We start from the raw sequence: 55,880 nt of genomic DNA, 5'->3' as shown, positions 1-55,880 counted from the left end.
GGCACCAAGATGATGAACGGCATCGGTGGCTCGGGTGACTTCGCCCGTAACGCCCACCTGGCCGTGTTCGTCACCAAGTCGATTGCCAAGGGTGGCGCGATTTCCAGCGTGGTGCCGATGGTCAGCCATGTCGACCACACCGAGCACGATGTGGACATCCTGGTCACCGAGCAAGGCCTTGCCGACCTGCGAGGCCTGGCGCCACGCGAGCGGGCCCGGGCGATCATCGACAACTGTGTGCACCCAGACTACCGCGCGGCACTGAACGACTACTTCGATCGTGCCTGCCAGCGTGGCGGCCACACCCCGCACATCCTGCGCGAAGCCTTGAGCTGGCACGAGAACCTGGAAGAAACCGGGCGCATGCTGGCTAGCTGATCCAGATGTGGTACGGAACGGCGGCCCTGCTTCCGCTGTTCCGGGCTCTTCGCGGGCTTGCCCGCGAATGGGCCATAACAGTCAAACCCTTTCATCAACACCCCCCGCCGCAATTTGCAACATAATCTGTACTACTGTACTGGTGTTTTCACACCTTACTGGCTGAGAAATTCCCTTCCTCGAACCAAAACGCACCAAATAAGTGCGGACCAGTACAGTTACGCCAGTTTCGGGTGCAACAGTAGGGTTACACAGTTAACTGGACCATCGTCTTTCAACCGAACTGTATCTACTGTTATGGACGACAGAGGAGGATCATTGGCATCAGTTAAATCACTACCTAATCCCGCCATAAGCGGAAGGATGAAACATCATGGAACGTACCCTCAGTTCCGGTCTGGTTTTTGAAAGCAACGCCCAACAATCCAACGCTTCGCTGCCGCTGCGCGCTCTGTCCACCCTGCTGCTGTGGCAGCGCCGCATGGCCAGCCGCCGTCAACTGGCTCGCCTGGACGCCCGCCTGCTGGCCGACGCCGGTATCAGCGAGTCGCAGCGTTACGAAGAGCTGAGCAAGCCTTTCTGGCGCTAAGCTCCGGCTTGCCGGCTTCGGCCGGCACCGCGAATTCCCGAAACCCGTTGCAGGTGACTGCGACGGGTTTTTTGTTTGCAGGCCGCATGACAGAGCCTTTCCGCAAACTTACCAATACAGTTTGTGAAAAACAAAAATACACAGGTACAGTTCATGAGCGCGCTGTTCATTAACATCCAGAAACACCGGCGCGTGATACGCTTGGTGTAACAGTCTGGTAGAACGCACTGTTGAAAGTACCGCGACGAGCTGTGTGAGCGTCCGATAAACAGAACCACCCGACCCTAGTCCAGGAGTCCACGATCATGTCCCGCAAATACCTGATTGGCGCCGCTCTGATGCTGAGCCTGGCCGGCACCGCAAACGCCACCAGCTTCGTTGTCACCACTGACGCCGTCGTTGGCGCAGTGGCCGCGTCCACCGATGCCACTTCCGATATTTCCTCCTCGTTCCGTGACGACAAGATCGTCCAGGCCGCCCGTGACGACGCCGCCAGCTTCGTTGGCAGCCAGGGCGACATCCGCGGCGCCAAGCTGGAAAGCGCTTTCCTGCACATCCGCTCGCAGATGCCTGCCCTGCAGGCCAGCGATGCACAACTGGCCCAGGCCATCCTGGCGCTCTGACCCCGGCTGAACCGTTCAGCTGTGCTGGTCACTACCAGCACAGCCGTACTCACCTTTGCCGCCCACGTTTCCAGCTGTCGTAGAGCCCATGCGTTATCTGTTGCCGTTGCTGTTCTCCGTTGTTGGCGTGGCCAGCGCCCATGCCATGGATACCACCACGCAAGGGCTGGTCATCACCGGCTATGTCACCAGCCAGGTCACCACCGCACCGTTCGACCGCAAACTGGTCCGCCAGGCCCACGACGATGCCGCTGCCTTCGTCGCCAGCGACGGCCAGATCCGCGGTGCGCGGCTTGAAGCAGCGCTGGAATCATTACGCCACAATTGCGCACGGCAACGCGTCGGCGATCTGGAACTGGCGCAGGCAATTCTCGTCCAATAACTACATCTGACTCCCTGTATTTTTCGGAGATGCTCCATGCGTAAACCGCTGATTGCCGCTACCCTCGGCATGCTGCTGCTGGCCGACCTGGCCCAGGCACAGACCCTGGTGGCCACCAGCAATATCATCGTGCGGGCCTTTGGCCGTTCGATCGATTTCACCTCTGACACCACCACTTCGATCCGCGACTCCAAAGTGGTGCGCGAAGCCCATGACGACGCCGCCAGCTTTGTCGCCAGCAACGGTGAAATTCGCGGCGCCCAGCTCGAGGCCGCCTTCAACACCCTGCGCGAGCGCGTGCCGCAAGCGCGCGACGCCAGCGACCAGGTACTGGCCGAAGCCATCCTCGCGCTGTGAACCGCGTGCGCGCCTGGCTGCTCGGCTGCGCCCTGACGCTGCTCGGCACGCCCGCCCTGGCCGACCTGCAGCTCGCGCTGCAGGCGTCCGGCCTTGATTCGCAGCAGGCCCAAGCCACCCAGGCCCTGCTCGACGAGGCCCTGGGCAAGCTGCCCCCTCGCTTCAAGCAACAGCTGAACCGCCGCGTGCAGGTCAGCTGGAGCGACAACATGCCGGCCGACGCCTATGGCCAGGCATCGTTGGTGTCCACCCTCGAACTCAATCGCCGCCTGCTGCCCAGCCTCACCGATGGCAGTGCCGCCACCGAGCGCACCAACCGCCCGCATGGCACGGTGCGTGAAGAACTGCTGGCCACCGTGCTACACGAGCTCACTCATATCTACGACCGCGCCCGGCTGTGGCCCAACGCCGACAGCGCGCTGATCACCCGCTGCAAGCGCCAGCAAGGAACGTTGGGCAAGGTCGGCCTGCCCGAGGCATGCCGTGGCCAGGCAGAACGCCGCTTCACCCTCAGCGACGACCCGCGCCTGCTCGACCTGGCCGGGTGGCAGCAGTACGTGGGCCGACGCGGCGAGCGCGAGCAGCACAACGGTCAGTTCGTGCGCAGCCCCGACAGCTATGAACTGAGCAGCCCCAAGGAGTACATCGCGGTCAACATGGAGTATTTCCTCCTCGACCCGAGCTACGGTTGCCGCCGCCCGGCGCTGAACCAGTACCTGCGTGAGCACTTCGGCTGGGCACCGCAACAGGACAGCTGCGCCAAGGGCCTGCCGTTCATCAATGCCGGCAGCGACTTCGCCCGCCAGCCGCTGGGCGAAATCGACCCCGAGCGGGTCTATGAGGTGGATTACCTGCTGGCCGAAGCCAACCAGAACCTGGTCAGCCGCTGGGGCCACAGCATGCTGCGCCTGGTGATCTGCAAGCCAGGCCGCCCACGCGGGCCGGACTGCCGCCTGGACCTCGACCAGAGCCTGGTGCTGTCGTACCGCGCCTTTGTCAACGATGTGCAGCTTTCCAGCTGGGACGGGCTGGTCGGCGCCTACCCCTCGCGACTGTTCGTGCTGCCGCTGGGCCAGGTGATCGACGAATACACCAAGACCGAGCTGCGCAGCCTGGCCTCGGTACCCTTGCGGCTCAGCCGCGACGAGATCGAAAACCTGGTGCGCCAGGCCGCCGAAATGCACTGGAGCTACGACGGCAACTACTGGTTCCTGTCCAACAACTGCGCAGTGGAGTCGTTGAAGCTGCTGCGCAGCGGCACCGCCAACCCACGCCTGAACGACCTCGACAGCATCATGCCCAATGGCTTGCTGGCCGTGCTCAAGGGCAGGGGGCTGGCCGACACCAGCGTACTCGACGACCCCCGCGAGGCGCTGCGCCTGGGTTATCGCTTCGACTCCTACCGCGACCGTTACCAGGCCATGTTCGAGGTGTTGAAGAAACAGTTGCCAATCAAGCAGGCCAAGGTCGAAGACTGGCTGGCTCTGGACGCCGAGCAACGTCGGGGCTGGTTCGCCCAGGCCGACCTGCGCACCAGCGCCGCCTTGCTGCTGCTTGAACAGGCCAGCTTGCGCCGGCAACTGCTGCTGGCCCAGGAAGAGGTCAAGCAGCGCTACCTGAATGCCGCCGCGCGGAACGATGGCAGCGTCAGCAAGGCCGATGCGACCCTCCGGCAGATGCTGGCCAACAGTGGCTTCCTCAGCCGCCCGGCAGAGTTGCTCGATAGCAAAGGCTACGGGCTGCCACAGCCGCAGGAGCGCAAGCACCTGGAACAGGTCAGCAGCGAGCGGCAGGCGCAGTTGCTGCGCTTGAGCACGAGCCTGGACAAAGAGGTGAGGGCGCTGCTGGAGCCGTCGCGGGCCAGGGAAATTGCGGCGGTGGAAGCCAATGTGAAGCAGGTGGGCGAACATCTGCGGGCACTGCACAAGGCCGCCGGTGGCCTGCAATTGTAACGACCATTGTGCCGGCCTCTTCGCGGGCATGCCCGCTCCCACAGGATCTGTACAGCACCTGAGATCTGCGCCGCACCTGTGGGAGCGGGTTTACCCGCGAAAGGGCCGGCACAGACAGCACAAGGCCTACAGGTTCTCCTGCGCCTCCGAAGGCAAATCCTCATCCAGATGCAACCAAGGCAACCGGCTACCCACCCAGATATGCCGGTTGGCCCTGACCCGCTCCGGGTGGTCCAGGGTCGCCACCGTCACATCCACCGTGTCCGGGCTATGCGTGGTCACCAGCGCCACATGCGCCCCGCAATGCCCACAGAAGTACCGGCTGCAACTGGCCGGCGCGACATAGCAGTTCGGCTCGCCCGCCAACCACCGGAACCCCGAGCGGGGCAGGGTGAGCCAGGTCACCACCAGCCCGCCGCTGACCCGCCGGCAGATCGAACAATGGCAGTGGGCAATGTCCGTCAGGTCGCCCTCCAACCGATAACGCAAGGCGCCACAATGGCAGCCACCCTCGGTCACCTCCTGCATCACCTACCTCTCGTCGCCTTTGCTTCGGCGAAAGCTGGCTGAAAGCTTGCCCTCATAGGATAGCCCCCACTACCGGCACAAGACCGGTCAGCCAGGGCACCCGGTAACCACCGCGCCCGGCCCAATCAACAACAACAATGGTGATTCTGATGTTTTCCTGTGCCCGACTTTCCGTAGCCACCCTCCGCATGCTCCCCGCACAGCGCCATACGCGCTGATTCGCCCGAATCGACTTTCCTTTCGCCGCGCCACGCCTGGAGTACTGCCATGCTGACCTTCCTCGGCTTTGCCATGGTCATCACCTTCATGTACCTGATCATGACCAAGCGCCTGTCGGCCTTGATCGCGCTGATCCTGGTACCGATCCTGTTTGCCCTGTTCGGCGGTTTTTCCGCCAAGATCGGCCCGATGATGCTCGAGGGCATCAGCAAGCTCGCGCCTACCGGCGTGATGCTCATGTTCGCCATTCTCTACTTCGCCCTGATGATCGACTCCGGCCTGTTCGACCCGGCCGTGCGCAAGATTCTCAAGCTGGTCAAGGGCGATCCGCTGAAAGTCTCCGTCGGCACCGCAGTACTGGCCCTGGTGGTCTCGCTCGACGGTGACGGCGCCACCACCTACATGATCTGCTGCGCCGCCATGTTGCCGATGTACAGCCGCCTGGGCATGAGCCCACGGATCATGGCCGGCCTGATCATCCTCGCTGGCGGGGTGATGAACATGACCCCCTGGGGCGGCCCGACCGCCCGTGCCGCCAGCGCCCTGCACGTGGACCCGTCAGACATCTTCGTGCCGATGATCCCGGCCATGCTGTTCGGCGTGCTGGCAATCCTTGCCATCGCCTACCTGTACGGCAGGCGCGAACGTGCCCGCCTGGGCGAGTTGCACCTGCCCACCGACGACATCGATCACAGCGAAATCACCGTTTCGCAGTACCCGGACGCGCGCCGGCCTAAACTGCTGTACTTCAACGGCGCCCTGACCGCTGCCCTGATGGTCGCGCTGATTGCCGGTGTGCTGCCGCTGCCGGTGCTGTTCATGATCGCCTTCAGCATCGCCATGATCGTCAACTACCCGTGCCTGCAGCAGCAGAAAGACCGCATCGCCGCCCATGCTGGCAGCGTGCTGGCGGTCACCGGGCTGATCTTCGCCGCCGGCATCTTCACCGGGATCCTGTCGGGCACCGGCATGGTCGACGCCATGTCCAAGAGCCTGCTGGCGGTCATCCCCGAGGCGCTGGGCCCTTACCTGGCAGTGATCACAGCGATCGTGAGCATGCCGTTCACGTTCTTCATGTCCAACGACGCGTTCTATTATGGCGTGCTGCCGGTGCTGGCCGAAGCCGCCAGCCATTACGGCATCAGCCCGGTGGAAATGGCCCGTGCGTCGATCGTCGGGCAGCCGGTACACCTGCTCAGCCCCTTGGTACCCTCCACCTACCTGCTGGTGGCCCTGGCCGGCATCGAGTTTGGCGATCATCAGCGCTTCACCTTGAAGTGGGCAGTGCTGGTGTGCCTGTGCATAATGCTCGCCGCGCTGCTGATGGGCATTTTCCCGCTGTTCAGTAGTCTTTAATAAACGCGTATTACCCCAACGCGACGCGCCCCTGATCCGGACGCGTCGCCTTTACCGTTCGAAGGAAAACACATGGAATGGCTGACCAGCCCGGAAATCTGGGTTGCCTTTTTTACCCTTACTGCGCTTGAGATCGTCCTCGGTATCGACAACATCATCATGATCTCGATTCTGGTCAGCCGCATGCCCAAGCACATGCAGCCACGCACCCGGATCTTTGGCCTGGCCCTGGCCATGGTCACCCGTATCATGCTGTTGCTGTCGATCACCTGGGTCATGCGCCTTACCGCCGACCTGTTCGTGGTGTTTGGCCAGGGCATTTCCGGGCGTGACCTGATCCTGTTCTTTGGTGGCCTGTTCCTGCTGTGGAAAAGCTCGCAAGAGATCTACCACGGCCTGGAAGGCGAGGACGAGAATCCGGAAGAGCCGAAAGGCGCGGGTGGCAAGTTTTTCTATACCATCATCCAGATCGCCATCATCGACATCGTGTTCTCGCTGGACTCGGTGATCACGGCGGTCGGCATGGTGTCCCATGTACCGGTAATGATCGCCGCGATCATCGTCGCCGTGTTGGTGATGATGCTGTGCGCCGGCACCATCAGCGAGTTCATCGACAAGCACCCGTCGCTGAAGATGCTCGCACTGTCGTTCCTGATCGTGGTCGGTACCGTGCTGATCGCCGAAGCTTTCGACGTGCATGTGCCCAAGGGCTACGTCTACTTCGCCATGGCGTTCTCGCTGGCGGTGGAAGCCATCAACATCCGCATGCGCACCGCCCTGGCCCGCAAGAACGGCAAAGAGCATGAGCCAGTGAAACTGCGCAAGGACATTCCGGGTCAATAAGATCAGGAAGTGCAGGACACAAAGGGCCCTTCGGGGCCCTTTTTCATGCCCGGATTACTGAATTCTGCCGTTTGCTGTACTGGCCTCTTCGCGGGCACAGGCAATCATTCATTTCCCATGTGTTTCAAATCACAGACAGCCATGCGAAGCTGGCGACAGCTACGCAAAACAACTAAAGCTTTGAGTGAGCACTGAAAATTCTTCAAACGCTCACGCTTCTTCTCTTGGCCCGCTGGGCCAATGCAACAGGGGGCCGTCGCCATGCTGACCCTGCTCAACCTGCTCTCGGCCGTTACGCTTCTGGTCTGGGGCACCCACATCGTACGTACCGGCATCCTGCGGGTATTCGGCTCGAGCCTGCGGCGCATCATCGGCCAGAACATGAACAAGCGCCCGCTGGCGTTCGTCGCCGGCATTCTGGTCACGGCCATGGTGCAAAGCAGCAACGCCACTGCCATGCTGGTCACCTCGTTCGTCGGCCAGGGCCTGATGGCCATGACCCCGGCCCTGGCGATCATGCTCGGCGCCGACGTGGGTACCGCGCTGATGGCCCGGGTGCTGACCCTGGACCTTTCCTGGCTGTCGCCACTGCTGATCTTCCTGGGTGTGATCTTCTTCCTCTCGCGCAAGCAGACGCGGGCTGGCCAGCTGGGCAGGGTAGGCATCGGGCTTGGCCTGATCATCCTGGCATTGGAGCTGATCGTGCAGGCAGCTACGCCGATTACCCACGCCCAGGGCGTGAAAGTGCTGTTCGCCTCGCTGACCGGCGACATCATGCTCGACGCACTGGTCGGCGCATTGTTCGCCATGATTTCCTATTCCAGCCTGGCCGCTGTGCTGCTCACCGCGACGCTGGCCGGTGCCGAGGTGATCAGCCTGCCGGTGGCCATCGGCCTGGTGGTCGGCGCCAACATCGGCAGCGGGCTGCTGGCCTTCATCAGCACCAGCATGCAAAACGCCGCCGGGCGCCGGGTGGCCCTGGGCAGCCTGCTGTACAAGCTGATCGGCCTGCTGCTGATCATCCCCGTACTGCACCCATTGGTGGGCTGGATGGACTCACTGAGCTTCAGCCCGCAGGAGCTGGTCATCGGCTTCCACCTGCTCTACAACACGCTGCGTTGCCTGATCATGCTGCCCACGGTCAAACCCATGGGCCGGCTGTGCAACGCCCTGCTGCCCGAACGGGAAAACGGCAACGGCCAGATACGCCCGCGCCACCTCGACACCTCGGCGCTGGAAACACCCAGCCTGGCCTTGGCCAACGCATCCCGCGAAACCCTGCGCCTGGGCGATATCGTCGACAGCCTGCTTGAAGCCATGCTCGGAGCCCTGCGTGGTACCCAGACTGCCTTGCCGCAGCAGGTCCGCGCTTTGGGCGAGGACGCCGAAGCCTTGTACAGCGCGATCAAGCTGTACCTGGCGCAGATGTCGCGTGAAGACCTCAGCGAACAGGACAACCGCCGCTGGGCAGAAATCATCGAGCTGGCAATCAACCTCAAGCTGGCCTGCGACCTTATCGAGCGCATGCTACGCAAGGTCCAGCAGCAGAAAACCAGCCAACGCCGGGAATTCTCCCAGGTGGGGCTGGAGGAGCTGACCGGCCTGCAGGAACAGTTGCTGGCCAACCTGCGCCTGGGCTTGTCGGTGTTCCTCAGTGCCGACCCGGAAAGCGCCCGCTTGCTGCTGCGGGAAAAACGCCGTTTTCGCGCCCAGGAACGGCGCCTTGCCCACGCCCATGTCAGCCGCCTGCAGCGCAAGGTAGTGCAAAGTATCGAGACCAGTTCGCTACACTTGGAGCTGATCGCCGACATGAAGCGGTTGAACTCTTTGTTCTGTAGCAGTGCCTATGTGGTACTGGGCGGCTCGGACACGGGCGGGCTGATGCTCGACAGCGTGCCGGACGAAGCCCGTCTGCCGTGATTTCGCCTACCTGAGGACCCGAGCTCGCCCATGCGTTGCCTGATGTTCGTTTGCCTGCTGATCTGCAGCCTGCCCTCATTCGCCCTCGACCGTTCGCGGGTTGAAGGTTACCTGTTGCCCAATGGCCTGCAGGTCATCCTGAAAAACGGCTATGAACGTGACCATGTGGCGATCCGCCTGGTGGTCGGCGTCGGCCTGGATGACTTCAATTGCGAGCAGAAAGAGCTGCCGCACCTGCTCGAACACCTGCTGTTCAGCGGCATCGACGAAACCGGCGAGGGCGGCCTGGAAGAGCGCCTGCAATCGCTGGGCGGTGAATGGAACGCCTACACCAGCAGCGCCGACACCACCTTCGTCATCGAAGCCCCGGCGCGCAACCAGCGCAAAATCCTTGACCTGCTGTTGGCGGTGATTCGTGACACCCGCATCGATGCCAAGACCCTGGCCACCGCCAAGCGCATCATCGAGCGCGAGGATGGCGGCCACTATGGCCACCTGCAGCGCTGGCTCGACCGCCAGGACATCGGCCACCCCGCCAGTGACCAGCTGGCCACCGAACTGGGCCTGAAATGCCCGGAGCGCTCCAACCTCGACGACATGACCCTGGAGCAGGTGACCACCTTGCGTGACCGCTGGTATGCGGCCAACAACATGACCCTGATCGTGGTCGGTGGTCTCGACCGCCTGCTGCCGGCCTACCTGGAGCGCACCTTTGGCGAACTGCCCGCCACCGAGCCGGAGGAACGCCGCACCCTGGAAAGCATCGGCCAGCAAGCTGAACAGCGCCGCAACCTGACCCGCGGCTGGCTGGGTGACAGCGTCAAGCTGCACTGGCTGTTCGTCGAGCCGGTGCTGGACAACGATCACCAGGCCACCCTCGACCTGCTGTCGCACTACCTGGACTGGGCGCTGTACGACCAGCTGCGCCTGCGCAACGGGCTGTCCTACGGCCCCTCGGCAAAACGCGAAAGCTTTGGCGACACAGGCCTGCTCAGCCTCAACGCCGACCTGGAGCGCGAGGACATCGACCAGGCGGTCGAGGTGATGCAGAAGTTGTTCGACCACCTGCGCAAGGAAGGCCTCGACCCGGACACCTTCGAGCGTATCAAGTACGCCAGCGTCGCCAAGGAAAGCTGGAGCACCCAGGGCAACAGCGCCTTGGCCGACTACTACTGGGGTGCGCTGAACGACTATAGCGACGGGCGTTTTGCCAACCCGGTGCGCAAGCTGCGCCAGGTCAGCCTGGCGCAGGCCAACGCGGCGCTGAAGCAGCTGCTCAAGGAAGATGGTTATGTACGTATCGAGAAGCCCTTGCTTGGCTACGATGAACTCTACGGGCTGGTTGCCTTGCTGTTGGGGCTGATCCTGGCTGCGGGGCTGTTGCGCTGGCGTCGGCATGGTCCGGAAAAGCCGAGCGGTGCTACACGCGAGTAGTGAAACGACGGTATCCTTTTGCCAGTACCGGCCTCTTCGCGGGCACGCCCGCTCCCACAAAGTTCAGTGGCAACCCGGACCCTGTGGGAGCGAGCGCGCCCGCGCGAAGAGGCCAGCACAGCCACCTCACCCATTCTGTTGTAGCCCCCAATGCCCCAAATCCCCCACATCGTCCAGCGCATCATCGAACTGCTCAAACGCTACCCCGGCATCATCGCGCTCTGCGGTTTCCTCTCCGGCATCGGTAGCTTCATCCTGGTCGACCGCCAGGCTGGCCTGGCCAGCTGGGTAGCCGTGCTCATGTTGGTCAGCTGGCTCTGGCTGATGCTGGAAAACACCCTCACCGGCCTGTTCGCGCGCACTTTCAACCGCGAAATCCCGCAGCCGCTGCTACGCTACGCGACGCAGATGATCCACCAGGAATCGCTGTTCTTCGTGCTGCCGTTCTTCTTCATCACCACCACCTGGAACAGCGGCCAGCTGGTATTCACCGGCCTGCTCGGTGCGGCCGGGCTGATTTCGATCATCGACCCGCTGTACTACAAATGGCTGGCACCGCGGCGCTGGCTGTTCCTGGCGCTGCACACCCTGACCCTGTTCGCCGCCCTGCTGACTGCGCTGCCGATCATCCTGCACCTGACCACCGCGCAAAGCTTCAAGCTGGCCCTGATCGCGGCCATGGCCCTGTCGTTCCCCAGCCTGGCCAGCAGCTTCCCGATCAACAACTGGCGCCGCGCCGTGGCCCTGGTGCTGGTCACCCTGGCGGTCGGCGGCGGGGGCTGGCTGCTGCGCTCCTGGGTACCACCGGCGACCCTGTGGATGACCGAGGTGGCGGTCAGCACCGAAGTGCTGAACCGCCAGCCGGGCGATTCGCTGCACGAAATAGCCGCCAGCCGCATCCGTAGCAGCGGCCTGTACGCCTACACCGCAATCAACGCGCCACGCGGCCTGAACGAACGGATCTACCACGTGTGGCAAAAGGACGGCCAGGAAGTCGACCGCATTGCTCTGGACATCCACGGCGGGCGCAAGGAAGGCTACCGGGCCTGGACCCACAAGCAGAACTTCCCGCCGAACCCGGTGGGCAAGTGGCAGGTGAGGGTACTGACCGAGGATGGGCAGGTCATCGGCGTGCTGCGCTTCAAGGTGATAGATGACGCGCAGGCGCAATGATTGAAAGGGGCCGCTTTGCGGCCCTCTGTCCTCAACAGACAGCACATAATCACCAAACAGCCCATGTCCGCTGCGCTATGATCAGCCCCTAAGCCTTAGCGCCGAGTCAGTAGCATGGAGCCGATGACCACCCCCAGCGCCACCCTGGACACCAGTAGCCAACCGGCCTGCCTGCGCATTACCGGTGACTGGACCCTGGCGCACTACGCCAGCCTCAAGCGTGAGAGCGAGCGCCTGCGCGCGCAGTACGCTGCCGCTGCCGATGCCGTCGCCGACCTCAGCCAACTGGGCCGCCTGGATACCGCCGGTGCCTCACTGCTGGCCGAACTGCTCGGTTCCGAACGCCTGTCACGCTGCACCCACGAGCTGCCCGACGCCAGCCGCGCACTGCTCAAGAACGTCTACTGCTCGGTGCAGGACTACTGCATACCGGTCAAGGAACCCGAGCGTAACGTGCTGCTGTTACTGCTGGAGCGCATCGGCTGCGCCGTCGGCGCCTTGTGGCAAGACACCCTGCAGGTGCTCGGCTTCGTTGGCCTGATCCTCGAAACCCTGCTGCGCCGCGCCCTGCAACCGCAGCGCTGGCGCTTCACCCCGGTGGTGGCGCACATCGAACAGACCGGCCTGGACGCCGCGCCCATCGTCGCCCTGCTGACCTTCCTGGTGGGCGCGGTGGTGGCTTTCCTCGGCGCCACGGTGCTGGCCGATTTCGGCGCGACCATCTTTACCGTCGATCTGGTGGCATTTTCGTTTCTGCGCGAGTTCGCCGTGCTGCTGACCGCCATCCTCATGGCCGGCCGCACCGCCAGCGCTTTCACCGCGCAGATCGGCTCGATGAAGGCCAACGAGGAAATCGACGCCATCCGCACCTTGGGCCTGAACCCCATGGAGCTGCTGGTGGTGCCGCGAGTACTGGCGCTGTTGATTTCGCTACCGTTGCTGACCTTCATCGCGATGATCTGCGGCATCGTCGGCGGCGCGGTGGTGTGCGCGCTGACACTGGACATCTCGCCAGCCATGTTCCTGTCGCTGCTACAAAGCGACATCGGCGTGCAGCACTTCCTGGTCGGCCTGGCCAAGGCACCGTTCTTCGCCTTTCTGATCGCTTCCATCGGCTGCCTGGAGGGCTTCAAGGTCAGCGGCAGCGCCGAATCGGTAGGGGCGCACACCACCTCGGCGGTGGTGCAGTCGATATTCGTGGTCATCGTGCTGGACGCGGTGGCCGCCCTGTTCTTCATGGAGATGGGCTGGTGAGTGGTCAGGAACGCGTGATCGAGGCCCGCGGCATCTGCAATCGCTTCGGCCGCCAGAGCGTCCACGAAAATCTCGACCTTGACCTGTACCGCGGCGAGATCCTCGCCGTGGTCGGCGGGTCGGGCAGCGGCAAATCGGTGCTGTTGCGCAGTATCATCGGCCTGCGGCGGCCCGACGAAGGGCAGATCAAGGTGTTCGGCCAGGACTTGGCCGGCCTGCGCGAAGAGCAGCGCTCACTGGTCGAGCGGCGCTTCGGCGTGCTGTTCCAGAAGGGCGCACTGTTCTCTTCTCTGACTGTCACCGAAAACGTGGCATTGCCGCTGATCGAGCACGCCGGGCTGTCCCGTGCCGATGCCGAGCACCTGGCCGGAGTGAAGCTGGCCCTGGCGGGGCTGCCGATCTCGGCCGCCGACAAATACCCGGCCTCGCTGTCGGGGGGTATGATCAAGCGTGCCGCGCTGGCTCGGGCCCTGGCACTGGACCCTGACATTCTGTTCCTCGACGAACCCACCGCCGGCCTGGACCCGATCGGCGCCGCCGCCTTCGACCAGTTGATCCTGACCCTGCGTGATGCCCTGGGCTTGTCGGTGTTCCTCATCACCCACGACCTCGACACCCTGTACACCATCACTGACCGCATCGCCGTGCTGTCACAGAAGAAGGTCCTGGTGGCCGGCCCGCTTGCCGAGGTCGAGCAGACCAACGACACCTGGATTCAAGAATACTTTCATGGCCCACGCGGGCGCGCAGCCGAGCAGGCCGCTACCCGTGCCGGGCAGGAGCGCTGAGCAATGGAAACCCGAGCCCATCACGTTCTTATCGGCCTGGTCACCGTCCTGGTGGTGGCCGGTGCCATGCTGTTCGGCCTGTGGCTGGCCAAGTCCAGTGTCGACGATGCCTTCAAGGACTACGAAGTGGTGTTCAACGAAGCGGTCTCCGGCCTGTCCCGCGGCAGCCCGGTGCAGTACAACGGCATCAAGGTGGGCGACGTGTCTACCCTGCGCCTGGACCCGAAGGACCCGCGCCGGGTACTGGCACGGGTGCGCCTGAGTGCCGACACTCCGGTAAAGGAAGACACCCAGGCCAAGCTGACCCTGGCCGGCGTGACCGGCAACTCGTTCATCCAGCTCAGCGGCGGTACCCCGCAAAGCCCAGAGCTGAAAGGCAAGGACGGCAAACTGCCGGTGATCATCGCGTCGCCCTCGCCGATTTCGCGCCTGCTCAATGACAGCAGCGACCTGGTGACCAACATCAACCTGCTGCTGCACAACGCCAATCAGATGTTCTCCGAAGACAACATTGGTCACCTCAGCAACACCTTGGCCAACCTCGACAAGACCACCGGTGCCTTCGCCGGCCAGCACGGCAGCATCGCCCAGGCCATCGAACAACTGGTGCAAGTGGGCAAGCAGGCCAGCGCCACCCTGGCCGAAACCCAGGCACTGATGCGCAACGCCAACGGCCTGCTGGGCAGCGAAGGCAAGCAGGCGATCGGCAGCGCCGAGCAGGCCATGCAGTCGCTGGCCGAGAGCACCGCCACCATCAACCGCCTGCTCCAGGAAAACCACGAAGCCATCGGCGACGGTGCCCAGGGTCTGAACCAGCTGACCCCGGCGATTCGCGAATTGCGCGAAACCCTCAACGCACTCAAAGGCATTTCCCGGCAACTGGAGGCCGACCCTGGCGGTTACCTGCTTGGCCGCGACAACAACAAGGAGTTCCAGCCATGAAACCGTCGCTGCACCTGCTGGCCCTGGCGGCCGCGCTGAGCCTGGCCAGTGCCTGCTCGATCCTGCCGCAGAGCGAACCCGTCGACCTGTACCGCCTGCCGGTGAGCCAGCCCAGCCGCACGGTGCCGGCGCTGGACTGGTCATTGCGCCTGAACAAGCCGCTGGCCAGCGACGTGCTGGCCGGGCCACGAATTGCCGTGATTCCCCAGGGCGATGTGGTCAGCAGCTACAAGGGCGCGCGCTGGAGCGATGCAGTGCCGGTGCTGCTGCGCAACCGCCTGCTCGACGGCTTCCAGCGTGACGGCCAGGTACAACGCCTGAGCGCCGACGACAGCAACCTGCAAGCCGACTACGAGCTGGCTGGCGAGCTGCAGGCGTTCCAGACCGAATACCACGCGGGCGGGGCAGTGGAGGTGGTGATCCGCTATGACGTACGCCTGGTCCAGGGCCGCAACCAGCGTATTCTGGCCAGCAAACGCTTCGAAATCCGCCAGCCGCTGGCCGACAAGCAGGTGTCAGCGGTGGTTGCCGGCTTCGGCAAGGCCTGCGACCAGCTGACCGGGCAGGTGGTGAGTTGGACCATTGCGCAAGCAGCCAGCGTTCCGGCTCACTGACCCCTGCCTGCTTTTTGTGGGAGCGTCAGGCGAAGAACCAGTAGCAGACGAAGATCGCCGCGATCACCCCGGACAATTCCGCCAGCAATGCGCACCCGACCGCGTGACGCACCCGCTGGATACCCACGGCACCAAAGTACACCGCCAGCACGTAGAAGGTGGTTTCGGTACTGCCCTGAATCGTCGCTGCCACCAGCGCCGGGAAGCTGTCCACGCCATGGGTCTGCATGGTCTCGATCAGCATCGCCCGCGCCGCGCTGCCGGAGAACGGCTTGACCAGCGCCGTGGGCAGGCCCTCGACGAAGCGGGTGTCCAGGCCGAGCCAGGTCACCGCATGGCGGATACCGTCCAGGGCCAGTTCCAGGGCGCCTGAAGCCCGCAGCACACCCACCGCCACCAGCATCGCCACCAGGTAAGGCAACAGGCCCTTGGCCACGTCGAAGCCTTCTTTCGCGCCCTCGACAAAGGCTTCATACACCTTCACCCGCTTCAAGGCACCGACCACCAGGAACAGGATGATCACGCCAAACAACGTGAGGTTGCCCAGGATCGACGACAGGCTGGCCAGCGCGGCCGCCGACAGGGTGCCGAGGAAGGCCATGAACCCACCTAGCAACAGGGCCCCCGGGATCAGGTAGGCGAGCACTACCGGGTCCCATAGGCGCAGGCGCTGCATCACCGCCACCGACAGCAGGCCGACCAGGGTCGAGACGCTGGTGGCCAGCAGGATCGGCAGGAACACCATGGTCGGGTCCGCCGCACCTTGCTGGGCCCGGTACATGAAGATGGTCACCGGCAGCAAGGTCAGCGACGAGGCGTTGAGCACCAGGAACAGGATCTGCGCATTGCTCGCCGTGGTGCTGCTGGGGTTCAGCTCCTGCAGCGCGCGCATGGCCTTCAGGCCGATCGGCGTGGCGGCGTTATCCAGGCCCAGGCCGTTGGCGGCGAAGTTCATGGTGATCAGGCCCAGGGCCGGGTGGCCGGGTGGCACTTCCGGCATCAGCCGGGCAAACAGCGGGCCCAGCACCTTGGCCAGCCACTCGACGATGCCAGCTTTCTCGGCGATCTTGAGAAAGCCCAGCCACAGGGTCAGCGTGCCGAACAGCAGCACCATCACCTCGACCGACAGCTTGGCCATGGCGAATATGCTCTCGACCATCGCCGCGAAGATGCCGGCGTTGCCGCCTACCAGCCATTGGGCCAGGGCAGACACTGCTGCCACCAGGAAAAAGCCAAGCCAAAGGCCGTTGAGCATCCGTGTGTTCCCCCTGAAAAATGCCCGAATGATAGCGTATCGCGACACAAGGCCGCTCCCACAGAGCTCGCTATACGCCGGCCATTGTGGGAGCGGCCTTGCGTCGCGAAAGGGCCGCAAAGCGGCCCCAGGATCTCACAGGCAACAAAAAGCCCCGACAAGTCGGGGCTCTTGGTCATGCAGCAGTCAGGCTCAGCGCTTGGCGGTTTCGCCAACCATGGCCGCTTCCTGCTTGCCGGCCATCAGCGAGGCGTAGTACTTCTCGCCCTTGGCGGCGTCGTACATGCCCTCCCAGCGAGCGATGACCAGGGCTGCCAGGGCATTGCCCACAACGTTCAGGGCGGTACGGGCCATGTCCATGATGCGGTCGACACCGGCGATAAAGGCCAGGCCTTCCAGCGGGATGCCCACGCTGCCCAGGGTGGCCAGCAGGACCACGAAGGAAACACCCGGTACGCCAGCGATACCTTTGGAAGTGACCATCAGGGTCAGCACCAGCAGCAACTGCTGGCTCCACGACAGGTCGATACCGTACAGCTGGGCAATGAAGATGGCCGCAATGCTCTGGTACAGGGTCGAGCCGTCGAGGTTGAACGAGTAGCCGGTCGGTACCACGAACGAGCAGATCGACTTCGGTGCACCGTATTTCTCCATCTTCTCGATCACGCGCGGCAGCACGGTCTCCGAGCTGGAGGTGGAGTAGGCAAGGATCAGCTCATCTTTCATGATGCGCATGATCTTGATCACCGAGAAGCCGAACAGGCGGGCAACCAGGCCCAGCACCATGAAGGCGAAGAAGGCGATGGCGAAGTACACCAGCAGCACCAGCTTGGCCAGCGGCAGCAGCGAGCTGAAACCGAAGTTGGCGACGGTCACGGCGATCAGGGCGAACACGCCGATCGGAGCGTAGTTCATGATCATGTGGGTGACCTTGAACATGGTCTCGGAAACCGCCTGGAAGGTACGCACCAGAGGGTCGCGCAGCTCTGCCTGCAGGCTCGACAGGCCCAGGCCGAACATCACCGAGAAGAAGATGATCGGCAGCATTTCGCCACGCATCAGCGCTGCGAAGATGTTCGACGGGATCAGGTTCAGCAGGGTTTCGATGAACGCGTGCTCATGCTGCACTTCGGCCGCGGTGGCCTGGTACTTGGAGATGTCCACGGTACCCAGGGTGCTCATGTCGATGCCGGCGCCCGGGTGGAACAGGTTGGCCAACACCAGGCCGACGACGATGGCGATGGTGGTAACCACTTCGAAGTAGATGATGGTCTTCAGGCCGATGCTGCCAAGTTTCTTCGCGTCGCCAACCCCGGCGATACCCACGATCAGCGACGAAATCACGATCGGGACGACGATCATCTTGATCAGGCGAATGAAGATGTCACCAGCGGGCTGGAGGACGTTGCTGATCCACCATGCCTTTTCTGCACTGAAATGATTCAGTAGAGCGCCGATTGCAACACCCAGGACCAGACCGATGACGATCTGCCAGGCGAGGCTCAGTTTTGCCTTCTTCATGTCTTTACCCTTTGTTCTAGTGGTCATGGGCACCCGACGGAAACGCGCGTCACAGAGCCTTTGGCTAGGTCACGAGCAGCAGATGCTTCCGTCCGGCGACTTCATGTAAGGACACCGCAGGCGAGCGACAGGGCGCTCGGGCCAGCGAAAAAGGCGGCAACTATTGCGATGGCAAAGGGGGAAATCTAATGCCGGAAGCGCATAGCCCATGCCGTTAATGCATAACATTTCTGACCAAACCAGAAGGTTCGCAAGTGCTTGATTTACAACGTTCGGAATCCCGAACAAGACCAACCCGCCATATTTAGGCAGATTTGGCAGAGTGGAAAGGGCAAGGAAGATGGCCTGTTCGACAATCCGAATGGCTGAAATGCCACTTGTACAAGCACCGGGTTGGTCGAAAAAAAATGGATGTACGGTCGAGACAAAATGTGTCTCGAAGAGGAAATCGCGCAGGGGAAGAGACGTTTCCTACATGGCTCCTCGGAAGTCAGGTCTGGTCAGGTGCCCCTATGACACCGCCGACCTGAAACTTCCGATTCCGCCTTTCCTGACCCGGCCCATTGCTGGAGGCACTCCCTGTACCCCTAGGCCACTCCGATCCTGCAACAATCAGAACAGCCCGGCCCCTTGGTCATGCGCTGCCCCTCCTCGGGGCGGCGCATCATAGAAGCCTGAAATATAGAAAGGTTCAGCTTCTATTACGTGACAGTGCATGACTTTTCATCCGTACCGGGTGCAAACCCTCAGTACCAGTTCGGGTCACGCTTTAGCTGCTCCTTCAACATCGCCTTCATGCCGTCGTCCGGCTCACCCAGCCAGCGGTACTGCGCATGGCGGGTGGGCGACTTGTCGTTCGGCAAACCTTCGGGTACCTCCACGAGCATCCCGTAGGCATCGTCCTTGTCCCAGCTGAACGCCACGATCAGGCGCTTGTAGGTGCAGTTGTCCTGGCCTTCGCACAACGGGCCGACGAGGTACTTGTCGCCGTCTTCGGTAACGGCGGACATCTGCTGCTGGGCACTGCCGGTCAGATTGACCACCCAATCGGGCAGGCGTTCCTCGCCTTTGATCGTGTCCTGCCAGGTTTCCCGGTACTCCGGGTCCGAACCGAGCAGCTGGTCGACCCGGACCTGGCCGTCATTGGCCGCCATCGCCACCGCGCTGCCACCCAGTAACAGGGCGGCAGCCAGGGCTGTCCAACGCTTACTGCCCATCTTCAACCTCGTCCACGTCCAAAGAAGAAAGAGGCCACGAACAGCACCAGGAAGACAATGAACAGAATCTTCGCGATACCCGTGGCAGCGCCCGCGATACCACCGAAGCCCAGTACGGCAGCGACAATGGCGATGATGAGGAAAGTGATAGCCCAGCTCAGCATGGTGGTTCTCCTTTCTTTATCGAAATCGGTCCGGCGAGTCAGAACACCCAGCGGTCCTGGGGTACGACATTTTCCAGGGTGCCCGGGGAGGCAGTGGCCTGGCCGGAAGGCAGCGGGTCGGCGGCCCTGACCAGAGTGTTGGCACGGGTTGCCTGAATCTGCGTCAACAGGGCGGTCTGCGCCGCCACTTGCTCGGCCAGGCGCGCGGTCTGCCAGCTGTAATAGAAGAGGCCAGCGGCCAAGGTCAGCAACAGCGCCAGGCCGAGTGACAGCATCTGACGCAGGGGCAGTGCGGCGTTCTGCAAGCGGTTGACGGATTGGCGGTTCATGCCTGCTCCTCCTGCTGTAGTTCTTGTTCAAACCTGAACAGGTAACTGCAGCCTGCATGCCAGCCTTTTTTTTCCAATAAAATTCTTTTAAATCAGATAGTTATGGAAATACGGCAAACCCGGCAAGGACGTATCCTGCACGATGCCGCCCGGGTCGTCGTGCGAATTGCACGATCAGCCCTCGACCTTGGTCGCCACCTTGAGCAGGTCGGCATCCACCCCGCGCACGCCGATGATCTGCCGAGCGATCTCCACGGCTATGGTTTTCTGCTCGCTGCTGACCACCTCGCCCGAAAGCCGCACCAAACCCTCTTCGCTGGCCACTTTCAGGTTCGGGCCATCGAGGTTGCGGCTGAAGCGGTAGCTGTTCTGGATCTTGTCGATAATCCAGCTGTCACTCGGTTGCGGCCCGGTCGGCGCGCCCACCGGGACTTCCCGGGCCTTGGCCATGGCGGCGGTATCGAGGCTCACCAGGTTGTTGACCAGGTGCACACCCTCGGTAGTACGCGCCACCACCCCGGCCAGCTCCTTGGCCTCGGCGCTGTCGACCTTGCCGCGCAGGGTCACCACACCTTCGCTGCTCTGTACATCTATAGGCGCCTTCTCGGTGGCGCGGCTCCATAGCAGCCGCGCACGGATCACCGCGGCCAGGGTGGCATCCTCCAGGCGCTGGGCGTAGGCACGCAGCGCCAGCGGGCGTTCCACCAGCTGGGCATCGACCCGCAGCTGGTTGTCCACCTGCTCGATGCCACGGGTTGCCAAGGCCACATGCTCGGCCAACTGGCGTTCGACTTCGTTCTCCACCTCACCGGAAAGCCGCGCCTGCTTGCCGTTCACCTCGACCTCGATACGAAATGGGTCAAGCATGCGGTTCAGCGACAGGGCCGTTTGCAGTGCCCCCTCCAGGCGGGCGTCCTGCACCGGGCCGGCGAATGCCGGGGTGAAAACCGGCAGCAAGGTGGCGGCCAACACGGCGGCGCGAATGGAAAAAGACATGGCAGTGCCTCCTTTTGTAGAGCAAAAGCTAAAATTCCTCGCAACCAATGTGCCACCGTAGACCTCTAAGGAAATCATCGGGATATCGCAGCCTCCAGGCGTTGATTGGCCATTGGCTAGCATGCAAAGCACGGGCTCCTTCACAATTGACCATGCAACTTGCCCGATTTTTCCCACACTAAATGAAGATCTATCCTTAAGGAGCGCAGCACATGGAGTCAGCCCCGGATAACCAAGGCCGCATTCTGCTGGTGGATGACGAGTCCGCGATCCTGCGCACCTTCCGCTACTGCCTGGAAGACGAAGGCTATAGCGTGTCCACGGCCAACAGCGCCGCCCAGGCCGAAACCCTGCTGCAGCGCCAGGTATTCGACCTGTGCTTCCTTGATCTGCGCCTGGGCGAAGACAACGGCCTCGATGTGCTGGCGCAGATGCGTATCCAGGCGCCCTGGATGCGAGTAGTGATTGTCACCGCGCACTCGGCGATCGACACGGCGGTGGACGCGATCCAGGCCGGTGCCGCCGATTACCTGGTCAAGCCGTGCAGCCCCGACCAGCTGCGCCTGGCTACGGCCAAGCAGCTGGAAGTGCGCCAGCTTTCCGCTCGCCTGGAGGCCCTGGAAGGTGAGGTTCGCAAACCCAAAGACGGCCTCGACTCGCACAGCCCGGCCATGATGGCGGTGCTGGAAACCGCCCGCCAGGTCGCCACCACCGACGCCAACATCCTCATCCTGGGCGAGTCGGGCACAGGTAAAGGTGAGCTCGCCCGAGCCATCCATGGCTGGAGCAAGCGCGCGCGCAAAGCCTGCGTGACCATCAACTGCCCGTCGCTGAACGCCGAGCTGATGGAAAGCGAGTTGTTCGGCCACACCCGCGGCGCCTTCACCGGTGCCAGCGAAAGCACCCTGGGGCGAGTCAGCCAGGCTGATGGGGGCACGCTGTTCCTCGACGAAATCGGCGATTTCCCACTGACCTTGCAGCCCAAACTGTTGCGCTTCATCCAGGACAAGGAATACGAGCGCGTCGGCGACCCGGTCACCCGCCGCGCCGATGTGCGTATCCTCGCCGCCACCAACCTCAACCTCGAAGAGATGGTGCGCGAAAGCCGCTTCCGCGAAGACCTGCTGTATCGCCTGAACGTCATCACCTTGCACCTGCCGCCCCTGCGCGAGCGCAGTGAAGACATCCTGACGCTGGCAGATCGCTTTCTCGCCCGCTTCGTCAAGGAATACGCCCGGCCTGCCCGTGGCTTCAGTGACGAAGCCCGCACGGCCCTGCTCAACTACCGCTGGCCCGGCAACATTCGAGAATTGCGCAACGTGGTGGAGCGGGCCAGCATCATCTGCCCGCAGGAACGTGTGGAAATCAGCCACCTGGGCATGGGCGAACAGCCTGCAAGCAACGCCCCGCGCGTCGGCGCCGCGCTGAGCCTGGATGAGCTGGAACGCGCCCACATCGGCGCGGTGCTGGCCGCCAGCGACACCCTGGACCAGGCCGCCAAGACCCTGGGGATCGACGCCTCCACCCTGTACCGCAAACGTAAGCAGTACAACCTGTGAGGTGGCCGCCCATGAAGCTGCGCACGCGGCTTTTCCTCAGCATTTCGGCGCTGATCACCGTGGCTTTGCTCGGGCTGCTGCTGGGCCTGGTCAGTGTGCTGCAGATGGCCACAGTGCAACAGCGACTGGTGCGCGATACCACCCACGCCCTGGAAGTGGGGCTGAAGTTGCGCCAGAACCTAGGCGAACAGATGACCCTGATCCTCGATGACCAGACCTCCCCGGAGAGCCTGCGGTTGCTGCAGGACAACTTCCAGGTCCTGCTCAACCAAGGGCTGGAACAAGGCGGCGAACGCACCGGCTTCAGCAAGGCCAGCAGCAATTACCAGGCCTTCCTCCAGGCCTACCGCGACAGCCCGGCGCCGGCCCGTAGCATGGGCGTGGAGCAGCCACTGGGCGCCGCGTTCAACCAGGTGCGCACCGACCTGATCGATTCCCACAAGCAGGCCCTGGAACACATCACCCGCAGCGAGGAGCACACCCGCGACCACGCCCTGCTGGTCAGTGGCGTACTTGGCCTGATGGGCCTGGTGGTGCTGGTATTGGGCTTCATTACCGCGCACAACATCGCCCGGCGCTTCGGCCAGCCGATCGAAGCCTTGGCCAAGGCGGCCGACCAACTGGGCAAGGGCAATTTCGATGTCACCCTGCCGGTCACCCAGGCCACCGAACTGAATCAGCTGACCCGCCGCTTCGGCTTGATGGCAGAAGCCTTGCGCAAGCACCAGGCCACCAACGTTGACGAGCTGCTGGCCGGCCAGCAACGCTTGCAGGCCGTACTGGACAGCATTGACGATGGCCTGCTGATCATAAACCGCCAGGGCCGCCTGGAGCACCTCAACCCGGTTGCCCAGCGCCAGCTGGGCTGGACCGACAGCCGTGTGGGCAGCAGCCTGGCCGAAGCCCTGCAGCGCCCGGAGCTGGAACAGCAGCTACGCCAGGTACTGCGCGGCGGCAATCTCGACCGCCAGCCGGACGACCTGAGCATGGAGGTCGATGACGAAACGCGCCTGCTCGCCTACAGCCTGACCCCGGTCAGCCACCCGCAAGGGCCGATCCTTGGCGCGGTGATGGTGCTGCACGATGTCACCGAGCAGCGAGCCTTCGAACGCGTGCGCAGCGAGTTCGTGTTGCGCGCGTCCCACGAGCTGCGCACCCCGGTGACCGGCATGCACATGGCCTTCGGCCTGTTGCGCGAGCGGCTCAAGTTCCCGCCCGAGGCGCGCGAGCATGACCTGCTGGAAACCATCGGCGAGGAAATGCAGCGCCTGACCCAGTTGATCAACGACCTGCTCAACTTCAGCCGCTACCAGAGCGGGATGCAGAAGCTCGACCTGACCCCCTGCGCCATCGACGAGCTGCTGGAGCGTGTAGAACGGCGCTTTGCCGAACCGGCGGCGCACAAGCAGATCGAGTTGATCACGGAACTGGAGCCGCCGCTACCGCGTATCCAGGCCGACATCGCCCAGCTCGACCGGGTGCTGGACAACCTGTTGAATAACGCCATCCGCCATACCGCCAACGGCGGGCGCATCCGCCTGCACGCACGACGGCATGCGGAGCGAGTGATCATCAGTGTCGAGGACAACGGCGAAGGCATTGCCTATGGGCAGCAGGGGCGCATCTTCGAGCCCTTCGTACAGGTAGGGCGCAAGAAAGGCGGCGCCGGGCTGGGGCTGGCGTTGTGCAAAGAGATCGTGCAGCTGCACGGCGGGCGCATGGGCGTATTTTCCCGGCCGGGGCAGGGGACCCAGTTCTACATGGCGCTGCCGGTCTGAATGAGGCCGACGCAGGATCGCTCAATGCTCAACCCGCCGCGGCAGCCGTCCGCGGGTCACCAGTTCGGCAAACTGCCGAGCATTCAATGGCCGGGCAAACAGCCAGCCCTGGCCATAATTGACCCCTTCGCTGTTCAGCAGCACCGCCTGGTCTTCACACTCGATGCCTTCGGCAATCACCCGCAGGTGCAGGTCATGAGCCATGCGAATGATATGCGGGGCCACTCCGCTGCTGGCGGCGTCATGCCCCAAGGCATCAATAAAGGCCTTGTCGATCTTCAGGCAGTCCACCGGCAGGGTCTGCAAGTAGGCCAGGCTGCAATAACCCGTACCAAAATCGTCGATCAGCACCTGATGCCCCACCGCGCGCAGCGCCTGCAGGTTGTCGCGGGCCACCACCACGTCGATCAGGCCGCGTTCGGTCACTTCGAAGGCAATCTGGCTGGCCGCCACCCGGTGCAAAGCCAGCAAGCGCGCCGCCACCCGGCCAATGCGCGGCACCATCACATCGCAGGCCGCCAGGTTCACCGAAATGTACAGGTTGGGGTGCGAGCGCAGCAGTTGCCCTAGCTGTTCCAGCACACGCTGCAGGACAAAGTCAGTGATCTGGCGAATCTGCCCGGTGTTTTCCGCCAACGGGATGAACAGGTCCGGGCTGGTCAGGGTGCCATCCGGGCGGCGCCAGCGCACCAGGGCCTCGGCACCCACACAGCGCCGGCTGTCGAGTTCGAATATCGGCTGGTAGAGCACCTGCAGCTCGCCACGGCGCAAGGCATTCTGCAATTCGGAGCTCATCGACCGCCGCTGCAGGATCAGTTGCAGCACCAGCCAGCCGATGCAGCAGGCCGCCAGTACACTGCCGGGGAACAGAAGCCAGAGCATGCCGTTCATCCTCAACGGCAGGCTCGCCCGGGGGGCAATCAGCACCAGCTGGTAGTCCGGTGACTTGGTCGGCATACGGTAGATCAGGCGGTCGCTGAGTTCGAGCAGTGACTTGTGGCTGGTCGACCAGGCCGATGGCGGCGGCCATACCTGCGGCGGGCCCAGTACGGGGATAGCCCTGGTGCCGTTGTCCAGCACCACCACCAGGCTGCCGCCCGGGGGCAGGTCGACCACATCGGTCAGGTGCCCACGGGAGGTGGAGACCACGAACTTGCCCCGCCCCAGCATCAGCGCGGCCAGGTTCTCGTTCGGTTCGGTCGTGGTGTTCAGCCAGTAGCTGTAGGTCGGCCCCTGGATGTCGGGGGCCCGCAGGGGTTCGAACGCGCGCTCATCACCGCGGTTGGAGCAGACGACATCACCATCCACGTAAGCGGCTTCATAAATGAAGCGTGAACTCAGGCCTACCTGCTGCAATGCCGTCAGCATCGCCGGGCTGCAGCCGCGCAAGGGCTGCGCCTGCAGCAGGTCGACGCCTTCGCGCAACTGGCCGAACACCTGCTCGAGGCGCTCAAGAAAGCGCTCGCCCTGGGCGTTCATCTGTGCACTCTCGCTTTGCTTCATCTGTTGCAGGGCAATGCCGATGCTGGCGGAGAGCAACAGTGCCGCGCTGGCCAGTGCTGCCAATGTGGCCAGCATCCAGGGACGGTAAAAAATTTGGCGCAGCAAGGCGATGAAGGCTGACATCGAAGGCATCCAGTTGATAACTAAGGTATAGCAACTGAATCGGGAATCACCTTCGCCGTTTGGCGCTTCGTTTGCTTGTTGGGAGATGGCCACCGGCCAAGACTGCGCTGTCGCAGAGAACTCGATTTGCAAGCGCTACGCGGCCCCTGTGGGAGCGGGCGTGCCCGCTCCCACAGGGGCCGCGTAGCCTCGCTGACGGCTCAACGCATCCGGTTGAGCACCTGCAGCATCGCCGCCGTCTGCGCATCCGGCATGCCATCGAAGCGCTGTGGGCGGAAACGCATCTGGAACGCGGCGATCACATGGCGGGTGGCAACATCCAGTACCCCGGTCTGCTCGATCGCATAGCCAAACCGCGCCAGTTCCTGCTGATACCAGCCAACGCTTGGCGGGTTGACGCTGAAATAGGCCTGCTGCCGTGCCACGGCATTGGCATCCGGCCAGACACCCAGCCCGGCGTCGGCCAGGCGCTTCCACGGGAACAGCGGCCCCGGGTCCAGCTTGCGCAGCGGCGCGATATCGCTATGGCCAATGATGTGCCGTGGCTCGATGTTGTTACGTTTGACGATGTCCTTCAGCAGCGCGATCAGCGACTGGACCTGCGCTTCGCTGTAAGGGTGCCAGACCCGGCCATTCGGCGTGTCGGTGAAGCCTGGGTTGACGATTTCTATACCGATGGACGAGGAGTTCAGCCAGGTTCGCCCCTGCCACTGGCTATCACCGGCATGCCAGGCACGGCGGCTTTCATCCACCAGCTGGTACACCGTCGCCGGGCCATCACCAATCAGGTAATGGCTGCTGACTTCGCCATGGGTCAGCAACGCCAGGGAACGCTCCAGTGAAGCATTGGTGTAGTGCAGGACAACGAACTGGATGCGGTTGTCCTGGTTGACCGAGGGATGGCTACGGTCGATGCGCAGGCCCGTCGAGCAACCAGCGACAGACAACAACAGGAAGGAGACCAGGGTTTTTTTAAGCGTGGAAAGCACGTCAATAGCCTCAGCGAATGAGCGCTACAGTATAACGTGCTCCCCGATGACCGTGCTTGCCGCGAGTCAGCGGCTGCCGGCTATGCCTGCTCGACGCGATTGCGCCCCAACTCCTTGGCCCGGTACAGCGCCGCATCGGCGCGCTTGAGCACCTGGTCACCGCGCTCACCGGAACGGAATGCACCCAGGCCGATGGACGTGGTGATCACTACCCGTTCGCCCTTGAAGTGGAACGGGCATGCCTCGACCGTGGCCCGCAGCACCTCGGCTATCTGGGCGGCGTCGGCCGGCGAGGTTTGCGGTAGCAGCAGGACAAACTCCTCGCCGCCAAAGCGGGCGATGAAATCACGGCCGCGCAGGCGCTTGCGCAACTGGTCGGCGACGATCTTCAAAACCTTGTCCCCGGCCAGGTGCCCATAGCTGTCGTTGATACGCTTGAAATGGTCCAGGTCGAGGATCGCCATCGCCAGATGACCGCCGTGCGCCTGCCATTCGAGTATTTCGCGCTCGACCCGCTCGCTCCAGGCCGCACGGTTGGGCAGGCCGGTAAGGGGGTCGAGCAGGGCTTTCTGGCGCTGCTCTTCCAGGTGCTCGCGGTAGCCGAGCGCCTCCTGCTCCATGCTCGCCACCCGCTCCGACAGCCCTTGCAGCCGTCCGGCCAGCTCCTGCTCGCGGCGATCGCGCTCGTGCTTGTGCTCGTCCATGGTCACCAGCAGGCCTTCCAGACGGTTTTCCAGAATGTGCTTGAGGCTGTCCACATCGGCGGCACCTTGCACACTGCTCTGCAGCCCATCGACGTGCTCACGCAGCTGGGTATCCAGCTCGCGGGCGGCCGAGCTGTTATCGGCATGGCCGGCGCTGGCCTCGTGCAGGTGGCTCTGAAAACCTTCCAGGCGTTCGTTGAGCTGCTGCAGGTAGGTTTCAAATTCGTGCTGGCCGCTGTCGGTGATCGCCAGCATGAGCACAGCCAGGTCATCCAGCACCGGGATCAGCTCATACCAGTTCAGGCCGCGGGCGACCCGCTCGCGCATGTTCAGTGCCTGGGCCTTGTGCCGCTCCGGCAGGCTGAGGTCATCGAGCAGGCCGATCAGGGTTTGCTCGATGTGCGCAGCAACCTGGCTGTAGGGCGGCTCTACCGCGTAAGGCAGGGCATAAGGGCCGTCTTCACCGAAGGTTTCTTCCAGTGTTTGTACCGGTTGTGCTTTAGCCGGTGCCTCACTGGCGGCAACTTCCGGGGCTGGCACGTCGTCCGGTAGCGGCTGCGGCAGCGGGGCTGGCGACAGTTCGGCCGTTTCGATCAACGCGGGGCCAGCAACCTCCAGCTCGGGCTTGGGCGTTACCGGGGCCTCGACAACAGAGGCTGGAAAGGCTGGTAGCCGCTGTAGCGCATCCACATCGTCGGCATCGACACTGCCCGGTGCTGCCAAGGGCTGCGCCTCGGCAACAGGCGACGCCAGCGGCGCAAGCGCTGGCTCGCCTTGCACGTCATCCTCGCGGCTGCCGAACAAACGCTGCAAGAACCCCGGCCGGGCATCTTCCCCCGATTTGCCCAAGGCTGACAGCGCGCGGCCCTGCAAGCCGCTCAATTCACCCAGCAACGGTGGCAGGTCGCGTGACTGGGCCACGCCGCCGTCGAGCTTCTTCGCCAGTTTTTTCAACGGCCGCGAGACATCGTTTGGCAGCGGCAGGCCTTGCAGTTGACCGACCAGCGCGATCAGCGCATCGCTGACCTGGTTCATGCGGGTTTCCCGGCGCTGTTCGGAGTCCAGCACCGCCTTCTCAAGACGCGGAATCAGCCCGGCAAGGCCGGCGTCCATGTTGTCGCTGCGGATGACCTCGCGCATTTCCTTCATGCACTGGTCCACCACCTTGTCACTGCCTTCGGCAGCCAAGGTGCTGCGTACCAGGCCGCGGCGCAGCAGGTCGAGACGGGCGTCCCAACGGCGCTCGAGCTTTTCCTGCTGCTCGATGCTTTTAAGGTATTTCTCTTTCCAGCGCTCAGCGTCTTCAGTCATGCCCGGGTCCGCAAACGGTGATGGCAATTAGCTCAGGACCGGCAGCGTATCCACAGTCAATGCATCAGGCAATCGAATCTCGACAGCAACGGGAAGGTGGTCGGAAATTGGCTGCGCCAGCACCTCGACACGCTCCAGCGTGAGGCTTGGGCTGAGCAGGATGTGGTCCAGGCAACGCTGTGGGCGCCAGCTGGGGAAGGTGGCTTCGACTTGCGGGGCAATCAGGCCCAGGTCGCGCAGCGGCGAGTGCTCCAGCAGGTCGGTGGCATGGGTATTCATGTCGCCCATCAGCACCTGGTGGCGGTAGCCACCAATCAGCTCGCGGATGTAGCCCAGCTGCAGGGCGCGGGTCTTGGCGCCGAGGGCCAGGTGCATCATCACCACGATCAGCGCATCTTCACCCTCGCCAAAACGCACCAGGATCGCACCACGCCCAGCTGGGCCGGGCAGCGGGTGGTCTTCGAGCAGCTGCGGCTTCAGGCGGCTGAGCACGCCATTGCTGTGCTGGGCAAAACGCCCAAGGTTGCGGTTGAGTTGCTGGTACCAGTAGGGGAAGGCGCCCAGGTGGGCCAGGTGCTCGACCTGGTTGACGTAGCCCGAGCGCAGGCTGCCGCCATCGGCCTCCTGCAAGGCCACCAGGTCGAAGTCGCCCAGCAGTTGGCCAATCTTCTGCAGGTTGCCGGCACGACCGTTGTGCGGCAGCAGGTGCTGCCAGCTGCGGGTCAGGTAATGCCGGTAGCGCTCGGTGCTGATGCCCACCTGGATGTTGAAACTGAGCAGCCGCAGGCGACCATCCTCCGGCAGGCCCGGGGCCTGCAGGTGATGTTCGTTGACCTGCGGCTGGTGCAAGCCAATGCCACGCGCGGTTCTGAAGCGGCGCATGGGTTACGCCGCTTACTTAGCGGCGCGCTCCTTGGCGATCAGCTGGTCGGCAACGTTCAGTACGCCTTCCGGCCCGCCGGCGGTACCCAGGTCGAAGCGGTATTTGCCGTTGACCACCATGCTCGGTACGCCGGTGATCTCGTACTTCTTCGCCAGCTCCTTGGCCTGGTTGACCTGGCCTTTGATGGCGAACGAGTTGAAGGTGGCGAGGAACTTGTCCTTGTCCACGCCCTGGGTGGCGAGGAAGTCGGCCATGTCCTGCGGGTCGGTCAGGCGCTTGCGCTGGTTCTGGATGGCATCGAACACCGCGGCGTGCACCTTGTGCTCGACGCCCATGGCTTCCAGGGTCAGGAACATCTGGCCGTGGGCGTCCCACGCGCCACCGAACATGGCCGGTACGCGCTTGAAGTTGACGTCCTTGGGCAGCTTTTCAACCCATGGGTTGATGGTTGGCTCGAAGTGGTAGCAGTGTGGGCAGCCGTACCAGAACAGCTCAACCACTTCGATCTTGCCAGGCACGGAAACTTGAACAGGGTTGCTCAGCTCGAGGTATTCCTTGCCGGCAACAGGCTCGGCGGCCTGGACGGCAGTCATACCGAATACGCTGGCAGCGACCAGCGCGGCGCTGAGAATCAGTTTACGCATGCTTTACTCCTGGGCAGTCATTGTCGCCACGACGCGACCTGTACTGAGACAGGCCGGGAAGGGGCCGAGTTCTGTAGTGTAACGGCTGCGGACGGAAAAAAGGGCGGTCCGGCCGCCCTTTCATCATTGGCCTACAACATTAACTGAAAGTTAATGCGCCGCCTGTAATGGCCTCAGTGCAGGCCCTGGATGTAACTGGCCAACGCCTCGATGTCGTGGTTGCTCAGCTTGCCGGCGATGGTGCGCATGGTCATGGCATCGCCATCGTTGGTGCGGTTGCCTTCGCGGAAGTCGGTGAGCTGCTTGGTCACATACTGCGCGTGCTGCCCGCCCAGGTGCGGGAAGCCGGCCAGGGCGATGCCGGCGCCGTTCGGCGAGTGGCAGCCGGTGCAGGCGGGCATGCCTTTTTCCAGGTCGCCGCCGTTGAATAGCGCCCGGCCACGTTCGACCAGCTTGGGATCGGCCGCGCCCACGCTGCCTTTCTGGCTGGAGAAGTAGGCGGCGATATCGGCCAGGTCCTGGTCGCTGAATGCGGCCAGCATGCCGGTCATCTCCAGCACGGTACGCTTGCCCGACTTGATATCGTGCAGTTGTTTTTCGAGGTAGCGCTGGCCTTGGCCGGCCAGTTTCGGGAAGTTCGGTGCCAGGCTGTTGCCGTCGGGGTTGTGGCAGGCGCCACAGACGGCCGTCTTGGCCTGGCCGGCGGCGGCATCGCCTTTGACGGGTTGCGCAGCAGTGGCCGCACCTGCGACACCCAGGGTCAACAGCAGACTCACGACTAGTTTGTTCATCAGCTAATCCAACACGGCTAAGGGTGAAATGTTATGTATCGGGACTGCCACTCATCCAAAGGATGACCAAACGGTAGTCCTCGGCACTGCAGTCCATGCACAATCCACGCGGCGGCATAGCCTTGAAACCCTGGGTCACGTGCTTCACCAGTACATCCATGCCTTGCGCCAGCCGTGGCTCCCATGCTGCCCGGTCACCCTGCCTGGGTGCCTGTGGCAACTGCCCGGTGTGACAGGCCGCACACGTGCGGTTGTACAACACCTCGGGATCCTGTGTAGCCTGTGCGCTGAAAACCGGCAGGAACATACCGACAGCAAGCAGCCATTTCGCCATGCGGAACGACCTTCAGGGTTGGGGGCCGCGCTGCGTTCTGTTGCGCGAGCTATTGTTCGACACCCCATGCCCGTTCTCCTTCGCCGGGAGAATGAGCACACAAAAACTGGGGCATTATATACTTCCGCCATCCAAACGGAAACGACACCGCTTGCCAGGCTCGGGCCCAAAGAGTCAGGCAACACCCACATCGGATATCCCATGCAAGTCAAGAACCCCATCCTCGGCCTCTGCCAGAAAGCCAAATTCGCCCTCAGCGCTGCCAAGGTCGAACAATGCCCGGACGACCAGGGTTACGAGGTGGCTTTCGCCGGCCGCTCCAACGCCGGCAAATCCAGCGCCCTCAATACCCTGACTCATGCCAGCCTGGCGCGCACCTCGAAAACCCCCGGGCGCACCCAGCTGTTGAATTTCTTCAGTCTGGACGATGAACGGCGTTTGGTCGACCTGCCTGGCTACGGTTATGCAAAAGTCCCGATTCCGCTCAAGCAGCACTGGCAGAAACACCTGGAAGCCTACCTGGGTAGCCGGGAGTGCCTGCGTGGCGTGATCCTGATGATGGATGTGCGCCACCCGATGACCGACTTCGACAAGATGATGCTCGATTGGGCCAAGGCCAGCAGCATGCCGATGCACATCCTGCTGACCAAGGCCGACAAGCTGACCCACGGCGCAGGCAAGAACACCCTGCTCAAGGTGCAATCGGAAATCCGCAAGGGCTGGGGCGATGGCGTGACCATCCAGCTGTTCTCGGCGCCCAAGCGCCTGGGCGTGGAAGAGGCCTACCGGGTGCTGGCGGACTGGATGGAGCTGGAAGACAAGCCAGTCATTTGAAGGTTTGCTGAACCTGTGGGAGCGGGCATGCCCGCGAAGAATCCAGCGCGGAGCATGGCCTGGGCTTCGCCCAGGTTCGCGGGCGCGCCCGCTCCCACAGTGTTCCTTCACCATACTCAAGGCAAATTCCGGGCAAAAAAAACCCCGGACTTCGTATGGGGAGGGAGAAGTTCGGGGTCCAAGTCCGGACCGCTAGGGCGGGGTCCAGATATCTGCCAACACTTAACACAACATAGGAGCATCGAAAGGCTTCACCAGCCATTCAGTTACTCTGAGTTCCGCTTCACCGGTTAAGTTCCAAAGCCCTGAAAACTATTTGCGATAGTTTCATGAAACCTCAGCACCACTGGCACTGAGCGGAGCCAGGACCCGCGTCCCATGTCACGGATCCTGCCCAGCTTTCCCCGCTCGATCAGTGAGCTTCGTCCCAGTTCGCACCAATTCCTGCCTCGACCAGCAGCGGCACATCCAGCTGCGCAGCCCGGCTCATGTGCTGGCGAATTTCATCTTTCACCTGCGCCACCAGGTCCTCGCGCACTTCCAGCACCAGTTCATCGTGTACCTGCAGGATCACCCGGGCATCCAGCCCGCTCTCGGTCAGCCAGTTATCCACATTGACCATGGCCCGCTTGATGATGTCAGCCGCCGTGCCCTGCATCGGCGCGTTGATCGCCGTGCGCTCGGCGCCTTTGCGCAGGGCCGGGTTCTTGGCATTGATATCCGGCAGGTACAGGCGGCGGCCAAACAGGGTTTCGACAAAGCCTTGCTCCGCCGCCTGGGCGCGAGTGCGCTCCATGTAGGCCAGCACGCCCGGGTAGCGAGCAAAATAGCGGTCAATGTAGTCCTGCGACTGCTTGCGGTCGACGCCGATCTGCTTGGCCAGGCCAAAGGCGCTCATGCCGTAGATCAGGCCGAAGTTGATGGCCTTGGCGCTACGGCGCTGGTCAGTGGTGACGTCGGCCAACGCCACGCCGAACACTTCCGCCGCCGTGGCACGGTGCACGTCCAGGTCATTGCGGAACGCATGCAGCAACCCTTCGTCCTTGGCCAGGTGGGCCATGATGCGCAACTCGATCTGCGAGTAGTCCGCCGCCAGCAGCTTGTAGCCCGGGCTGGCAATGAAGGCCTGACGGATGCGCCGGCCTTCGGCAGTACGGATCGGGATGTTCTGCAGGTTCGGATCGCTCGACGACAGCCGGCCGGTGGCCGCCACCGCCTGCTGGTAGGAGGTGTGGATACGCCCGGTGCGCGGGTTGATCTGCCCCGGCAGCTTGTCGGTGTAGGTGCTCTTGAGCTTGCTCAGGCTGCGGTACTGCATCAGTACCTCCGGCAACGGGTAGCCTTGCTCGGCCAGTTCGTCGAGCACCGCTTCTGCCGTGGATGGCTGGCCCTTGGTGGTCTTGCTCAGCACCGGCATGCCCAGCTTGTCGTAGAGGATCGCGCCCAGCTGCTTGGGCGAGCCAAGGTTGAACTCCTCTCCGGCCAGCTCATAGGCACGCTGCTCCAGCTCGGCCATCTTCACCCCCAGCTCACCGCTCTGCACCTGCAGCAGCGCGGCATCGACCAGCGCCCCTTGGCGCTCGATCTTGGCCAGCACCGGCACCAGCGGCATCTCGATGTCCATCAGCACCGGCTGCACGCTCGGCGTCTGCGCCAGGCGCGCCTGTAGCGCGTGGTGCAGGCGCAGGGTGATGTCGGCGTCTTCGGCGGCGTAGGGGCCGGCCTTGTCCAGGTGGATCTGGTTGAACGTCAGCTGCTTGGCGCCCTTGCCGGCGATGTCCTCGAAGGCGATGGTGGTGTGGTCGAGGTACTTCTGCGCCAGGCTGTCCATGTCGTGACGGGTGGCGGTGGAGTTCAGCACGTACGACTCGAGCATGGTGTCGTAGGCCACGCCGCGCATTTCGATGGCGGGGGAGCCGTTGGCGAGGATGTTGATGTCGTACTTGGCGTTCTGCCCGACCTTGGCCTTGGCCGGGTCTTCCAGCAGTGGCTTCAGCGCCAGCAGTACGGCGGCGCGGTCCAGTTGAACCGGCGCCCCTTCATAGTCATGGGCCAGCGGCACATAGGCCGCTTCATGGGGATCGACAGAGAACGACAGGCCGACCAGCTGCGCCTGTTGGGCGTCCAGGCCGGTGGTCTCGGTGTCGAAGGCGAACAGTGGCGCCTGGCGCAGCTTCTCCAGCCAGAAGTCGAAACGGGCCTGGTCGAGGATGGTTTCGTACCTGGGCTCGACCTTGGCCGCCGGCTCCGCGACCGGCGCGATGTCGTCACCGGCCTTGGCCGCGTCGCGCTGTACCTCGGCGACCCAGCTCTTGAACTCCATCTCGGTGTACAGCGCCAGCAACGCTTCACGGTCCGGCTCGCCGCACACCAGGGCATCTACTTCGATGTCCAGGGGCACATCGACCTTGATGGTAGCCAGCTCATAGGACAGGAACGCCGCGTCGCGGTGCTCCTCCAGCTTGGCCGGCAGGGTCTTGGCACCACGAATGGCCAGCGTCGGGACCTTGTCCAGGTTGGCGTACAGGTCACTGAGGCCGCCGCCGATGCCGGTCAGCAGGCCGACTGCGGTTTTTTCGCCCACACCCGGTACGCCGGGGATGTTGTCGACCTTGTCGCCCATCAGTGCCAGGAAGTCGATGATGTGTTCCGGGCCGACGCCAAATTTCTCGTGCACGCCGGCCACGTCCAGCACGCTTCCGGTCATGGTGTTGACCAAGGTAATGTGCCCGTCCACCAGCTGCGCCATGTCCTTGTCACCGGTCGAGATGATGACCGGCCGGCCCAGGGCCGCACTGCTGCGCGCCAGGGTGCCGATCACGTCGTCGGCCTCGACCCCTTCGACGCACAGCAGCGGGTAGCCCAGCGCCTTGACGCTGGCATGCAGCGGCTCGATCTGCACCCGCAGGTCGTCCGGCATGCTCGGGCGGTTAGCCTTGTATTCGGCGAACATGGCATCGCGGAAGGTACCGCCCTTGGCATCGAACACCACCGCGAACAGGCTGTCGGGGTATTGCTTGCGCAGGCTCTTGAGCATGTTCAGCACCCCCTTCACCGCGCCGGTCGGCATGCCCCTGGAGGTGGTCAGCGGCGGCAGCGCGTGAAAGGCGCGGTACAGGTAGGAGGAACCGTCCACCAGGACGAGGGGCGCTTGGCTCATGAGCAGAATCAACCTTTTCGACGGGTCCGGCGCTAGAATAGCCAGAATCATTGACGACAAAGGGACAAGGTTATCATGCGTACACTCAATCGCCTGTTACTGCTCGGTCTGTTGGCAACCATGCCAGTCGTCACCCTGGCGGCGGACGACGCCCCCTCGGCCGATCCCGAGGTGACCATTCGCACGGAAGGCGACAAAACCATCCAGGAGTACCGGCAGAACGGGTTCCTGTATGCGATCAAGATCACGCCGAAAAACGGCAAGCCTTATTTCCTGGTACGCGCCGATGGCTCTGATGGCAATTTCATTCGATCCGACCAGCCGGACATGCTGATTCCGTCCTGGAAGATCTTCGAGTGGTAATCTGACGCGCACCGTTCACATCAACCCGGCACTTCCCGGCGGAAGTGCCCGTATGGGCAAATTTTCATCATGTCAGTTTTCACCCCCGTGACCCGGCCTGAGCTGGAAACCTTTCTGGCGCCGTACGCGCTGGGTCGTCTGCTCGATTTCCAGGGCATCGCCGCCGGCACCGAGAACAGCAATTTCTTCGTCAGCCTCGAACAGGGGGAGTTCGTCCTGACGCTGATCGAGCGCGGGCCCAGCGAGGACATGCCGTTCTTCATCGAACTGCTCGACACCCTGCACGCTGCCGACATGCCAGTGCCCTACGCGATACGTGACCGCGACGGCAACGGCCTGCGCGAGCTGTGCGGCAAGCCGGCGCTGCTGCAGCCACGGCTGTCGGGCAAGCACATCAAGGCACCGAACGCCCAGCACTGCGCACAGGTTGGCGAACTGCTGGCGCACATTCACCTGGCCACCCGCGAGCACATCATCGAGCGCCGCACCGACCGCGGCCTGGACTGGATGCTGGCCTCGGGTGCCGAGCTGCTGCCGCGCCTTACCGCCGAGCAAGCCACGCTGCTGCAGCCGGCGCTGGATGAAATCAGCGCGCACAAGGCACAGATCCTTGCCCTGCCACGGGCCAACCTGCATGCCGACCTGTTCCGCGACAACGTGATGTTCGAAGGCACCCATCTGACCGGTGTGATCGACTTCTACAACGCCTGTTCCGGGCCGATGCTGTATGACATCGCCATCACCGTGAACGACTGGTGCCTGGATGAACACGGCGCGATCGATGTGCCGCGCGCCCAGGCACTGCTGGCGGCCTATGCGGCGCTGCGGCCGTTTACCGCGGCCGAGGCCGAGCTGTGGCCGGAGATGCTGCGCGTGGGTTGCGTGCGCTTCTGGCTGTCGCGCCTGATTGCGGCGGAATCGTTTGCCGGGATGGATGTGATGATCCATGACCCGAGCGAGTTCGAAGTGCGCCTGGCGCAGCGCCAGCAGGTGGCTTTGCACCTGCCCTTCGCCCTCTAGAGCGTGTCTGCTTCTTCGCGGGTAAACCCGCTCCCACAGGTACGGTGACAGGCGTGAGGCTGGCGCTATCCCTGTGGGAGCGGGTTTACCCGCGAAGAGGCCGGCACAGGCTTACAGCTGCTCCAGGCACCCAGCCAGGTCGCCACCCAGCTTCTCCAGCAAGCGCTCATAGCCCTTGCCATCCACCGGGTCGGTACCGCCCAGGGCATCCAGCTCGGCCAGGCGCACCGGCAGCCCTGCTGTCAGGGTCTCGGCCAGTCGCGGCCGCAGTGGCGGTTCGCTGAACACACAGGTCTTGCCTACTTCCTGCAGGCGCTTGCGCATGGCTGCCACGTGCTGCGCACCCGGTTGCACCTCGGACGCCACGCTGAACACCCCGGTGTGCTTCAGGCCATACTCCGCCTCGAAATAGTCGAACGCTTCGTGGAACACGAAGTACGGCTTGCCGGAAATCCCGGCCACCCGCGCCTTGATCCGCCCATCCAGTGCGTCCAGGCGTTCGTCGAAGGCCTTCAGGTTGCTCTGGTAGCGCGCCGCATTGGCCGGGTCGACCTGCGCCAGGTCAGCCGCCATTTTCGCCGCGATTACCCGCGCGTTGACCGACGATAGCCACAGATGCGCGTCCAGGCTGCCCGGGCGGTGGTCGTGGTCATGGTCGTCGTGGTCTTCTTCCTCATGGGAATGGCTGTCCTCGCCAAAGTGGCGCAGCTTCATGCCCGGCAGCGACTGCACGGCCACCGTGGGTTTGCTGCGATTGCCCAGTACCCGCGGCAGGAAGCCTTCCATGTCCGGGCCGATCCAGTACAGCAGGTCGGCATCACCCACTCGCCGAACGTCAGACGGGCGCAGTGCATAGTGATGCGGCGAAGCGCCCGGCGGCAGCAATACCTCCGGGCTGCCAACACCGTCCTGCACGGCGGCGGCAATCTGCTGCAGGGGTTTGATGCTGGTCAGCACGCGTACGTCGGCCTGGGCGGAAAATGCGATGAAAGCGACAAAAAGGACTAGGAATCGGGACACGGTGAATACTCGAGTCGTCAGAAACAGGTAACATAATAACGTCTCCATCCAGAACCGTCGCTGCCCATGTCCATCACGCCGCTGGCCAACCGTCCTCACGATCACTCCCATTGCGTACACAGCGCACTGGCTGAAGCCGACGCCTTGTGCACCCGCCAGGGCTTGCGCCTGACCGCGCTGCGTCGTCGAGTGCTGGAACTGGTGTGGCAAAGCCACAAGCCGCTGGGCGCCTACGACATCCTCGCCGTGCTCAGTGAGCAGGACGGCCGCCGCGCCGCGCCACCCACGGTATACCGCGCCCTGGACTTCCTGCTGGAAAACGGCCTGGTGCACCGCATCGCCTCGCTCAACGCCTTCATCGGCTGCAGCCACCCGGAACACCTGCACCAGGGCCAGTTCCTGATCTGCCGGGCCTGCCATGTGGCCATCGAGCTGGAACAGGAGAGCATCAGCGAAGCCATCATCAGCAGCGCCAAGGGCGTGGGCTTCACGGTCGAGACCCAGACGGTGGAAGTGGTCGGCCTGTGCAGCAATTGCCGGAGCGCGGCATGAGCGATGCACTGATCCGCCTGGAGCAGGTCGGCGTCACCTTCGGCGGCGAGGCGGTGCTCGACAGCATCGACCTGTCGGTCGCACCCGGCCAGATCGTCACCCTGATCGGCCCGAACGGGGCGGGCAAGACCACCCTGGTGCGCGCCGTGCTCGGTCTGCTCAAGCCGCACCGCGGCAAGGTATGGCGCAAGCCGAAACTGCGCATTGGCTACATGCCGCAAAAGATCCAGGTCGATACCACGCTGCCGCTGTCGGTGCTGCGCTTCCTGCGCCTGGTGCCCGGTGTAGACCGTGCGGCAGCCCTGGCGGCGTTGCAGGAAGTAGGCGCCGAACAGGTCATCGACAGCCCGATCCAGACCATTTCCGGCGGTGAGATGCAGCGCGTGCTGCTGGCCCGCGCGCTGCTGCGCGAACCCCAGCTGCTGGTGCTCGACGAGCCGGTGCAAGGCGTTGACGTGGTCGGCCAGACTGAGCTGTACAACCTCATTACCCGCCTGCGCGACCGCCACGGTTGCGGCGTGCTGATGGTTTCCCACGACCTGCACCTGGTGATGAGCGCCACCGACCAGGTGGTGTGCCTGAACCGCCACGTGTGCTGCTCGGGCCACCCCGAGCAGGTCAGCGGCGACCCGGCATTCGTCGAGCTGTTCGGCCAGACCGCAGCACCGAGCCTGGCCATCTACCATCACCATCACGACCACAGCCACGACCTGCACGGCTCGGTGGTCGCCCCTGGCACCCATGTTCACGGAGCGCACTGCAAGCATGGCTGATTTTCTTCTCTACGCCCTGCTTGCCGGTTTGTCCCTGGCGCTGGTGGCCGGCCCACTGGGCTCCTTCGTGGTGTGGCGGCGCATGGCCTACTTTGGCGACACCCTGTCCCACGCCGCGCTGCTCGGCGTGGCCCTGGGCTTTGCCCTGGACGTCAGCCCGGCGCTGGCGGTAACCGTGGGCTGCCTGTTGCTGGCGATCTTGCTGGTGACCTTGCAACAACGCCAACCGCTGGCCTCCGACACCCTGCTCGGCATCCTCGCCCCCAGCACCTTGTCGCTGGGCCTGGTGGTGCTGAGCTTCATGCACGATGTGCGCATCGACCTGATGGCCTACCTGTTCGGCGACCTGCTGGCCATCAGCACCACCGACCTGGGCTGGATCCTCGGCGGCAGCGCGCTGGTCCTGCTGCTGCTCGCTGCGCTGTGGCGGCCTTTGCTGGCAGTCACCGTGCACGAGGAGCTGGCCATGGTCGAAGGCCTGCCGGTGGCCGGCCTGCGCATGGCGCTGATGCTGCTGATCGCGGTGGTGATTGCCGTGGCCATGAAGATCGTCGGCGTGTTGCTGATCACCTCATTGCTGATCATCCCCGCGGCTGCGGCGCAGCGTCACGCCCGCTCTCCCGAGCAGATGGCCCTGGGCGCCAGCCTGCTGGGCGTGACCGCGGTATGCGGCGGCCTGGCCATGTCCTGGTTCAAGGACACCCCCGCCGGCCCGTCGATCGTGGTCTGCGCGGCAGTGCTATTCTTGCTGAGCCTGGCCCTGCCCAAACGCTGAAAAACAGGGCGCGTGAAGGCGCGCCCTGCAACCTTTTCGCACGTAAAGGGTCTGTAAGACTTGTTTTCGAGCGTGCGCACCTGGGTGTAGACTTGCTCGCTTTTTGCGCAAATAGAGAGTCGCAGGAATGAAGCCGTTCGCCTTCCGTTATCTGCTTGTTGCCGCGTTTTCCCTGTTCCTGGTCGCGTGTTCCAGCGCGCCGGTCGAACAGGCCACCGCACCTGCCCAAGCCGATGCCTGGCAGCAGTTGCAACAGAACATTGCCAGCAACGAGCTGGCCACCGCCGAGGACCAGCTGGCAGCCCTGCAAGCCCAGGCGCCCGATGACGCGCGCCTGGTGCAATACCAGCGCCAGCTCGCCGAAGCCTACCTGCAACGCAGCCAGATCTTCCTGCAAAAGGGTGATGTGAATGCTGCCGCCACCGCCCTGGCCCGTGCCCGCGCGCTGATGCCGCAGGCCCCGGCGGTGACCGGTGGCGATGCCGTGACCCAGGCGCGCAAGGCCGAGCTGGAGAAGGCGGAAGCGGCGTTGAAAGCGGCCGAGGCCAAGCCCAAGGCGCGCATCATCGACCCGTCCGCACCGAGCACCGTGGTGGCCTTGAAGACCACCGACAGCCGCGCCATGCGCCGCCAGCTGGATGACATTGCCGCCGATGTGGTGAGCTACCAGTGCGACGTGGTGTTCCAGGTGCCGCGCACCGAGGATGCGCCTTGGCTGAAGACCTTGCTGGAGAAGCGCGTGCGCAAGATCGACAGCAGGTTCGAGTTGAAGCAGAAGCACGAGATCCAGCGGTCGCTGCCGGCGCAGGTGGTTCTGGTTCCGCATCAGCGTTAAGAATCTGGGGGCGCTGCGCGCCCCTTTCGCGACACAAGGCCGCTCCTGCAAGGGAATGCGATCTCCTGCAGGAGCGGCCTTGTGTCGCGATGGGCTGCAAAGCAGCCCCTTAGGCCGGCACAGCCTCCGCAGCCGCCTCCCGCTCCCACACTCGATGCCCTTCTACCGCTTTGACGAAGGCATCCACGGTCTTCTGCTCATCTCCCAGCAGCAACCCCTTGTCTTCTTTCAGCCCCAAGCTGCCCAAAAGCTCTTTGGTCAACACCATCGCCTTCAGGTGCTTGTAGCCCTCCAGCAGAAAATGCTTGGCCAAACCGCTGGCCGCCAGGGCATCGGTCGAAGCCTTGCCCCCAGGCACGACAATCCCGTCAAACATGATCGAGGGCATCCCTTCCATGGAAGCATCCACCGGTAGTTGCTTGCCGTCCGCAGCCTTCACCGGTGCTGAGGTCGGCCCAAGGAGCAATGGTCGGGCACTGTGTGCTTCCAGGGCTTTGACCAGCTTGTCCACGCTGCCAACGTCTACGCCATCTGTCACCAGTACGGCGATCTTGCGGCCCTTGATGCCAACCGAGCCCGGGTGGTTCATCTGGCTCAGGGCAGGCGACTGCGCAAGCTGGCTACCCTTCACTTGCACCGTGCCTGCACTCGGCGCAGGCAAGCCGAGGTTGGCAGCCACCGCAGCCGCCAGCTTCAAGTCGATATTGGCAAGAATTTCATTCACTTCCCGAGCACGAATCGTCTCACGTTCCACTTTGCCCAGCTCAAAGCTGTAGGCCTTGATGATGTGCTGCTGCTCGGTCGGGCTCATGCTCTGGAAGAACAGCCGCGCCTGCGAGAAGTGGTCACCGAACGACTCGCTGCGCTGGCGGATCTTGTGCGCATCGATGCGTTCCTGAAAGCTCTCGAAACCACCATCCTGTGCGGCAGGTGGGGTTTCCTTTGGCCAGCCGCCATCGATGGAGTTTGGTTCGTAAGAAGCGCGCCCCTTGTGCACCACATGCTGATGCAGGGCGTCGCGCTGGTTGTTGTGATTGGGAGCGACGGGGCGGTTGACCGGGATCTGATGGAAGTTGGGCCCACCCAGGCGGCTAAGCTGGGTGTCGGTGTAGGAGAACAGCCGCCCCTGCAGCAACGGGTCGTTGGTAAAGTCGATGCCCGGTACGATATGGGCCGGGCAGAACGCCACCTGTTCCACTTCGGCGAAAAAGTTGTCCGGGTTGCGGTTCAGGACCATCTTGCCCAATGGTTCAACCGGCACCAACTCTTCCGGGATTATCTTGGTCGGGTCCAGCAGGTCGAAGTCGAACTTGTGCTCGTCCGCTTCCGGCACGATCTGTACGCCCAGTTCCCATTCCGGGTAATCGCCGGTCTCGATAGCCTCCCACAAATCGCGTCGCTGGAAATCAGCGTCCTTGCCGGCCAGCTTCTGTGCTTCGTCCCATAGCAGGGAATGCACGCCCTGGCGCGGTTTCCAGTGGAACTTGACGAAACTGGCCACACCCTGGGCATTTATCAGGCGGAAGGTATGCACCCCGAAACCTTCCATCATCCGCAAGCTGCGCGGGATCGCACGGTCCGACATTGCCCACATGACCATATGGGCAGACTCCGGGACCAGCGAGACGAAATCCCAAAAGGTGTCATGGGCCGAGGCACCGGTCGGGATCTCGTTGTGCGGCTCCGGCTTTACTGCGTGGACAAAATCCGGGAATTTGATTGCATCCTGAATGAAGAACACCGGCATATTGTTGCCCACCAGATCGAAGTTGCCTTCGTCGGTGTAAAACTTGACCGCAAAACCCCGCACGTCGCGCACGGTATCGGCTGAGCCACGCGGGCCTTGCACCGTGGAAAATCGCACGAAAACGGGCGTGATTTTCTCCGGGTCCTGCAGGAAGCCAGCCTTGGTCAGCTCGGCGTGGTTGCCATAGCTCTGGAAATAGCCATGCGCTCCCGTCCCTCGCGCATGCACGATGCGCTCCGGGATGCGCTCGTGGTCAAAGTGCGTGATCTTCTCGCGCATGATGAAATCTTCGAGCAGCGAGGGGCCTCGGTCACCGGCCTTCAGCGTGTTCTGGTTGTCGGCGATGCGCACCCCCTGATTGGTACGCAACGCACGGCCTGTGGCATCGCTGCGGTCAGCCTCCAGGCTTTGCAACTTGGCGTTGGTATTGGCCCGGTCCGGGGTCTGGGTGCCGGCGGCCTCGCTGTGCTTTGGCGCGTCCGTGTTCTTGCTGGGCATGGTCGGCTCTCCTCATCAGTCTACAGGCGTGCCCGTTCGGGCTTGTTCAGGTAGTGACCGGAGCGCTTTGCCGAGCGTTCAATCAGAATTACCGGTTGTCGCGATATGCCCGAAGGATTGGTGCATTACGAAATAAATGCTAAGAACAGCTATGGGAAAAGGCTAAAATGCGCGACCCCAGCTAACCGCTGACCCAAATTCCATGCGCCCCACAAGGTTCGCTACGTGATCGAGTTCCAACAGGTACACAAGACCTACCGCGTCGCCGGTAGGGAAATCCCCGCACTGAATCCGACCAGCCTGACCATCGAAGATGGCCAGGTGTTCGGCCTGATCGGCCATTCCGGCGCCGGCAAGAGCACCATGCTGCGCCTGATCAACCGCCTGGAAGAGCCCTCCGGCGGCAAGATCATCGTCGATGGCGAAGACGTTACCGCGTTCAACGCCAGCCAGCTGCGCGGCTTCCGCCAGCAGGTCGGGATGATTTTCCAGCACTTCAACCTGCTGGCCTCCAAGACCGTCGCCGACAACGTCGCCCTGCCACTGACCCTGGCCGGCGAGCTGTCGCGCAGCGAAATCGACAAGCGCGTGACCGAGTTGCTGGCCCGTGTCGGCCTTTCCGACCATGCCAGAAAGTACCCGGCGCAGCTGTCTGGCGGCCAGAAGCAGCGCGTCGGCATCGCCCGCGCCCTGTCCACCAACCCGAAGATCCTGCTGTGCGACGAGGCCACCAGCGCCCTCGACCCGCAAACCACGGCCTCGGTCCTGCAATTGCTGGCCGAAATCAACCGTGAGCTGAAACTGACCATCGTGCTGATCACCCACGAAATGGACGTGATCCGCCGGGTCTGCGACCGCGTGGCAGTGATGGACGCGGGCCAGATCGTCGAACAAGGCTCGGTAGCCGAGGTGTTCCTGCACCCGCAGCACCCCACCACCAAGCGCTTCGTCCAGGAAGACGAGCAGGTCGACGAAGGCGAGCAGCGTGACGACTTCGCCCACGTACCAGGCCGTATCGTGCGCCTGACCTTCCAGGGCGACGCCACCTACGCGCCGCTGCTGGGCACCGTGGCCCGCGAAACCGGTGTGGACTACAGCATCCTCGCCGGGCGTATCGACCGCATCAAGGATGTCCCCTATGGCCAGCTCACCCTCGCCCTGATCGGCGGTGACATGGAAGCGGCGTTCGCCCGCTTCAAGGCAGCTGACGTACATATGGAGGTACTGCGTTGATGGACGCCCTGAATTTCTTCGCCAACGTCGACTGGGCCGAAATCTGGCTGGCCAGCGTCGATACCATGATCATGCTGTTCGGCTCGCTGTTCTTCACCGTGCTGCTGGGCCTGCCCCTGGGCGTGCTGCTGTTCCTCTGCGGGCCGCGGCAGATGTTCGAGCAAAAGGGCGTCTACGCGCTGCTGTCGCTGATCGTCAACGTCCTGCGCTCGCTGCCGTTCATCATCCTGCTGATCGTGATGATCCCGATCACCGTGCTGATCACCGGCACTTCGCTGGGCGTCGCCGGCGCCATTCCGCCGTTGGTGGTAGGTGCCACACCGTTCTTCGCGCGCCTGGTGGAAACCGCCCTGCGTGAAGTGGACCGCGGCATTATCGAAGCCACCCAGTCGATGGGCGCCACCACCCGCCAGATCATCACCAACGCGCTGCTGCCAGAGGCCCGCCCGGGCATCTTCGCGGCCATTACCGTAACCGCCATCACCCTGGTGTCGTACACCGCCATGGCCGGTGTGGTCGGTGCCGGCGGCCTGGGTGACCTGGCCATCCGCTTCGGCTACCAGCGTTTCCAGACCGACGTGATGGTCGTCACCGTGGTGCTGTTGCTGGTACTGGTTCAAGTCCTGCAGAGCGTGGGCGACAAACTGGTCGTGCATTTTTCCCGTAAGTAACCCCCGTTCGGGGGCCGTCGCGGCCCTCACAAGGAGTGATCAATGAAGAAGCTGCTTGCTGTTGTCGCCGCTGTCGCGGCCTTCTCGGCCCACGCCGAATCGCTGACTGTCGCCGCCACCCCGGTGCCGCACGCCGAAATCCTCAACTTCGTCAAACCTGCACTGGCGAAAGAGGGCGTGGAGCTGAAGGTCAAGGAATTCACCGACTACATCCAGCCGAACGTGCAGGTTGCCGAAAAGCGCCTGGACGCCAACTTCTTCCAGCACCAGCCGTACCTGGATGAGTTCAACAAGGCCAAGGGCACCAACCTGGTGAGCGTGGCTGGCGTGCACATCGAGCCGCTGGGCGTGTACTCGACCAAGATCAAGAAGCTGGACGAGCTGTCCTCCGGCGCCACCGTGGTCATACCCAACGACGCCACCAACGGCGGCCGCGCGCTGCTGCTGCTGGACAAGGCCGGCGTGATCAAGCTCAAGGACAACAAGAACATCCTGGCCACCGTGAAGGATGTTGCCGAGAACCCGAAAAGCCTGAAGTTCCGTGAGCTGGAAGCAGCCACCATTCCACGCGTGCTGACCCAGGTCGATGCAGCCCTGATCAACACCAACTACGCGCTGGAAGCCAAGCTGAACCCGGAGAAAGACGCCCTGGTCATCGAAGGCAGCGACTCGCCTTACGTGAACATCCTGGTTGCCCGCCCGGACAACAAGGACTCGGACGCGATGAAGAAGCTGGCCGCTGCACTGCACTCGCCTGAGGTGAAGCAGTTCATCGTCGAGAAGTACAAAGGCGCTGTGGTGCCGGCGTTCTAAGCCGTCACATCGCGCTGGACTCTTCGCGGGTAAACCCGCTCCCACAGGGATAGCGCAAGGCTCACGGCCTACGCTGTACCTGTGGGAGCGGGTTTACCCGCGCAGCTTTTGGGGTTAACTCAATCCCGCTTCACAAGCCCGGGCAACTGCGCCACCAGCTTCTGGTTGTTGAACGGCGCCCGAATGAACCCGCGCTGACGCCCGTCCGGCCCCACAACCGCCAGGTTGCCGCTGTGATCCACGGTATACCCGGGCTTGCTGGTATCGGCCGGAATGAACGGAATGCTCAAGGCATTGGCCAGCTTCTGGGTATCCTCGATCGACCCCACCACCCCGACGAAATCCTTGTCGAAATAACCCAGGTACTGCTTCAGCTGGTTCGGCGTGTCGCGGTTCGGGTCTACGCTCACCAGCACCACCTGCAGCCGGTCGATGGCCTCCTTGGGCAACTCGCTCTTCACCTGGCGCAGCTGGGCCAGGGTGGTCGGGCAGATGTCCGGGCAGTAGGTATAACCGAAGAACAGCAGCGACCATTTGCCCTTCAGGTCATCCAGCTGCACCGGCTGGCCGTCCTGGTTGGTCATGGTCACGTCAGCCACGGTACGGCTCTGCGGCAGCAGGATGATGCCGGCATCGATCAGCTCGGTGGGGTTGGGCTGGTCGCGGCCATTGAGCACCTTGTTGACGGTCAGGCCCAGGATCAACGCGACCAGGGCAACGAGGATGAAGACGGTTTTCTGGGTTCGGGTCATAGGTTCAGCAACAGGTAGTGGTCGAGGAGCAACGCGATGAACAGCGCGAACAGGTACCCGATAGAGTACTTGAAGGTGCCGATCGCCGCGTGCGGCCGGCTGCCACGGTACAACACCCAGGCCCATTGCAGGAAGCGCAGGCCCAGCACCATGGCGCAGGCCAGGTACAGCGGGCCGCTCATGTGGATGGCGTAGGGCAGCAGGCTCACCGCCAGCAATACCAGGGTGTACAGCAGGATATGCAGCTTGGTGTAGCGCTCGCCGTGGGTCACCGGCAGCATAGGGATATCGGCCTTGGCGTATTCCTCCTTGCGGTGAATGGCCAAGGCCCAGAAGTGTGGCGGGGTCCAGGCGAAGATGATCAGCACCAGCAGCAGGGGCTCGGCGCTGACATGGCCACTGACCGCCACCCAGCCCAGCAACGGCGGGGCGGCACCGGCCAGACCACCGATGACGATATTCTGCGGCGTGGCACGCTTGAGAAAGCCGGTATAGAGCACCGCATAGCCGAGCAATGAGGCCAGCGTCAGCCAGGCGGTGAGGGAGTTGGTGAACACCAGCAGCAGGGCCATGCCCAGCAGCGCCAGCGCCAAGGCGAACAGCAGCGCCGGCAGCGGCTCGACCCGGCCTTGGGCCAGGGGCCGCTTGTGGGTACGCGCCATCAGTGCGTCGATGCGTCGGTCCACCACATGGTTGACCACCGCCGCGCCGCCTGCACACAAGCCAATGCCCAGGTTGCCGAACAGCAGCACGCTCCAGCTGACACCTGCACGGGTGGCCAGGAACATGCCCGCCAGCGAGGTGATCAGCATCAGCACCACCACCTTGGGCTTGGTCAGCTCCAGGTAATCACGCCAGCTGGCCCGCCGTGCGCTCAGAAGCGTCGCCACGAATCATTCCTCATGTGGTGGGAGATACCCACGCCAGCCACAGGCCGCAGGCGCCAGCCATGGCCGACACCCACGCGAACCTTGTCGACCACGCGGATGCGGTAGTTCACCAGCACCATGCTCAGCAACAACAGCGCCCCACCCGCGTTGTGTGCCACGGCCACGGCCAGCGGCAGGTGCAGCAGCACATTGCTGATGCCCAGGCCGACTTGCACCAGCAGCGCCAGCAGCACCAGCCGCGCCAGGCCAGGGAGGCCGCAGCGGTGCAGCTTCCAGCTGAGCATCAGCAGCACGCAGGTCACCAGCAATGCACCCAGGCGGTGGCTGATGTGGATGGCCGTGCGCGCATCACTGTCCAGCTGCCCGCCCAGGTAGTTGGGCCCGACGTGCTGGGTCAGGTGAAAACCGTTGCTGAAGTCCGCCGCCGGCCACCACTGGCCGTGGCAGGTGGGCAGGTCGATGCAGGCGACGGCCGCGTAGTTGGCACTGACCCAGCCGCCCAGGGCGATCTGGCCGATCACCACCAGCAAGGCCAGCGCGGCGATCCGGCGCAGGCTCAATGGCAGCTTGGGCAAGGGTGCAAAGGCCCGGGACAGACGCAGGGACAACAGGAACAACAGGCTCAGGGTAGTGAAGCCACCGAGTAGATGCGCGGTGACCACCTGCGGCCACAGCTTGAGGGTGACCGTCCACATGCCGAAGGCGGCCTGGGCCAGCACCACGCCCAGCAACAGCAAGGGCAGGCGATAAGGCTGGCCATCGCGGGCATGCCGGCGCAGCGCCTGCACGGCGAGCAGGGCTATGACCATCGCCAGGGTGCCGGCAAAGTAGCGGTGGACCATCTCGGCCCAGCCCTTGGCAGCTTCCACCGGGTGCTCGGGGAAATGCAGCTCGGCATGGGCCAGCTGCGCTTCGCTCTTGGGCACGCTGATGAAGCCGTAGCAACCCGGCCAGTCAGGGCAGCCGAGGCCGGCGTGGGTCAGGCGGGTATAGGCACCGAGCAGGACGACCAGCAGTGCCAGCAGGGTGGCGAACACAGCAAGGCGGAATCCGGGTCTGGCCATGGCAGGCTCCTAGCCAATGTTGGACAGCTTGAGCAGGTGGCGCAGGTCGTCCAGCACATGCTTGCCGTTGACCTTGGCGTCGTAGCGCAGCACCAGGTTGCCGTGCGGGTCGACGATCCACAGCTGCGGGCCGGCCTCACCGACCTGCTGCAGGTAGCGTTGCGCATCCAGCGGGTAGCGTTGCAGCTGCGGATACTCACGGCCAATCAGCGCCTGGTAGTCGGCGCTCAGCGGCTGGGCGGTCGCCAGCGCATGGCTGGCACGGCTGGCATCGCGGCCCAGACCAACCTGGATCTGCCGGGCCAGGTACACCAGGCGCTGGCAGTCCTCGGCACACACCTCGGGCGCGCTCACCAGCAGCTGCCAGTGCTCGTCCTGGCCTGCCACGCCGAGATCGGCGCGGCTTTCACCGTTGCCGATCATGGCGCCGTGGTAGCTGCGGCCTTCCGGCACCCAGAACTTGAGCTTGTACATGCTGGTGGCCAGGACCATCGGCCCGAGCACCACCAGCAGGATCAGGACAAGCTGCAAACGCCCGCGGGCTCTGGGTTTGCTACGTTCAGGCACTTCCAGTGGAGTGGCGGTGGCCATGGGGTTTCTCCTTGTTGTGGTGCCAGCCGAAGTAGAGGTAGAGCAGTACCAAAGTGGTTGCCAGGGCGAACCATTGCACGGCGTAGCCCAGGTGTTTTTCCGGGCCCATGGCAACGACCGGCCAGTCCAGGCGATAGGTCGCCGGGCCGGGCTCCAGGCGCAGCTCATGGGCGAAGCCTTCGCGATCGAGCTGTTGCCATAGCTGGGCGGCATCCACGGCGGTCAGCAGGTGCGGCCACTGGCCGCCTGCAGGGTCGGGATGCAACTGGAATGTGCTGCCAGGCGCGACATATACCGAGGCATCCAGCGCCAACGCCTGGGCAGGGGTATCGAAATGCACAGGCACGCGGCGATCCGGCCAGGGTAGCCAGCCGCGGTTGACCAACAGCCACTGGCCGCTAGCCTGGTCGTGGAAGGGTTGCAGCAGCTCGACACCGGCCTGGCCATCGCGCATGCGGTTGTCCAGCAACAGGCTGTGCCCGGCGTCGAAGCGGCCATGGAGATGCACGCGGCGGAAGGCATTGTCCTGGTTCGCGGTCAGCTGGGCCGTGGCCAAGGGCGCTTCGATCCGCCGCTCGGCATAGGCGGCCAGCAGCACGCGCTTTTCCTCGGCACGGCCGAGTTGCCAGCAGCCAAGCGCGATCAACCCCGGCAGCAGCGCAAGCACCATCAGGGTTGGTACCCAGCCCGGACGAAACGGCCTCATCGGAGCCTCGCCGGGCCGATCGCTATACTTATCCACATCACCGCATCCCCCCGGAGTATCGCCATGCTCAAGGCCGCGATTGTCCTGATGCTGTTGGCCACGATTGCCAGCCTGTTCAGTGGCCTGGTGTTTCTGGTCAAGGACGATGAAAACTCGACCCGTTTGCTGAAAGCGCTGACCGTGCGGGTGACCCTGGCGGCCCTGACCATCGGCCTGGTGGCCTGGGGCTTCATCAGCGGTCAGCTCGTCTCGCACGCCCCCTTCTGAAGTTCTCACCTACCCCTGTGGGAGCGGGTTCTTTATTCACAACACATAGACAAAGATGAACAACCCCACCCACACCACATCGACGAAATGCCAGTACCAACTGGCCGCCTCGAAACCAAAGTGTTTCTCCGGGTTGAAATGCCCGCGCAAGATGCGCACGAACATCACGATCAGGATGATCGTGCCCAAGGTAACGTGGGCGCCGTGGAAGCCGGTTAGCATGAAGAACGTCGCGCCATAGATCCCCGACCCCAGGGTCAACCCCAGCTTGGTATAGGCCTCGTGGTACTCGTAGGCCTGCAACGCGATGAAGCTGGCGCCCAGGATGATGGTCAGCGCCATCCAGAATTTCAGCGGGCCACGGTGGTCACGGCGCAGGGCATGGTGGGCGATGGTGATGGTCACGCTGGAACTGACCAGCAAGATGGTGTTGATCAGCGGCAGGTGCCACGGGTCGATCACTTCCTTGGGCGGCGGGAACAGTTTCGGGTCGGGCGTGTGCAGCAGCGGCCAGGTGAATTCGAAGGTCGGCCACAACATGTGCGCAACACCCTTGGCCCCTTCACCGCCAAGCCACGGCCCGGCCAGCACGCGCACGTAGAACAGCGCACCGAAGAAGGCCAGGAAGAACATCACCTCGGAGAAGATGAACCAGCTCATGCCCCAGCGGAACGAGCGGTCCAGCTGCGGGCTGTACAGCCCCGCGCGGCTCTCCCGTACCACCGAACCGAACCAGCCGAACAGCATGTAGGCCAGGAACAACGCGCCGATGAAGAAGATCAGCGGCCCGTGCGACTCGGGGTGGCCAGCCTTCATGTCGTTGAACCAGGTACCCAGGCCGAACACCGTGATGAACATGCCGATGGTGGCGATGATCGGCCACTTGCTCTGCGCCGGGACGTAGTAGTGCTCATGACTTGCCATTGCTGTTCTCCTTCCCTTAACGGGCGCCCTGGACGTCCTGGGCCGCGACATGCGCGACCGGCGGGTGGCGAGCGGTGATGTCGAACAAGGTGTAGGCCAGTGTCAGGTGCTTCACGCTGGCCGGCAGGTCGCGGTCGACGATGAAGCGCACCGGCATCTCGATGCGTTCGCCGGGCTGCAGCACCTGCTGGGTAAAGCAGAAGCACTCGGTCTTGTGGAAGTACGCCGCGGCCTCGGCCGGGGTGATGCTGGGGATGGCTTGCGCACTCATCGGCCGGTCGGTCGGGTTGTGAGCGATGAAGATCATCTGGTTCACCGCCCCCGGGTTGACCTCCAACTGATCGGCGGTGGAGTAGAAGTCCCAGACCATGTCGCTGGCATTGGTCGACATGAACTGCACCCGCACCGACCGCGTGGGGTCGCTGGTCTGGCTGCCTTCATACTGCCCACCGGTCTTGCCGTTGATGCCGAAGGCCTTGCACATCACGTCATAGATAGGCACCAGGGCAAAGCCGAAGGCGAACATCACCACCGTCAGCATCAGCAGGCGCAACACCAGGCGCTTCAGCGAAAGGCCGTTCATGGCACGGTTCCTATTTCACTTCCGGTGGCGTCTGGAAGGTGTGATACGGCGCAGGCGAAGGGATCGACCACTCCAGGCCCTCGGCGCCATCCCAGGGCTTGGCCGGTGCCGGCGCGCCGCCACGGATACACTTGATGACGATGAACAGGAAGAAGATCTGCGTGGCGCCGAACATGAACGCGCCGATCGACGACACCATGTTGAAGTCGGCGAACTGCAGGTTGTAGTCGGGAATCCGCCGTGGCATGCCGGCCAACCCCACGAAGTGCATGGGGAAGAAGGCCATGTTCATGCCGACGAACGATAGCCAGAAGTGCAGCTTGCCGAGGGTTTCGTCGTACATGTGGCCGGTCCACTTCGGCAGCCAGTAGTAGGCCGAGGCGAAGATGCCGAAGATCGCCCCAGGCACCAGCACATAGTGGAAGTGCGCCACCACGAAGTAGGTGTCGTGGTACTGGAAGTCCGCCGGGGCGATCGCCAGCATCAGCCCGCTGAAACCGCCGATGGTGAACAGGATGACGAAGGCGATGGCGAACAGCATCGGCGTCTCGAAGGTCAGCGAGCCTTCCCACATGGTGCTGACCCAGTTGAACACCTTCACCCCGGTAGGCACGGCGATCAGCATGGTGGCGTACATGAAGAACAGCTCGCCGACCACCGGGATACCGACCACGAACATGTGGTGGGCCCAGACGATGAACGACAGGAAGGCGATGGCGCCGGTGGCGTACACCATCGAGGTATAGCCGAACAGTGGTTTGCGCGAGAACGCCGGGATGATCGAACTGACCGCGCCGAAGGCCGGCAGGATCATGATGTACACCTCGGGGTGGCCGAAGAACCAGAACACGTGCTGGAACAGCACCGGGTCACCACCGCCGGCGGCACTGAAGAAGCTGGTGCCGAAGTGGATGTCCATCAGCATCATGGTCACCACGCCGGCCAGCACCGGCATCACCGCAATCAGCAGGAACGCGGTAATCAGCCAGGTCCAGACGAACAGCGGCATCTTCATCAGGGTCATGCCCGGGGCACGCAGGTTGAGGATGGTGGCAATCACGTTGATCGCGCCCATGATCGAGCTGATGCCCATCAGGTGGATGGCAAAGATGAAGAAGGTGACGCTGGCCGGCGCATAGGTGGTGGACAGCGGGGCGTAGAAGGTCCAGCCGAAGTTGGGCCCGCCGCCCGGGCTGAACAGGGTCGAGACCAGCAGCAGGAAAGCCGCCGGCAGCAGCCAGAAGCTGAAGTTGTTCATCCGCGGCAGGGCCATGTCGGGCGCACCGATCATCAGCGGGATCATCCAGTTGGCCAGGCCGACGAAGGCCGGCATCACCGCACCGAACACCATGATCAGGCCGTGCATGGTGGTCATCTGGTTGAAGAACTCCGGCTGGACGATTTGCAGGCCGGGCTGGAACAGCTCGGCGCGGATCACCATGGCGAACGAGCCACCGAGCAGGAACATCAGGAAGCTGAACCACAGGTACATCGTGCCGATGTCCTTGTGGTTGGTGGTCAGCACCCAGCGCATCAGGCCCTTGGCCGGGCCGTGTGCATGCTCATGGCCGTGGGCGTGGTCGTCGATCACTGCACTCATGTCCTGTCTCCTGCAATCCATTGATTGCCGCGAGTAACCCGGTTCATTGCGCTTCTGCCTGCTTCAGCGCCAGCACGTCCTTCGGCGTGACCATGTCACCCTTGTTGTTGCCCCAGGCGTTGCGCTCGTAGGTGACCACGGCGGCGATATCGACTTCCGAGAGCTGCTTGCCGAACGCGGCCATGGCGGTGCCGGGCTTGCCGTGGAAGACGATGCCCAGGTGGGCTTCCTTCGGCCCGGTGGCGATCTTCGAGCCCTTGAGCGCCGGGAACATTGGCGGCAGGCCCTGGCCTTCGGCCTGGTGACAGGCCACGCAGGTGGAGTGGTAGACCTTGTCACCACGTTCCACCAGTTCTTCCAGGGTCCATTCCTTGCTGGTCAGCTCCTTGAGCTTGGCAGCTTCAGCCTTGCGCTCGCCCAGCCAGGTGTCGTAGTCGGCCTTGGACTTGACCTCGACCACCACCGGCATGAAGCCGTGGTCCTTGCCGCACAGCTCGGTGCACTGGCCGCGGTAGATGCCGGGCTTCTCGATACGGGTCCAGGCTTCGTTGACGAAGCCGGGGATGGCATCACGCTTGACCGCAAAGGCCGGCACCCACCAGGAGTGGATGACGTCGGCAGCGGTCACCAGGAAGCGCACCTTGGCGCCCACCGGCAGCACCAGCGGCTGGTCGACTTCGAGCAGGTAGTGCTCGTCCTTGGGTGCCTTGTTATGGATCTGTTCGGTGGGGGTGGCCAGGTTGCTGAAGAACTCCACGTCCTGGCCCAGGTATTTGTAGTGCCACTTCCACTGGTAGCCGGTAACCTGGATATCGATGTCCGACTCGCTGGCATCGTAGATGTCGATCAGGGTCCTGGTGGCCGGGATGGCCATGGCCACCAGGATCAGGAAGGGGACCACGGTCCAGAGGATTTCCACCCAGGTGTGCTCGTGAAAATGCGCAGCCTGCTGGCCGGTGGAGCGGCGGTGGATGACCATCGACCAGAACATCGCACCGAACACCACGATACCGATGATCACGCAGATCCAGAAGATGGTCATGTGCAGGTCGAAGACGGCGTTGGAGACTTCCGTCGCCCCCGGGTGCATGTTCACGGTCCAGGCGGCGTTGGCCTGACCAAAAACCGACCACAACAGGAGGCCCATCCAGACATGTGGATGTCGCATCATTGCGGGTTCCCCTTCTCGTTCTTGTAGTCCCGGAGGCGTGGCCTGCGGCAAGAGGGAACGGTGGTCAAGACTGCCTGGCTTCGACGACCGAGCCCCTGCTAAAAGCAGTCGGGCCTCATCAACGAATCACGTTCACCGGGAGTATAGACAGCGACCAACGGCACGCAACGAAGCCCGTGAAATGAACTCGATGAAATGGCTGAATAGCCTGAAAACCGCGCGCTTGACACGGCATGGCACAATAATGGCGTTTCGATATGCCTGAGCATGCACACGTTTGCGCGACTTATAACAAATGCGTCTTAGGTATTCTGTATACCGAGCTAATTTAGTGTCTTCCGTTTGAAACGTAATGTCCCTGGAGTTGTCATGAACATCGCTGCTGTACGCGAGCAGGTAAGCCAAGCCCATCAACACGAAGGCCAGACCGGCCAACTGAAAACGCGTCTCGAGCTGCAACTGCCCCACCTGCACCCCTCGATCCAACTGCCTGAGCAGGACGCCCAGGGTACTTTGGCGCGCTTCGTCAGCGCCTACATCGACCAGGTTCCGGAACTGCTGGAGGCCGCCCACGCGGTTGCCCGCGAGGCCGGAATCGAATCGCAGATCAAACCTGTACTGAAAATTGCCGAAGCCTACTTCCTGCAGCCACCCAGCGTGATGCAAGGGCATGTGGGCCTGGACTGCCTGCTGGATGAGGCCTACCTGGCGCACCGCCTGGTGGAAGAGGTGAACGACCTGTACATCCGTCACTTCCAGCAGCCACTGATCCCGGTCGACACCACCGTCGCCAACCTGATTGCCCACCAGTTGATTGGCGAGACCTTTGCCAACCAGCTGGATGAAGTGGTGCACCATTCGGTGGACGAAATGTTGAACGACGAAAGCTTCGCGGTGGAGTCGGTGGAGGCCTACCGCGAGAAATTGAGCAGCCCGGAAACGGGTGCGGCGTGGAAGCGCTGGCCGTGCCTGTCTCGTCAGCTGGGTGTGGAGTTGGGCCAGCCGGCCTGATTTCCTGTCCCGGCCTCTTCGCGGGTAAACCCGCTCCCACAGGTACTGCACAGGCTTCAAAGCCTGTGCAGTACCTGTGGGAGCGGGTTTACCCGCGAAGAGGCCAGTTCAGGCGATACAGGCTTTCAGCTTCAAGCCCCAACCCCCGCCGTAGTCCGCATCCGCCCCTCGATCCGCCGTTTCAGGCGCCGCTGCTCGATCAGCAACCGCGACCCATTGGCCGAATTGCTGCGACCCCAGTCCTCCAGCAGCTCAAGGCACGAGTGGTCGATATAGCTCAGGTTACCCAGCGGCACGTGCAGCGTGGTCCCCGCCGGCACGCTATCCAGCACCTGAGTCAGCGCCGGCACCTTGAGGAAGGTGGCGGCACCACTAAGCCGCAGTTCCATGTGCCCAGCCTTCTCCAGGCTGACCAGGTTGATCTTCAACCGCGCCGCCTTCAGAGCCAGCTTCAGCAAGGTCAGGGCAAAGCCCAGCAGCACGCCGGTCAGCAGGTCGGTAAAGATGATCGCCAACGCCGTCGCCGCGTAGGTGAACATCGGCATACGGCCATAGCGGCCAAGGCCGCGAAACG

Annotated in this window: 55 protein-coding genes and 1 pseudogene (2 of these 56 cut by a window edge); 29 read left to right on the top strand and 27 right to left on the bottom strand. The window is 63.3% G+C overall.

Translation table 11 applies throughout. The annotated features are described in order from the left end of the window. The 6 genes from MKK04_RS00545 to MKK04_RS00520 all read left to right on the top strand — a co-directional run. Positions 1 to 378, top strand: the 3' end of a protein-coding gene (locus MKK04_RS00545; protein WP_024087961.1) for an acetyl-CoA hydrolase/transferase family protein. Its footprint begins 1,116 nt before the window's first position; the window shows 378 of its 1,494 coding nt (coding positions 1,117-1,494); the start codon falls outside the window, past its left edge; it ends in the stop codon at positions 376 to 378. 373 nt (positions 379 to 751) lie between these two features. Continuing rightward, positions 752 to 967: a DUF1127 domain-containing protein gene (locus MKK04_RS00540; protein WP_003256968.1), complete on the top strand. Its 216-nt coding sequence runs from the start codon at positions 752 to 754 to the stop codon at positions 965 to 967. Positions 968 to 1,272: 305 nt separating this feature from the next. Further along, positions 1,273 to 1,590: a DUF2388 domain-containing protein gene (locus tag MKK04_RS00535; RefSeq protein ID WP_025337247.1), complete on the top strand. Its 318-nt coding sequence runs from the start codon at positions 1,273 to 1,275 to the stop codon at positions 1,588 to 1,590. Between the two features lie 88 nt (positions 1,591 to 1,678). Further along, the gene (locus MKK04_RS00530) at positions 1,679 to 1,972 is read left to right on the top strand and encodes a DUF2388 domain-containing protein (RefSeq protein WP_233688238.1); all 294 of its coding nucleotides are present in this window, start codon (positions 1,679 to 1,681) and stop codon (positions 1,970 to 1,972) included. Positions 1,973 to 2,008: 36 nt separating this feature from the next. Further along, the gene (locus tag MKK04_RS00525) at positions 2,009 to 2,329 is read left to right on the top strand and encodes a DUF2388 domain-containing protein (protein ID WP_015268501.1); all 321 of its coding nucleotides are present in this window, start codon (positions 2,009 to 2,011) and stop codon (positions 2,327 to 2,329) included. Beyond that, on the top strand, positions 2,326 to 4,281 hold the full coding sequence (locus MKK04_RS00520; RefSeq protein ID WP_241106143.1) for a DUF7844 domain-containing protein: 1,956 nt from the start codon (positions 2,326 to 2,328) through the stop codon (positions 4,279 to 4,281). Before MKK04_RS00525 ends, MKK04_RS00520 begins: the two co-directional genes overlap by 4 nt. Positions 4,282 to 4,407: 126 nt before the next feature. Here MKK04_RS00520 and MKK04_RS00515 read toward each other — a convergent pair whose 3' ends face one another. Then, a complete protein-coding gene (locus MKK04_RS00515; RefSeq protein ID WP_207831552.1) occupies positions 4,408 to 4,809 on the bottom strand; it encodes a GFA family protein in 402 nt (133 codons plus the stop codon). Positions 4,810 to 5,076: 267 nt separating this feature from the next. Here MKK04_RS00515 and MKK04_RS00510 point away from each other — a divergent pair, with 267 nt between their 5' ends. The 9 genes from MKK04_RS00510 to MKK04_RS00470 all read left to right on the top strand — a co-directional run bounded on the left by MKK04_RS00510 (position 5,077) and on the right by MKK04_RS00470 (position 15,352). Next, positions 5,077 to 6,384, top strand: a complete 1,308-nt coding sequence (locus MKK04_RS00510; RefSeq protein WP_207831550.1) for a CitMHS family transporter — start codon at positions 5,077 to 5,079, stop codon at positions 6,382 to 6,384. A gap of 72 nt (positions 6,385 to 6,456) precedes the next feature. Then, positions 6,457 to 7,227 (top strand): TerC family protein, encoded by a 771-nt coding sequence (locus tag MKK04_RS00505; protein WP_207831548.1) that lies wholly within the window; start codon positions 6,457 to 6,459, stop codon positions 7,225 to 7,227. A gap of 261 nt (positions 7,228 to 7,488) precedes the next feature. Next, positions 7,489 to 9,147 (top strand): Na/Pi cotransporter family protein, encoded by a 1,659-nt coding sequence (locus MKK04_RS00500; protein ID WP_207831545.1) that lies wholly within the window; start codon positions 7,489 to 7,491, stop codon positions 9,145 to 9,147. A gap of 30 nt (positions 9,148 to 9,177) precedes the next feature. Then, positions 9,178 to 10,581 (top strand): M16 family metallopeptidase, encoded by a 1,404-nt coding sequence (locus MKK04_RS00495; RefSeq protein ID WP_207831542.1) that lies wholly within the window; start codon positions 9,178 to 9,180, stop codon positions 10,579 to 10,581. Between the two features lie 150 nt (positions 10,582 to 10,731). Next, positions 10,732 to 11,754 (top strand): DUF5924 family protein, encoded by a 1,023-nt coding sequence (locus MKK04_RS00490; protein ID WP_207831540.1) that lies wholly within the window; start codon positions 10,732 to 10,734, stop codon positions 11,752 to 11,754. 114 nt (positions 11,755 to 11,868) lie between these two features. Then, on the top strand, positions 11,869 to 13,008 hold the full coding sequence (locus MKK04_RS00485) for an ABC transporter permease (protein ID WP_207831538.1): 1,140 nt from the start codon (positions 11,869 to 11,871) through the stop codon (positions 13,006 to 13,008). Next, positions 13,005 to 13,796, top strand: a complete 792-nt coding sequence (locus MKK04_RS00480) for an ABC transporter ATP-binding protein (protein WP_207831536.1) — start codon at positions 13,005 to 13,007, stop codon at positions 13,794 to 13,796. The genes MKK04_RS00485 and MKK04_RS00480 overlap by 4 nt, the downstream gene beginning before the upstream one ends. Before the next feature lie 3 nt (positions 13,797 to 13,799). Further along, positions 13,800 to 14,738, top strand: coding sequence for an MlaD family protein (locus MKK04_RS00475; protein ID WP_207831533.1), 939 nt, complete (start codon positions 13,800 to 13,802; stop codon positions 14,736 to 14,738). Continuing rightward, entirely contained in the window at positions 14,735 to 15,352 is a 618-nt protein-coding gene (locus MKK04_RS00470) for an ABC-type transport auxiliary lipoprotein family protein (protein WP_241106142.1), read from the top strand. Before MKK04_RS00475 ends, MKK04_RS00470 begins: the two co-directional genes overlap by 4 nt. Positions 15,353 to 15,377: 25 nt before the next feature. On the opposite strand, the gene MKK04_RS00465 is transcribed toward MKK04_RS00470, so the two are convergent. From MKK04_RS00465 to MKK04_RS00440, 6 genes are all read right to left on the bottom strand, one after another. Next, the gene (locus MKK04_RS00465) at positions 15,378 to 16,607 is read right to left on the bottom strand and encodes a nucleoside recognition domain-containing protein (RefSeq protein ID WP_063912382.1); all 1,230 of its coding nucleotides are present in this window, start codon (positions 16,605 to 16,607) and stop codon (positions 15,378 to 15,380) included. 192 nt (positions 16,608 to 16,799) lie between these two features. Beyond that, entirely contained in the window at positions 16,800 to 18,128 is a 1,329-nt protein-coding gene (gene gltP / locus MKK04_RS00460) for a glutamate/aspartate:proton symporter GltP (protein ID WP_144170058.1), read from the bottom strand. 746 nt (positions 18,129 to 18,874) lie between these two features. Continuing rightward, positions 18,875 to 19,345 (bottom strand): inhibitor of vertebrate lysozyme family protein, encoded by a 471-nt coding sequence (locus MKK04_RS00455; RefSeq protein ID WP_233688234.1) that lies wholly within the window; start codon positions 19,343 to 19,345, stop codon positions 18,875 to 18,877. 2 nt (positions 19,346 to 19,347) lie between these two features. Continuing rightward, positions 19,348 to 19,509 carry a DUF1328 domain-containing protein gene (locus MKK04_RS00450; RefSeq protein WP_003252966.1) on the bottom strand — a complete coding sequence of 54 codons (162 nt, stop codon included), beginning with the start codon at positions 19,507 to 19,509 and terminating at the stop codon, positions 19,348 to 19,350. A gap of 38 nt (positions 19,510 to 19,547) precedes the next feature. Continuing rightward, positions 19,548 to 19,838: a hypothetical protein gene (locus MKK04_RS00445; protein WP_207831525.1), complete on the bottom strand. Its 291-nt coding sequence runs from the start codon at positions 19,836 to 19,838 to the stop codon at positions 19,548 to 19,550. 174 nt (positions 19,839 to 20,012) lie between these two features. Beyond that, complete coding sequence (locus tag MKK04_RS00440) at positions 20,013 to 20,834, bottom strand: BON domain-containing protein (RefSeq protein WP_207831523.1); 822 nt, start codon at positions 20,832 to 20,834, stop codon at positions 20,013 to 20,015. Positions 20,835 to 21,046: 212 nt separating this feature from the next. On the opposite strand from MKK04_RS00440, the gene algB reads away from it, so the two are divergent. Both algB and MKK04_RS00430 read left to right on the top strand, forming a co-directional pair. Beyond that, complete coding sequence (gene algB, locus MKK04_RS00435; protein WP_207831521.1) at positions 21,047 to 22,393, top strand: sigma-54-dependent response regulator transcription factor AlgB; 1,347 nt, start codon at positions 21,047 to 21,049, stop codon at positions 22,391 to 22,393. A gap of 11 nt (positions 22,394 to 22,404) precedes the next feature. Further along, a complete protein-coding gene (locus MKK04_RS00430; RefSeq protein ID WP_207831519.1) occupies positions 22,405 to 24,171 on the top strand; it encodes a KinB sensor domain-containing domain in 1,767 nt (588 codons plus the stop codon). Between the two features lie 21 nt (positions 24,172 to 24,192). Here the strand turns inward: MKK04_RS00430 and MKK04_RS00425 are convergent, their stop codons facing one another. The 7 genes and pseudogenes from MKK04_RS00425 to MKK04_RS00395 all read right to left on the bottom strand — a co-directional run bounded on the left by MKK04_RS00425 (position 24,193) and on the right by MKK04_RS00395 (position 31,453). Next, positions 24,193 to 25,797: an EAL domain-containing protein gene (locus tag MKK04_RS00425; RefSeq protein WP_207831517.1), complete on the bottom strand. Its 1,605-nt coding sequence runs from the start codon at positions 25,795 to 25,797 to the stop codon at positions 24,193 to 24,195. Between the two features lie 200 nt (positions 25,798 to 25,997). Beyond that, a complete protein-coding gene (locus tag MKK04_RS00420; protein ID WP_207831515.1) occupies positions 25,998 to 26,786 on the bottom strand; it encodes an N-acetylmuramoyl-L-alanine amidase in 789 nt (262 codons plus the stop codon). A gap of 80 nt (positions 26,787 to 26,866) precedes the next feature. Further along, complete coding sequence (locus MKK04_RS00415) at positions 26,867 to 28,801, bottom strand: diguanylate cyclase (protein WP_241106141.1); 1,935 nt, start codon at positions 28,799 to 28,801, stop codon at positions 26,867 to 26,869. Positions 28,802 to 28,828: 27 nt separating this feature from the next. Beyond that, positions 28,829 to 29,661 (bottom strand): annotated as a pseudogene (locus MKK04_RS00410) (endonuclease/exonuclease/phosphatase family protein). Between the two features lie 34 nt (positions 29,662 to 29,695). Next, positions 29,696 to 30,328, bottom strand: coding sequence for a thiol:disulfide interchange protein DsbA (gene dsbA / locus MKK04_RS00405; RefSeq protein WP_063912372.1), 633 nt, complete (start codon positions 30,326 to 30,328; stop codon positions 29,696 to 29,698). A 173-nt stretch (positions 30,329 to 30,501) separates the two neighbouring features. Then, positions 30,502 to 31,119: a c-type cytochrome gene (locus MKK04_RS00400; RefSeq protein WP_003256951.1), complete on the bottom strand. Its 618-nt coding sequence runs from the start codon at positions 31,117 to 31,119 to the stop codon at positions 30,502 to 30,504. A 31-nt stretch (positions 31,120 to 31,150) separates the two neighbouring features. Then, positions 31,151 to 31,453: a c-type cytochrome gene (locus tag MKK04_RS00395; RefSeq protein WP_016484276.1), complete on the bottom strand. Its 303-nt coding sequence runs from the start codon at positions 31,451 to 31,453 to the stop codon at positions 31,151 to 31,153. Positions 31,454 to 31,654: 201 nt separating this feature from the next. Between MKK04_RS00395 and yihA the strand changes: the two genes are divergently transcribed. Further along, entirely contained in the window at positions 31,655 to 32,287 is a 633-nt protein-coding gene (yihA, locus tag MKK04_RS00390; RefSeq protein ID WP_085665602.1) for a ribosome biogenesis GTP-binding protein YihA/YsxC, read from the top strand. Between the two features lie 412 nt (positions 32,288 to 32,699). Here the strand turns inward: yihA and polA are convergent, their stop codons facing one another. Next, positions 32,700 to 35,447, bottom strand: coding sequence for a DNA polymerase I (gene polA / locus MKK04_RS00385; protein WP_233688232.1), 2,748 nt, complete (start codon positions 35,445 to 35,447; stop codon positions 32,700 to 32,702). A gap of 75 nt (positions 35,448 to 35,522) precedes the next feature. Between polA and MKK04_RS00380 the strand changes: the two genes are divergently transcribed. Beyond that, positions 35,523 to 35,810 carry a DUF2782 domain-containing protein gene (locus MKK04_RS00380; RefSeq protein ID WP_013970316.1) on the top strand — a complete coding sequence of 96 codons (288 nt, stop codon included), beginning with the start codon at positions 35,523 to 35,525 and terminating at the stop codon, positions 35,808 to 35,810. Between the two features lie 69 nt (positions 35,811 to 35,879). Continuing rightward, on the top strand, positions 35,880 to 36,830 hold the full coding sequence (locus MKK04_RS00375; protein ID WP_063912369.1) for a homoserine kinase: 951 nt from the start codon (positions 35,880 to 35,882) through the stop codon (positions 36,828 to 36,830). Positions 36,831 to 36,941: 111 nt separating this feature from the next. Here the strand turns inward: MKK04_RS00375 and MKK04_RS00370 are convergent, their stop codons facing one another. After that, a complete protein-coding gene (locus tag MKK04_RS00370; protein ID WP_241106140.1) occupies positions 36,942 to 37,898 on the bottom strand; it encodes a zinc ABC transporter substrate-binding protein in 957 nt (318 codons plus the stop codon). A gap of 18 nt (positions 37,899 to 37,916) precedes the next feature. On the opposite strand from MKK04_RS00370, the gene zur reads away from it, so the two are divergent. The 4 genes from zur (at position 37,917) to MKK04_RS00350 (ending at position 40,785) form a co-directional block, all read left to right on the top strand. Then, positions 37,917 to 38,402 (top strand): zinc uptake transcriptional repressor Zur, encoded by a 486-nt coding sequence (gene zur / locus MKK04_RS00365; RefSeq protein ID WP_207831503.1) that lies wholly within the window; start codon positions 37,917 to 37,919, stop codon positions 38,400 to 38,402. Continuing rightward, the gene (znuC, locus tag MKK04_RS00360) at positions 38,399 to 39,175 is read left to right on the top strand and encodes a zinc ABC transporter ATP-binding protein ZnuC (protein ID WP_241106139.1); all 777 of its coding nucleotides are present in this window, start codon (positions 38,399 to 38,401) and stop codon (positions 39,173 to 39,175) included. Before zur ends, znuC begins: the two co-directional genes overlap by 4 nt. After that, a complete protein-coding gene (znuB, locus tag MKK04_RS00355) occupies positions 39,168 to 39,950 on the top strand; it encodes a zinc ABC transporter permease subunit ZnuB (protein WP_207831499.1) in 783 nt (260 codons plus the stop codon). Before znuC ends, znuB begins: the two co-directional genes overlap by 8 nt. 127 nt (positions 39,951 to 40,077) lie before the next feature. Then, positions 40,078 to 40,785, top strand: a complete 708-nt coding sequence (locus tag MKK04_RS00350) for a PA5502 family lipoprotein (protein ID WP_241106138.1) — start codon at positions 40,078 to 40,080, stop codon at positions 40,783 to 40,785. Positions 40,786 to 40,894: 109 nt separating this feature from the next. Here the strand turns inward: MKK04_RS00350 and katE are convergent, their stop codons facing one another. Beyond that, a complete protein-coding gene (gene katE, locus MKK04_RS00345; protein ID WP_241106137.1) occupies positions 40,895 to 43,030 on the bottom strand; it encodes a catalase HPII in 2,136 nt (711 codons plus the stop codon). Positions 43,031 to 43,255: 225 nt separating this feature from the next. On the opposite strand from katE, the gene MKK04_RS00340 reads away from it, so the two are divergent. From MKK04_RS00340 to MKK04_RS00330, 3 genes are read left to right on the top strand one after another with little or no spacing between them, the layout of a single operon-like run. Beyond that, positions 43,256 to 44,263 (top strand): methionine ABC transporter ATP-binding protein, encoded by a 1,008-nt coding sequence (locus MKK04_RS00340; protein ID WP_003256960.1) that lies wholly within the window; start codon positions 43,256 to 43,258, stop codon positions 44,261 to 44,263. Then, positions 44,263 to 44,934, top strand: coding sequence for a methionine ABC transporter permease (locus MKK04_RS00335; RefSeq protein WP_063912363.1), 672 nt, complete (start codon positions 44,263 to 44,265; stop codon positions 44,932 to 44,934). Before MKK04_RS00340 ends, MKK04_RS00335 begins: the two co-directional genes overlap by 1 nt. Positions 44,935 to 44,976: 42 nt before the next feature. Next, positions 44,977 to 45,747 carry a MetQ/NlpA family ABC transporter substrate-binding protein gene (locus tag MKK04_RS00330; protein ID WP_063912362.1) on the top strand — a complete coding sequence of 257 codons (771 nt, stop codon included), beginning with the start codon at positions 44,977 to 44,979 and terminating at the stop codon, positions 45,745 to 45,747. Positions 45,748 to 45,866: 119 nt separating this feature from the next. On the opposite strand, the gene MKK04_RS00325 is transcribed toward MKK04_RS00330, so the two are convergent. From MKK04_RS00325 to MKK04_RS00305, 5 genes are read right to left on the bottom strand one after another with little or no spacing between them, the layout of a single operon-like run. Next, entirely contained in the window at positions 45,867 to 46,499 is a 633-nt protein-coding gene (locus MKK04_RS00325) for an SCO family protein (protein ID WP_207831493.1), read from the bottom strand. After that, entirely contained in the window at positions 46,496 to 47,389 is an 894-nt protein-coding gene (cyoE, locus tag MKK04_RS00320) for a heme o synthase (protein ID WP_241106136.1), read from the bottom strand. The genes MKK04_RS00325 and cyoE overlap by 4 nt, the downstream gene beginning before the upstream one ends. Further along, a complete protein-coding gene (locus MKK04_RS00315; protein ID WP_233693987.1) occupies positions 47,374 to 48,453 on the bottom strand; it encodes a COX15/CtaA family protein in 1,080 nt (359 codons plus the stop codon). Before MKK04_RS00315 ends, cyoE begins: the two co-directional genes overlap by 16 nt. 9 nt (positions 48,454 to 48,462) lie before the next feature. Beyond that, positions 48,463 to 49,044, bottom strand: a complete 582-nt coding sequence (locus MKK04_RS00310) for a hypothetical protein (RefSeq protein WP_063912358.1) — start codon at positions 49,042 to 49,044, stop codon at positions 48,463 to 48,465. After that, positions 49,013 to 49,750, bottom strand: coding sequence for an SURF1 family protein (locus MKK04_RS00305; protein WP_241106135.1), 738 nt, complete (start codon positions 49,748 to 49,750; stop codon positions 49,013 to 49,015). The genes MKK04_RS00310 and MKK04_RS00305 overlap by 32 nt, the downstream gene beginning before the upstream one ends. Before the next feature lie 63 nt (positions 49,751 to 49,813). Here MKK04_RS00305 and MKK04_RS00300 point away from each other — a divergent pair, with 63 nt between their 5' ends. After that, positions 49,814 to 50,017 (top strand): twin transmembrane helix small protein, encoded by a 204-nt coding sequence (locus tag MKK04_RS00300; RefSeq protein WP_003258925.1) that lies wholly within the window; start codon positions 49,814 to 49,816, stop codon positions 50,015 to 50,017. Between the two features lie 36 nt (positions 50,018 to 50,053). On the opposite strand, the gene MKK04_RS00295 is transcribed toward MKK04_RS00300, so the two are convergent. Genes MKK04_RS00295 through coxB form a run of 4 tightly spaced genes read right to left on the bottom strand, consistent with a single transcriptional unit; the run spans position 50,054 to position 54,295 of the window. Beyond that, positions 50,054 to 50,941 (bottom strand): cytochrome c oxidase subunit 3, encoded by an 888-nt coding sequence (locus MKK04_RS00295; protein WP_087501037.1) that lies wholly within the window; start codon positions 50,939 to 50,941, stop codon positions 50,054 to 50,056. A gap of 16 nt (positions 50,942 to 50,957) precedes the next feature. After that, positions 50,958 to 51,524 (bottom strand): cytochrome c oxidase assembly protein, encoded by a 567-nt coding sequence (locus tag MKK04_RS00290; RefSeq protein ID WP_241106134.1) that lies wholly within the window; start codon positions 51,522 to 51,524, stop codon positions 50,958 to 50,960. A gap of 10 nt (positions 51,525 to 51,534) precedes the next feature. Next, entirely contained in the window at positions 51,535 to 53,124 is a 1,590-nt protein-coding gene (gene ctaD / locus MKK04_RS00285; protein WP_207831482.1) for a cytochrome c oxidase subunit I, read from the bottom strand. Between the two features lie 43 nt (positions 53,125 to 53,167). After that, positions 53,168 to 54,295: a cytochrome c oxidase subunit II gene (gene coxB, locus MKK04_RS00280; RefSeq protein ID WP_233693990.1), complete on the bottom strand. Its 1,128-nt coding sequence runs from the start codon at positions 54,293 to 54,295 to the stop codon at positions 53,168 to 53,170. Between the two features lie 369 nt (positions 54,296 to 54,664). Here coxB and MKK04_RS00275 point away from each other — a divergent pair, with 369 nt between their 5' ends. Further along, positions 54,665 to 55,306 carry a hypothetical protein gene (locus tag MKK04_RS00275; RefSeq protein ID WP_241106133.1) on the top strand — a complete coding sequence of 214 codons (642 nt, stop codon included), beginning with the start codon at positions 54,665 to 54,667 and terminating at the stop codon, positions 55,304 to 55,306. Positions 55,307 to 55,437: 131 nt separating this feature from the next. Here MKK04_RS00275 and MKK04_RS00270 read toward each other — a convergent pair whose 3' ends face one another. Further along, positions 55,438 to 55,880 carry the 3' end of a SulP family inorganic anion transporter gene (locus MKK04_RS00270; RefSeq protein ID WP_207831476.1) on the bottom strand. Its footprint extends 1,090 nt past the window's final position, so only the last 443 of its 1,533 coding nucleotides appear in the window; its start codon lies beyond the right edge, outside the window; it ends in the stop codon at positions 55,438 to 55,440.

Origin of the sequence: Pseudomonas sp. LS.1a, from assembly GCF_022533585.1 — a bacterium.
Classification (GTDB): Bacteria; Pseudomonadota; Gammaproteobacteria; order Pseudomonadales; family Pseudomonadaceae; genus Aquipseudomonas.
This window is presented reverse-complemented; position numbering and strand designations above follow the sequence as displayed.

Excerpts from the sequence above, each read along its gene's own strand:
- zur (WP_207831503.1), top strand. The coding sequence starts at position 37,917 with ATGTCCATCACGCCGCTGGCCAACCGTCCTCACGATCACTCCCATTGC.
- MKK04_RS00475 (WP_207831533.1), top strand. The coding sequence starts at position 13,800 with ATGGAAACCCGAGCCCATCACGTTCTTATCGGCCTGGTCACCGTCCTG.
- MKK04_RS00400 (WP_003256951.1), bottom strand. The coding sequence starts at position 31,119 with ATGAACAAACTAGTCGTGAGTCTGCTGTTGACCCTGGGTGTCGCAGGT.
- MKK04_RS00455 (WP_233688234.1), bottom strand. The coding sequence starts at position 19,345 with ATGGGCAGTAAGCGTTGGACAGCCCTGGCTGCCGCCCTGTTACTGGGT.
- MKK04_RS00375 (WP_063912369.1), top strand. The coding sequence starts at position 35,880 with ATGTCAGTTTTCACCCCCGTGACCCGGCCTGAGCTGGAAACCTTTCTG.
- MKK04_RS00370 (WP_241106140.1), bottom strand. The coding sequence starts at position 37,898 with ATGGAGACGTTATTATGTTACCTGTTTCTGACGACTCGAGTATTCACC.
- MKK04_RS00310 (WP_063912358.1), bottom strand. The coding sequence starts at position 49,044 with ATGGCCACCGCCACTCCACTGGAAGTGCCTGAACGTAGCAAACCCAGA.
- MKK04_RS00500 (WP_207831545.1), top strand. The coding sequence starts at position 7,489 with ATGCTGACCCTGCTCAACCTGCTCTCGGCCGTTACGCTTCTGGTCTGG.
- MKK04_RS00465 (WP_063912382.1), bottom strand. The coding sequence starts at position 16,607 with ATGCTCAACGGCCTTTGGCTTGGCTTTTTCCTGGTGGCAGCAGTGTCT.
- MKK04_RS00530 (WP_233688238.1), top strand. The coding sequence starts at position 1,679 with ATGCGTTATCTGTTGCCGTTGCTGTTCTCCGTTGTTGGCGTGGCCAGC.
- ctaD (WP_207831482.1), bottom strand. The coding sequence starts at position 53,124 with ATGAGTGCAGTGATCGACGACCACGCCCACGGCCATGAGCATGCACAC.
- MKK04_RS00485 (WP_207831538.1), top strand. The coding sequence starts at position 11,869 with ATGGAGCCGATGACCACCCCCAGCGCCACCCTGGACACCAGTAGCCAA.
- MKK04_RS00395 (WP_016484276.1), bottom strand. The coding sequence starts at position 31,453 with ATGGCGAAATGGCTGCTTGCTGTCGGTATGTTCCTGCCGGTTTTCAGC.
- MKK04_RS00505 (WP_207831548.1), top strand. The coding sequence starts at position 6,457 with ATGGAATGGCTGACCAGCCCGGAAATCTGGGTTGCCTTTTTTACCCTT.
- MKK04_RS00305 (WP_241106135.1), bottom strand. The coding sequence starts at position 49,750 with ATGAGGCCGTTTCGTCCGGGCTGGGTACCAACCCTGATGGTGCTTGCG.
- MKK04_RS00380 (WP_013970316.1), top strand. The coding sequence starts at position 35,523 with ATGCGTACACTCAATCGCCTGTTACTGCTCGGTCTGTTGGCAACCATG.
- MKK04_RS00330 (WP_063912362.1), top strand. The coding sequence starts at position 44,977 with ATGAAGAAGCTGCTTGCTGTTGTCGCCGCTGTCGCGGCCTTCTCGGCC.
- MKK04_RS00470 (WP_241106142.1), top strand. The coding sequence starts at position 14,735 with ATGAAACCGTCGCTGCACCTGCTGGCCCTGGCGGCCGCGCTGAGCCTG.
- MKK04_RS00445 (WP_207831525.1), bottom strand. The coding sequence starts at position 19,838 with ATGAACCGCCAATCCGTCAACCGCTTGCAGAACGCCGCACTGCCCCTG.
- MKK04_RS00295 (WP_087501037.1), bottom strand. The coding sequence starts at position 50,941 with ATGGCAAGTCATGAGCACTACTACGTCCCGGCGCAGAGCAAGTGGCCG.
- MKK04_RS00450 (WP_003252966.1), bottom strand. The coding sequence starts at position 19,509 with ATGCTGAGCTGGGCTATCACTTTCCTCATCATCGCCATTGTCGCTGCC.
- MKK04_RS00315 (WP_233693987.1), bottom strand. The coding sequence starts at position 48,453 with ATGGCCAGACCCGGATTCCGCCTTGCTGTGTTCGCCACCCTGCTGGCA.
- algB (WP_207831521.1), top strand. The coding sequence starts at position 21,047 with ATGGAGTCAGCCCCGGATAACCAAGGCCGCATTCTGCTGGTGGATGAC.
- MKK04_RS00490 (WP_207831540.1), top strand. The coding sequence starts at position 10,732 with ATGCCCCAAATCCCCCACATCGTCCAGCGCATCATCGAACTGCTCAAA.
- MKK04_RS00440 (WP_207831523.1), bottom strand. The coding sequence starts at position 20,834 with ATGTCTTTTTCCATTCGCGCCGCCGTGTTGGCCGCCACCTTGCTGCCG.
- MKK04_RS00325 (WP_207831493.1), bottom strand. The coding sequence starts at position 46,499 with ATGACCCGAACCCAGAAAACCGTCTTCATCCTCGTTGCCCTGGTCGCG.
- MKK04_RS00415 (WP_241106141.1), bottom strand. The coding sequence starts at position 28,801 with ATGACTGAAGACGCTGAGCGCTGGAAAGAGAAATACCTTAAAAGCATC.
- polA (WP_233688232.1), bottom strand. The coding sequence starts at position 35,447 with ATGAGCCAAGCGCCCCTCGTCCTGGTGGACGGTTCCTCCTACCTGTAC.
- katE (WP_241106137.1), bottom strand. The coding sequence starts at position 43,030 with ATGCCCAGCAAGAACACGGACGCGCCAAAGCACAGCGAGGCCGCCGGC.
- MKK04_RS00515 (WP_207831552.1), bottom strand. The coding sequence starts at position 4,809 with ATGCAGGAGGTGACCGAGGGTGGCTGCCATTGTGGCGCCTTGCGTTAT.
- MKK04_RS00335 (WP_063912363.1), top strand. The coding sequence starts at position 44,263 with ATGGACGCCCTGAATTTCTTCGCCAACGTCGACTGGGCCGAAATCTGG.
- MKK04_RS00495 (WP_207831542.1), top strand. The coding sequence starts at position 9,178 with ATGCGTTGCCTGATGTTCGTTTGCCTGCTGATCTGCAGCCTGCCCTCA.
- gltP (WP_144170058.1), bottom strand. The coding sequence starts at position 18,128 with ATGAAGAAGGCAAAACTGAGCCTCGCCTGGCAGATCGTCATCGGTCTG.
- znuC (WP_241106139.1), top strand. The coding sequence starts at position 38,399 with ATGAGCGATGCACTGATCCGCCTGGAGCAGGTCGGCGTCACCTTCGGC.
- znuB (WP_207831499.1), top strand. The coding sequence starts at position 39,168 with ATGGCTGATTTTCTTCTCTACGCCCTGCTTGCCGGTTTGTCCCTGGCG.
- MKK04_RS00425 (WP_207831517.1), bottom strand. The coding sequence starts at position 25,797 with ATGTCAGCCTTCATCGCCTTGCTGCGCCAAATTTTTTACCGTCCCTGG.
- MKK04_RS00275 (WP_241106133.1), top strand. The coding sequence starts at position 54,665 with ATGAACATCGCTGCTGTACGCGAGCAGGTAAGCCAAGCCCATCAACAC.
- MKK04_RS00350 (WP_241106138.1), top strand. The coding sequence starts at position 40,078 with ATGAAGCCGTTCGCCTTCCGTTATCTGCTTGTTGCCGCGTTTTCCCTG.
- MKK04_RS00300 (WP_003258925.1), top strand. The coding sequence starts at position 49,814 with ATGCTCAAGGCCGCGATTGTCCTGATGCTGTTGGCCACGATTGCCAGC.
- MKK04_RS00290 (WP_241106134.1), bottom strand. The coding sequence starts at position 51,524 with ATGAACGGCCTTTCGCTGAAGCGCCTGGTGTTGCGCCTGCTGATGCTG.
- MKK04_RS00510 (WP_207831550.1), top strand. The coding sequence starts at position 5,077 with ATGCTGACCTTCCTCGGCTTTGCCATGGTCATCACCTTCATGTACCTG.
- dsbA (WP_063912372.1), bottom strand. The coding sequence starts at position 30,328 with ATGCGTAAACTGATTCTCAGCGCCGCGCTGGTCGCTGCCAGCGTATTC.
- MKK04_RS00430 (WP_207831519.1), top strand. The coding sequence starts at position 22,405 with ATGAAGCTGCGCACGCGGCTTTTCCTCAGCATTTCGGCGCTGATCACC.
- MKK04_RS00540 (WP_003256968.1), top strand. The coding sequence starts at position 752 with ATGGAACGTACCCTCAGTTCCGGTCTGGTTTTTGAAAGCAACGCCCAA.
- yihA (WP_085665602.1), top strand. The coding sequence starts at position 31,655 with ATGCAAGTCAAGAACCCCATCCTCGGCCTCTGCCAGAAAGCCAAATTC.
- MKK04_RS00535 (WP_025337247.1), top strand. The coding sequence starts at position 1,273 with ATGTCCCGCAAATACCTGATTGGCGCCGCTCTGATGCTGAGCCTGGCC.
- MKK04_RS00525 (WP_015268501.1), top strand. The coding sequence starts at position 2,009 with ATGCGTAAACCGCTGATTGCCGCTACCCTCGGCATGCTGCTGCTGGCC.
- coxB (WP_233693990.1), bottom strand. The coding sequence starts at position 54,295 with ATGATGCGACATCCACATGTCTGGATGGGCCTCCTGTTGTGGTCGGTT.